This is a genomic window from Serratia sp. GW822-FHT06D09 (genome assembly GCF_058799515.1).
Genome location: NZ_JBXALO010000015.1, coordinates 1 through 56,880, shown reverse-complemented (window position 1 = coordinate 56,880; position 56,880 = coordinate 1). Strand labels below are relative to the sequence as shown.

Here is a 56,880-nt window from a genome sequence, read left to right as displayed (position 1 = left end):
CACAACCTCCACTCAGGGGAGTGTTTATCATGCCGGAATTCTGTTTCTGAATGGAGCAGGATTTTGGGGTAGGGTCACATCACGGTCATTAACTTTATAGAGTTTCTCCTTCGGCTTAAGGTGACGCAGCCTGGTGTCAGTCAACATGGTTTATTGTTTTCCTTTATCAAAAAATACCATGTTGTAAAAAATCCAGAAAAGTCATTTAACTCTCTGTTTTTAATTGAGTTATAAAAAACAAATACCATAACTCAACCGAAATTTATCACATGGTACTTTTTCAAACCTGAATTCGAAACCAGAGAGTACCATCAAAAATTCCATTGAAAAAACCGTGCTTCCCGTTGCTAAAAGCTGCCAGAAAGTGCCAGACACAAAAACAAAAAAGCCCGCAATTACGCGGGCTTAGAGGTACTTTACTGCTTTTACGTGCAGGCTGTTGCCAGACGTTAAATCATTCCCACTCAATGGTAGCCGGTGGCTTACCGCTGATGTCATAAACCACACGGGAAATGCCGTTGACTTCGTTGATGATGCGGTTGGAGACGCGGCCGAGGAAATCGTACGGCAGGTGCGCCCAATGTGCGGTCATAAAGTCGATGGTTTCCACTGCGCGCAGTGAAACAACCCAGTCGTATTTACGGCCATCGCCCATCACGCCAACCGAACGCACCGGCAGGAACACGGTGAATGCCTGGCTGACTTTGTTGTAGAGATCGGCTTTGTGCAGCTCTTCGATGAAGATCGCATCGGCACGGCGCAGCAGATCGCAGTACTCTTTCTTCACTTCACCCAGTACGCGTACGCCCAAACCTGGGCCCGGGAACGGGTGACGGTAAAGCATGTCGTACGGCAGGCCCAGTTCCAGACCGATTTTGCGCACTTCGTCTTTGAACAGCTCTTTCAGCGGCTCGACCAGGCCAAGCTTCATCTCTTTCGGCAGGCCACCCACGTTGTGGTGCGATTTGATCACGTGCGCTTTGCCGGTGGCGGAAGCGGCGGATTCGATCACGTCCGGGTAGATGGTGCCCTGCGCCAGCCATTTCACTTCAGTCTGCTTGCAGGCTTCTTCGTCGAACAGTTCAACGAACACGCGGCCGATGATCTTGCGCTTGGCTTCCGGTTCGTCAACGCCGGCTAACGCGCTCAGGAAGCGATCTTCCGCCGCCACGTGAACGATGTTCAGGCCGAAGTGGTCGCCAAACATTTCCAGCACCTGGTCTGCTTCATTCAGACGCAGCAGGCCGTTATCGACGAACACGCAGGTCAGGCGTTTACCGATGGCGCGATGCAGCAGCATTGCGGTCACGGAAGAATCGACGCCGCCGGACAGGCCGAGGATCACGTGATCTTCGCCCACCTGCTCACGAATGCGCTCTACCGCATCTTCGATGATGGTCGCCGGGGTCCACAGGGCTTCACACTGGCAGATATCCAGCACGAAACGCTCCAGCATGCGCTGGCCCTGTCGGGTGTGGGTCACTTCCGGGTGGAACTGCACGCCGTAGAAGCGTTTTTCTTCGTTGGCCATAATGGCAAACGGGCAGGTATCGGTGCTGGCAACGGTCACGAAGTCGGACGGGATAGCGGTCACTTTGTCGCCGTGGCTCATCCACACGTCGAGCAGCGGTTTACCGGTTGGGCTCAGCGCGTCTTCGATGCCGCGAACCAGTGCGCTGTCGGTGGTAATTTCCACCTGCGCGTAACCGAATTCACGCTCGTTGGAACCTTGCACATTGCCGCCCAGCTGCATTGCCATGGTCTGCATGCCGTAGCATACGCCCAGCACAGGTACACCGGCGGTGAACACGTATTCTGGCGCACGCGGGCTGTTGGTTTCGGTGGTGCTTTCCGGGCCGCCGGACAGGATGATGCCGCTCGGATTGAATTCGCGGATTTGCTCTTCGCTAACGTCCCAGGCCCACAGCTCGCAGTAAACGCCGATTTCGCGCACGCGGCGGGCGACCAGTTGGGTGTATTGCGAACCAAAGTCCAGAATCAGAATGCGATGCTTATGGATATTTTTTGTCATGTGAGGCGAATTCCAGCAACAGAGAAAAAGGAAAATCTAAAACGTTAGGACAGTTTCAGTCGGCGAGGCCAAACAGTTGGTGGTCGCCCGCAGCACAGCATGCGCAGTTGACATAAAGTCAATGAGCAATGCGAGCAGCGGACGGCGAACAAATGCGCCGGCCGCAGCCCCTGAAATTAACCCATGCGGTAGTTCGGTGACTCTTTGGTGATGGTCACGTCATGCACGTGGCTTTCCTGAATACCGGCGCCGCTGATGCGAACAAATTCAGCCTTGGTACGCAGGTCGTCGATGGTGGCGCAGCCGGTCAGGCCCATGCAAGAACGCAGGCCGCCCATTTGCTGGTGTACGATCGCTTTCAGCATGCCTTTGTAAGCCACGCGGCCTTCGATACCTTCCGGCACCAGTTTGTCGGCGGCGTTATCGGTCTGGAAGTAACGGTCGGAAGAGCCTTTGGACATCGCGCCCAGTGAACCCATACCACGGTAGGATTTGAACGAACGGCCCTGATACAGCTCGATTTCGCCCGGTGATTCTTCGGTACCCGCCAGCATGGAGCCGACCATTACGCAGGATGCGCCGGCCGCGATAGCTTTGGCGATGTCACCGGAGAAGCGAATGCCGCCGTCGGCGATGACCGGGATACCTGTCCCTTCCAGCGCTTCAACCGCATCGGCGATGGCGGTGATCTGCGGTACACCTACGCCGGTTACGATACGAGTAGTACAGATGGAGCCAGGGCCGATACCTACTTTGACCGCGCTGACGCCGGCGTCAGCCAGCGCTTTGGCACCGGCTGCGGTAGCCACGTTGCCGCCCACGATCTGCAGATCCGGGTATTTGGCGCGCGTTTCGCGAATACGCTGCAATACGCCTTCGGAATGGCCATGCGAAGAGTCGATCAGCAGCACGTCAACGCCGGCGGCGACCAGCGCATCAACGCGCTCTTCGTTACCTGCACCTGCACCCACCGCTGCGCCAACGCGCAGACGGCCATGCTCGTCTTTACAGGCGTTTGGCTTGCGTTCCGCTTTCTGGAAGTCTTTTACGGTGATCATGCCCAGCAGGTGGAAGCTGTCGTCCACTACCAGCGCTTTCTCAACGCGTTTTTCGTGCATTTTCTGCAGCACGACTTCACGCGCTTCGCCTTCTTTCACCGTAACCAGACGCTCTTTCGGCGTCATCACGGCGGTAACAGGCTGGTTCAGATCGGTGACGAAGCGGACGTCGCGGCCGGTAATGATACCGACCAGTTCGTTCTCTTCGGTGACGACAGGGTAACCGGCGAAACCGTTACGTGCGGTCAGCTCTTTCACTTCTTTCAGGGTTGTGGCAGGGGTTACGGCTTGTGGATCGGTTACCACGCCGCTTTCATGTTTTTTCACGCGGCGGACTTCTTCTGCCTGACGCTCGATAGACATGTTTTTGTGAATGAAGCCCAGACCGCCTTCCTGCGCCAGCGCGATGGCCAGGCCGGATTCGGTAACGGTATCCATGGCTGCGGACAGCATAGGGATATTCAGGCGGATATTTTTGGTCAGTTGGGTGCCGAGCTCAGCGGTATTAGGCAGAACCGTAGAGTGAGCTGGAACCAGGAGAACGTCGTCAAACGTTAGTGCTTCTTTCGCGATACGTAGCATGGGCAATATCTCACCAGAGTGGGCTGTGAAAAAGATAAAATATTGCCGCGGCATTATACAGAGCGTAATCGGTTGCCTCCAGCACTTTCTCACAAAAACTCTTGATTACCTTTTTCAGCCATGTAGTATCGACCAATTAAGTGCTTGTTTTGAAATTTGATCTGGGTCACATGTCGATACCTGTTTCGCCTTCCATTTTTACCGTAAGCCGCCTGAATCAGACGGTTCGACAGCTGCTGGAAATGGAAATGGGCCAGATTTGGCTCTCCGCCGAGATCTCCAACTTCTCCCAGCCGTCTTCAGGTCATTGGTATTTCACGCTGAAAGACGACCGCGCGCAGGTGCGTTGCGCGATGTTCCGCAACACTAACCGTCGTACTACCTTCCGCCCGCAAAATGGCCAACAGGTGCTGGTGCGTGCCAGCATCACGCTGTATGAGCCGCGCGGCGACTATCAGCTGATCGCCGAAAGCATGCAGCCCGCCGGCGACGGCCTGTTGCAACAGCAGTTCGATCAGTTAAAACAGCGACTGAGCGCCGAAGGCCTTTTCGACCAACAGTTCAAACAGCCGCTGCCCAGCCCGGCCAAACGCGTCGGGGTGATTACCTCCGCCAGCGGCGCGGCGCTGCACGATGTGCTGCAGGTGCTGCAACGGCGCGATCCTTCATTGCCCATAGTTATCTACCCTACTTCGGTGCAGGGCGCGGAAGCCCCCCTGCAGATTGTACGTGCCATCGAAACGGCCAACCGCCGTGACGAGTGCGACGTGCTGATCGTCGGCCGTGGCGGGGGTTCGCTGGAAGACCTGTGGAGCTTTAACGACGAACGCGTTGCGCGGGCGATTTTCGCCAGCCGCATTCCGATTGTCAGCGCCGTCGGCCACGAAACCGACGTCACCATTGCCGACTTTGTCGCCGATCTGCGTGCGCCAACCCCTTCTGCCGCTGCCGAACTGGTCAGTCGCAATCAGTTGGAACTGCTGCGTCAGTTGCAATCACAGCAACAGCGGATGGAAATGGCGATGGACTACTACCTGGCGCAGCGCCAGCAGCAGTTCACCCGCATCAACCACCGTTTGCAGCAGCAGCACCCGCACCTGCGTCTGGCGCGCCAACAAACGCTGTTGTTCAAACTGCAACGTCGGTTGGAAGACGGCATGCAAAACCAACTGCGTCTGTCTTCGCGTCGCAGCGAGCGGGCTCAGCAACGGCTGGCGCAGATGCAACCGCAGGCGCGTATTCACCGCTACCAACAACGCGTGCAGCAACAGGAATACCGTTTGCAGCAGGCATGGGATCGCCAGCTTAACGGCCTGCGCCAGCGCTTCGGCGTCGCCTGCAGCCAACTCGAGGCCGTCAGCCCGCTGGCGACGCTGGCCCGCGGCTACAGCGTGACGCAAACCCCGCGCGGCGAACTGCTGAAAACCACTAAGCAGGCTCAGGTTGGCGAACTGCTGAAAACCCGCCTGCAGGATGGCTGGGTGGAAAGCGAGGTGAAAACCATCACCGTGGCCAAGAAGCCGCGCAAAAAACGCGCGGCCGAATAATCCCGTCATACTTGAAGCCGCATCTGTGTTGGCTTCACCCGCTCACCCGAATCACTTACCTGAGTAAGCTCGTCGGGATGAGCGTTCTTGCCGCCTTGATGCCACTCCAATTATTTAGGGTATAACTTTTACTACTCCAGCGTAAAACGGCTGCGCGGCACGCCGTTAATCCACAGTTCTCGCGTCTCTCCAGTTGGCAAACTGCAGGCCAACGTCTGCCACGCCGGTTTGAACCGGCCTTCGGCAGTGATGTTCAGCATGATGCGTTGAGTGTCGCTGAGCATCTCCCAGCGCAGCCACAGCGCATCGCCCTGCTGCCAGCCATAACTTTCCCCGTCATCTTCGAATAACAGCCCTGAAGCGCTGCCACAGCCTTTGAGCGGATACAGCTTCAGCTCGCGCCGATCGTCCGCCGTCACGTCAACATGCGCCAATCGCGACGACAAAGGTATCGCGGCACCGGCACGTACCAGCAGCGGCAAGCGCTCCAGCGGTGCTTCCAGCAGTACCTCCTGGCCGCCGCTGAACCATTGGCCGCTGTAGAAGCAGTACCAACCGTCGCCGTTATCCGGCAGATACACCGGCCGCTGACGCTGCCCCTGCTCCACCACGCTGGCTACCAGCAGGTCGCGACCCATCATAAAATCATCGGTTTCGTTCAGCGTGCGCTCATCATGCTCGTGGTCGAGGAAGGTCGGGCGCAGCATCGGTTCGTCGTCGACGCAGGCCTGCCACAGCAAGGTGTAGAAATACGGCATCAGCCGATAACGCAAAGCAATCGCCTCGCGCACTGCCGGCGTCACCGCAGGGTACATCCAGGGTTCGTTAACCGTGGCGTCGTCGTTCCAGGAGTGGATGGTGAAACGCGGATGCATCACGCCATTTTGCACCCAGCGCACCAGCAGTTCGGCGTCCGGCCTGTCGCCGGAGAAACCGCCCACGTCATGCCCGAGGTTGTACAAACCGGACAGGCTCATACCCAGCCCCATGCGAATGTTGTAACGCAGGGTTTGCCAACTGGTACGGTTATCGCCGCTCCAGGTCTGCACATAACGTTGCATACCGGCACAGCCGGAGCGTGAAATCAGGTACGGCCGCAGCTCAGGGGCAAAGCGCTGCTGCGCCTCCATCGAGGCGCGCATCATCAGCAACGGCATCACCGGACGAATATGTTTGATGGCGATCGGCCGGCCAAAACCGTGGCAACGCGCCTCGCCGTCCCACACTTCATATTCGTTATTGTCATTCCAGGTGGAATCGATGCCCATCTCCAGCAGTTGCTGAGTCACGCCCTGCTGCCACCAGTGCACTGCCGCCGGGTTGGTGAAGTCCAGATGTGAGCCTTCGTCGTCCCAAAAGCTGGAGCGCTCCGGCCTATCGCTTTCTGAATCGCGGATAAACAGCCCTAACTGCGCCGCCTGTTGATACTGCGGATGATCCTGCAACAGGCACGGCTTGATGTTGGCCGCCAATTTCAATCCGGCATCGTGGAAAGCCTGACTCAGCTGCTTGGGTTGCGGCACCTTGTCGTAGTTCCAGTTGAACACGTAACGCTTGTTGCCGATCGAGGTATAACCCGAGGACAGCTGGAAGGAGTCACAGGGAATGTCATGTTGGTGACAAAGCTCAATAAACTGCTGTAGCTGCTGTTGAGCATCCGGCGCGTCGGTGTAATGCATGGTGGATCCGCTGTAGCCCAGGCTCCATTTTGGCCCGAAGTGTGTCTTGCCGGTCAGACGCACAAACGCCTTGGTGACATCCAGCACCTTTGGCCCGAGGAACAGATAATAATCCAAATCCCCCGCCTCGGCCTGATAGCGGCGATAGGCCAGGTGGTAATTGTCGATCTCGTTACCCAAATCCAGCCAGCAACTGCTCAGGTTGTCGTAAAACAGCCCAAAGCTGGCCTCTTCTCCACGGGTGATGGTGAAAGGAATGTGCTTGTACAGCGGGTCAGTGCTGGCGGCGTTGTAACCCATTGCATCCAGATTGCGCATTTCAAAACGGCGGCCGCTGCGCTCCAAATCACCGGCCTTCTCGCCCAGGCCATAATAGCGCTCGGCGGCATGGCGACGTTGATAATGGGCCACGCCGTCACCGTGCGGGTTAAGCAAATAGGCGCTGGTGGGCCGATCGGCTGCCAGCGGACGCCATTCACCGGCGGCGTTACAGTGTTCCCATTCCAGCCACAGCGGCTGATGCACGGTTACGCGCAGCGCAGAGGTGGTCAGCACCAACCGATCCTCATGCTGCTGCAAGTGGTAACCCGGCAGGCTGAAACCGGCGACGCTCAGCCGGTCGCGCCCTTCCCAGGGCACGTCGGTCTGTGGCGCAATGCTCCAGGTGCGATCCAGCGCCAGCTCTCCGCTGCGCTTGATCAACACGCGACACAGGTGGTTTTCCAACACGTACAGGCAAAACAGATGGCGTTCATCGACCAGCAGTTCAATACGATCGGCATACTGTCCTGCCAGCGTCCAGTTTTTTAAGGTTTTCATAGGCATCCAACTTAACTATTGAGTGTTTTTTTACCGCCGCGTTCGGCGATCAAAGCGATCAGGAACAGGGCGCCGATCAGGTCGAAGAAGCCCATGGCGATGAATAAGGGGTTAAAACCGACGGTGTCGGAGACCGCACCGATCAGCAACGTAAACAGGAAGCTGGCGATCCAGGCGCTGGAGCCGCGCATGCCGTTGACGGTCGCCATTTGGTTTTTATCGAACGACTCCACCACCAGCGCGCTGAGCATGCAGGAGATCACCTGGTGCCCGAAGCCACCGATCGAGATCAGGGCGATCGCCACGTAGGGATCTTTGGTGATCGCCACAAACGCCAGCGAAACCATCATAAAGGCGCCCGTCACCGAGCTGGCGACCACCGAGTTGACGCGGCTGCAGCCGAACCATTTTCGGTACAGGGTGGTGAGATAGCCGCTGGCGACGCTGCCGATGTCCGCCGCCAAAAACGGCAGCCAGGCAAACATGGCGATGTGCTTTAAGTCCATGCCGCGCTCGGTGGCCAGGTACAGCGGCACCCAGAAACTGAACACTGCCCAGGCCGGTTCGGCGAGAAAGGCCGGAATGGCGATGCCATAGAACTTTTTGTTGCGGCACAAAATCGCCAGCGACTTGAGAAACGGCAATCTGGGCAGTTCCGGCTCATTGTCTTCGCGGATCAGATCCAGTTCCTGCTGGCTCAGATTGGGGTGCTGCTGCGGCGAGTGATAGAACAACCACCACAATACTACCCAGATCAACGCCAGCGCGCCGGAGAACAAAAAAGCGCCCTGCCAGCCAAAGGAAACGTGGGCAATCACGATAATTGGCGGAGCCAGCATGGCGCCAATAGAGAAACCGACGCCCGCCCAACCGGCGGCGATCGGCCGCTCCTTTTTAGGGAACCAGTCGGAAATCGCCTTGGCGTTGGCCGGCGTGGCCGCCGCTTCCGCCCCGCCCATAAAGAACCGCAGGATAGCCAGTTGAAGCCAACTGCCCGCGCCGGCATGCAGCATGCAAACAACCGCCCAGATACTGGCGCAGATCAGAAAACCCATCTTCAGGCCAATCACGTCGATCAGCCAGCCGCAGATCGGCTGAAATACCGTATAGGCCAGTTGGAACGACGCCACCACCCAGGAGTACTGCTCGGTGGTCATGTTGAGGCTGGTTTTCAGTTCAGGTGCCAGAATGCCCAACGAATTACGGGTGATGTAGTTGACCGTTACGCCCAGTAAAAACAGCGCCAACATCCACCAGCGCAGTGATTTGAACTTGCGCCGGCCGGTATCGGCGACCCTTTGATTAATTTCAACACTCATCTGTCTTCTCTCCACGACGGCTGCCCGGTGCAACAGCGCGCCTTTTGGTAGGGTACGTTTTGGTATCGAAGGTATGGGCCGTGGAAAACTGCGGTATGTCTGACAAAGACCAACGCATCACGATCACAACCACATGATTTATTTTCGTTTTATTTATAATTCAGTCCATTAATTGGACTGATAAATCTATAAAGTTGGTATACCAATTCAGACTAACCAGCCGGAAGCGTGAGCGAAACGAGGTTTTTTGCAAAAATTCTCATGCATAGAATAAAAGCTCGCCATAATGGCGACAGAAGCCTGACAGTACGCTGAAAAAACACCGTGAAAATATTTTCATTACCGAATTTGAAGGAGATCACAGAATGAACGGAAAGCTGAAAATACAGGAAATTGCCCGGCAAACCGGGCTGTCGATCAGCACCGTTTCACGTGTATTAGCCGGTAAGTCCAATACCAGCGTCGAAGCTCGACAAAAGGTGTTGGCCTGCGCTCAACAGAACGGCATTCTGCAGGGCATTTCCAGCGGCAGGCTGATGCTCAATAACGTGATGGTCTTCGCCCCCCAGCGCGCTTTTGATGTGCGCACCGATATCTTCTACTACAAGGTGATCCAGGGGATCTCCGCCGCATTAGCTGAGCATGAAGTGCGGATCCGCTATTGTGGGCTGGAAGAACTGCACAGCGACGGCGCGTTGTTTCTGGAAAAAATGAGCGATCCGCAAACTCAGGCGGCGCTGATTATCGGCATCGACGACGAACACATTCACCAGTTGGCCGCCGACCTGAATAAACCCTGCGTACTGATTAACTGCACCGACCGCCAGATGCGGCTCGACAGCGTGTCACCCGATCACCAACTGATTGGCGAGTTCTCCGCCAACTATCTGATGCAACAAGGGCATAGCCATATTTTGAATCTGCAATGCCTGCGCCGCCACACCATGGAACTGCGGCTGGCGGGTATTAAACAAGCCTATGCGCGGCACAATATCGCCTTTGACGACGGCCGCCATCTGGTGACTACTTCCGGCTTCGGCAGCGAAGAAGCCGAACAGGCGCTTACCACCTTTATCAACCGGGTGAGCCACCGCTCGCAGCTACCAACGGCCATTCTTGCCGGTGGCGACTACATGGCGGTCGGCGCGGTCAAAGCACTGAACAAGCTGCAGCTGAGCGTGCCGGGCGATATCTCGGTGATGAGCACCGACGGCTTCAATCTGGCGGAAATTCACGACGTGCCGCTCACCTCGGTGCAGGTACCGCGCGACGAGCTGGGTTATGAGGCGATCCAACTGCTGCAACGCCGCATGCTGCGCGCCGATGCACCGCCTTGTAACCTGCTGCTGCACGGCAAACTGGCGGTACGCGCCTCGGTCAAACGCATCAGTCCCCATAAAACCAGCCCGGCGGTCAGCACCCATGACCACCGCCTTTACGATGTCTGAACTACACTTAGTGGCAGAATATTTATAAATACCCGATAGCTTGAAAGATGAGGGCTAAATTTTTTTGCCTAAGGAGAGCCACTATGCCGACCCTGACAGCACGTTCAGTCATTCCCCCTTATATGCTGCGCCGAATCATTGAACACGGCAGCCTACCGCAGCGCGACTGCGCATTGCACACCCTGAACCACGTCCAGAGCCTGCTCGGTAACAAGCCGTTGCGTGCGCCCGGCGCGAAAACCGCCAGTGCCGGCCAGGTTATTCGCGATATTTACGACGCCGAAAACGGTACCCAACTGCCCGGAAAACAGGTGCGTAATGAGGGCCAACCCAGTAACCACGACGTCGCAGTAGATGAAGCTTACGACTACCTCGGCGTGACCTACGATTTCTTCTGGCAGGCATTCAAACGTAATTCTCTGGACAATCGCGGTCTGCCGCTGACCGGCAGCGTACATTACGGCAAGGAATACCAAAACGCCTTTTGGAACGGCCAGCAGATGGTCTTTGGCGACGGTGACGGCGAAATATTTAACCGTTTTACCATCGCCATCGACGTGGTTGGCCATGAACTGGCGCATGGCGTTACCGAAAGCGAAGCAGGGTTAATTTACTTCCAGCAGGCTGGTGCGCTGAATGAGTCGCTGTCCGACGTGTTTGGTTCTCTGGTAAAACAATTCCACCTCAAACAGACCGCGGATAAAGCCGACTGGCTGATTGGCGAGGGACTGCTGGCGAAAGGCATCAACGGCAAGGGCCTGCGTTCCATGTCGGCCCCCGGTACGGCTTACGACGATCCGCTGCTGGGGAAAGACCCACAACCGGCCAGCATGAAGGATTATATTCAGACCAAAGAGGATAACGGCGGCGTACACCTTAACTCCGGCATTCCCAACCGCGCTTTCTATCTGGCAGCTAAAGCATTGGGGGGGTTTGCCTGGGAAAAAGCGGGCTATATTTGGTACGACACGCTTTGCGACAAGACGCTGCCGCAGGACGCCGACTTCGCTACCTTTGCCCGCACTACGGTAAAACATGCGCAACAACGTTTCGACGGTGACGTGGCGGATAAGGTGCAGCAGGCCTGGCATCAGGTGGGGGTGGAATAATGAAACCCTTGCCGACGCTCAATCAGGACACGGTCATTGAGCTGGCACGTGAAGGCGGCTTCGCCTTTATTCCCAAACTGGCTGGCCAGCGGCGCATTGCGCTGGCCGATATTACGCCGGAACAGCGGCAACGTCTGAATCAACTGTTGAACCAGACGCTGCCCTACGCGCAAGAGGAGGGGCAGCCAGGTTCTCCCGGCTGCGGCGACCAGCGCTACTTCCGCGTGCAAATCAGCTATTACAGCCAAACATTGAGTAGTGAAATCGTGCTGCTGATACCGGAAACCAGCGCCCCGCAGGCATTGATCGACCTTTGGAAAACCGGTCAGGTCGATGAGTGAACGGTTCTAAAGTTAGGGACGCAACGGCGAGTTAATCGGGGCGAATTTATTCGCCCTCTACCCAAGGTGTATAGCTGAACAACACGCGCTTTTTCGATATCAGCCCATGGCCATTTTGGCACAGATAATCTACCGCGCCGCAGGCCTTCAATTCTTGCAGCGGCTGCCGGCATTCCGGACACTCGGCCAACTGGCGATAATCGCTGTGACAGGCTTCGCAATGATAGTGACCCTTCACCCACTGCATTGCCTGGTGACATTGCGGACATAGCGCTTCCATAGACTCTCCCGAGTTAAATTACGCCCCATGAGCGTAAGAAATAGATCCCCAGCGCGGTGGTGAAAAACGACCCGACGGTGGTGATGGCGATAATGTTCGCCGCCAGCGTGGCATTGCCGCCCATGGCGCGCGTCATGACATAACTGCCGGAGGCGGTTGGCGTGGCCGAGAACAGGAAGATAATCCCCAATGCCGCGCCCTGGAAACCGCATAGCCAGCCACCCAACGTCATCAATATCGGCACCAGAAACAGTTTGGCACTGGAGGACAGCGCCGCCACATTGGACGAGCGGAACATGGCGCGCAAATCCAGGCTGGCACCGGTGCACAGCAGCGCCAGTGGCAACGACAACCCTGAGATATAGCTGCCGGTTTGCCGGATAACCTGTGGGATTTCCAGCCCGGTCTGGGCGAACAGCAACCCACACACCAGGCCGATAATCAGCGGGTTAGTGACAATACTGCGCAACAGCGACAGCCGGCTGATCTTCTTACCCTCTCCGCCCTGCAGGCTGCGGGTCAGGGTCACCACCGACAGTACGTTAAACAGGATCACCGTGACCGTCAGGTATAACGACCCCAGCGCAACCCCTTCGCTGCCATAAGCGGTCATGGCATAAGCCAGGCCGACGATGGCGGTATTGGCACGGAAACCACCCTGAACAAAGACGCCGCGCTCACGCGGTTCTTTCACCAGCCAGACGGCGGCTATCTCCAGCAACAGGAAAGTGGCGACGGTGCCGACCGCACCGTAGATCACCAGCGACAGGTTACCCAGCAGCTGCGGATGATTGGTGGCAATGCTGAAGAACAGCAAGCAAGGCAGCGCCAGATTGAACACCAACCGCGTGGCGCCATCAATAAAGCGGTCGTCCATCATCCGCCAGTGGCGTAGCAGCACGCCCAGCAACATCATTAACAGATTGGGTACGGTGACGCTGAACGCAAAACTCCAGGTTTCCCAGGACATGGTGTTCCTTCAGGCTGACGGCGGTAATCTTCAGATAATAAAACGATTTCGGCGCAATAAAAAAGGGGCGCGGTATGGTTACCGCGCCCCTCGTACTGATTATTTGCTTTTCTTCAGGTGGCTCATCAGGCGTTTACGTTTACGCATCTGGTTCGGCGTAAGCAGGTTGCGCTTGCCGGCGAACGGGTTTTCACCCTCTTTGAACTGGATGCGAATTGGCGTACCCATCACCTTCAGAGAACGACGGAAGTAGTTCATCAGATAGCGTTTGTACGAGTCGGCCAGATCGGTTACCTGGTTGCCGTGGATCACCACAATCGGCGGGTTGTACCCACCGGCGTGCGCGTATTTCAGCTTCACGCGGCGGCCACGCACCAACGGTGGCTGGTGGTCATCGGCAGCCATCTGCATGATTTTGGTCAGCATCGAGGTGTTCACGCGACGCGTCGCGCACTCGTAAGCTTCCTGTACCGATTCGAACAGGTTACCCACGCCGCTGCCGTGCAAAGCGGAAATGAAGTGCACACGGGCGAAGTCGACAAAGCCCAGGCGCAGATCGAGCATCTCTTTGACGTGCTCGCGATCTTCTTCGCTCATGCCATCCCACTTGTTGACCGCAATCACCAGTGAGCGCCCACTATTGAGGATAAAGCCGAGCAGCGAGAGATCCTGATCGGAAATGCCTTCGCGCGCATCGACGACCAGCAGCACGACGTTTGCGTCTTCGATCGCCTGCAGGGTTTTGATTACCGAGAATTTCTCTACGGTTTCCGTTACCTTGCCGCGTTTACGCACCCCGGCGGTGTCGATCAGCACGTATTCGCGCTCGTCGCGGACCATCGGGATATAAATGCTGTCACGGGTGGTGCCCGGCATGTCGTACACCACCACACGCTCCTCGCCGAGGATACGGTTAGTCAGTGTGGACTTACCAACGTTAGGACGGCCAACGATTGCCAGCTTGATCGGTAAATCTTGCGGGTTGAAGTCGTCTTCCGGCTCTTCTTCCTCGTCTTCAGGCAGTTCACCTTCTTGCTCGGCCCAATAAGCAGCGTTAGCCTCTTCTTCGGTCAGCTCGACTTCTTCCGGTTTTTCACCGACAAACGGCACCAGCACGTGTTCGATCAGCTGCGCCACGCCACGACCGTGGGAAGCGGCAATCGCATGCACGTCACCCAGCCCCAGCGAGTAGAAATCGGCGGTGGCCATGTCTGGATCCATGCCGTCGGTTTTGTTGGCGACCAGGAAGGTGGCTTTCTGGCGGTTGCGCAGATGCTGGGCGATGCCCTGATCGGCAGGCATCAGACCGGCGCGGGCATCGACCATAAACAGCACGATGTCTGCTTCTTCGATCGCCAATAGCGACTGGCCAGCCATGCGGGTTTCAACGCCGTCTTCGGTACCGTCAATACCCCCGGTATCGACGATGATGAATTCATTGCCCTCAACTTCTGCACGACCATACTTGCGGTCTCGCGTTAGCCCGGGGAAATCCGCCACCAGCGCATCGCGCGTATGTGTTAAACGGTTAAACAAGGTGGATTTACCCACATTCGGGCGCCCAACTAGCGCGACGACAGGTATCATTGTGAAGCCTCATTACTTAATAATCAATGCGTTACTGCACTATGGATAGACACCAGAAGTGCAGCTTATAAAATACGAAACGGCCCCTGAACACTCAGGAGCCGTTTTCCCCTTCATCTTTCGCGCCACAGCGGCGTTGTCTGCGCACCTTCGCCCCGGTCACTTAGTTCACTAAGCTCCCGAGGACTCATGCGCTTGCCGCCTGGCTGCAACCCGAAAGCTTTCGGGTGCAAGAAGGGTCACGACGAGCGGCGTTAGCGGGTGAAAGCGTAAACTTTTCCGCCCTTCGCCTGGATGACCAGCTTATCGCCGGCTACCATCGGCGCAGACAGGAAGCCGGAGCTATCCACTTCCTGCTGGGCAACAAAACGGCCGTCCGTGGTGTTAATCCAGTGCAGGTAACCTTCGGAGTCACCGGTCACCAGGTAACCATTATACATCACTGGCGGGGTCAGGTTGCGGTGCAACAGCTCGCTCTGCGTCCATACGGTGACGCCACCTTCGGTGCTCAGCGCGACCACGCGATCGTTCTGATCGACCAGGTAAATGCGGCCTGCATCAACGATAAAGTCGTTTACCGAGCCCAGTTCACGTTTCCACAAGATCTGGCCGGAACGCAGATCCAGCGCCGTCAGGTTGCCATTGTAACCTAATGCGTAGACAACGCCTTCAACAATCACCGGCGTAGTGTCGACATCGTTCAGACGATCAATTTCGGTCGCGCCGCTCGGCTGGGAAATACGCTGCTGCCAGATCAGTTGACCTTGCTGCATCAGTACGGCACTGACGCGGCCGTTATCACCGCCGACAATGGCTGCGCCAAAGGCAACGGCCGGAGCAGACTCGCCGCGCAACGACAGCGAAGGCATATCCAGGTTAACCGTCCACTTCACTGCGCCATCAGATTCATTCAGCGCCTGCAATTGACCGTTGGAGGTATGGATCAGTACCATGCCGTCGCTGATCACCGGACGCGAAATCGCTTCACCGGCCACCTTGGTCTGCCAGGCGACCTTACCGTCAGCGGTGTTCAGAGCGTAAACAACGGCTTTCTCGCTGCCGACATAAACTTTGTCGCCCGCAACAGCCATACCGCCCGACAGCAGCGCCGGCAGGTTGCTGGAGAAGAAGCCGGTCTTCTCGGAGAGATCAACCTTCCACTTTTCGTTACCGCTGTCGGCATCCATCGCTTTCACGAGACCGTGGCGATCGGCAGCATAAATGGTGTTGTCCTGGAAAGCAGGACGCAGGTGAGAATAGAACTCACCGACGCCGTCGCCGACCGAGGTACTCCACGCCTTGCTTGGCGTGAACTGATTTTCAACTTTCGGCAGCGGCGACATGGTAACCACGTCTTCTTCACTGTTGAACAGTGAGCAACCACTCAACAAGGCAACGGAAACCAGTCCGACCAAGAGTGTTTTACGCAATTGCATGGGAATTCCCCTTAGCTGGACAAGTTATTCAATTTCATGCGCAGCAGAACCTGCAGCGCCTGAGAAGCGTTAGACTCAATGCCTTTGCTGTACGCCTCGCGCGCACCTTTGGTGTCGCCTTTGGCCAACAGCACGTCGCCGCGCGTATCCTGCGCCATCGCCGCCCAGCCTTCGCCTTTCACGCCATCCAGCGTTTTCAGCGCTTCATCCAGCTTTTTCTCCTGCAACTGCACACGGGCCAGACGCAGGTTAATAATCGAAAGCAGGTTTTCATCTTTGGTCTGGCCCTGAGCCAGCACCAGCTGTTGGTCCGCTTTGGCAAAGTCGTTCTGCTCAACAAAATGCTTCGCCAGTTCCAGCGAGGCCAGCACGCCGTAGCTGTTGCTGTTGGCCTGGGCGAACTTCTCCGCAGCGGCCACATCGTCCGGTTTACCGACCGCCAGACGATCGCTGGCTTCCTGATAAGATTGGGACGCAATCATCATGTTGGAGTTCTCGTGGCTCTGCCAGTAACGCCAGCCGACCAGGGCACCAATTCCGAGCACCACGCCCACTGCCAGCGCTTTGCCGTTTTCGGCAAAGAACCGACGCACGGCGTCGACTTGTTCGTTTTCAGTGGTATAGACTTCCACGGTGTCCTTCTCCTTAACCTAACATCAAAGCCAGACGCACAGCGACTTCGCTCTGCGCCAGCGTTTCTTGTTCACCACTGCGCAGGTCCTTGACGACCACCTGCTCGGCTGCGACTTCGTTCTCGCCCAGGATCAAGGCAACGCGCGCACCCCATTTATCCGCACGGGTGATCTGCTTCTTAAAGTTACCGCCGCCGTAGTTGGTCATCAGTTTCAACTGCGGCGCGGCATCGCGAACACGCTCAGCCAACTGCATCGCCGCGCTCTGCGTACCGGCACCGGAAGAGATCACGTACACGTCAATAGTCGCCGGAGCTTTAAACTCTGGGTTAACCGCCTGAACCAGCAGCACCAAACGCTCCAGGCCCATCGCGAAACCGACTGCCGGCGTTGCACGCCCGCCCAGTTGCTCGACCAGGCCGTCATAACGGCCACCGGCGCACACCGTCCCCTGAGCGCCCAGACTGGTGGTCACCCATTCGAATACCGTACGGTTGTAATAGTCCAGACCGCGCACCAGGCGTTCATTGATGGTATATGGGATACCTGCCTGGGCCAAAAGTTCACACAGACCTTCGAAGTGGGCTTTGGATTCTTCATCCAGATACTCGGACAGGCGCGGCGCATCGTTCAACAACGCTTGCACTTCCGGGTTTTTGGAGTCCAGCACGCGCAGCGGGTTGCTGTACATGCGGCGTTTGCAATCTTCGTCCAGCTTGTCTTGATGCTGTTCCAGGAACGCCACCAAAGCATCACGGTAATTGGCGCGAGCTTCCAGTGAGCCGATGGAATTCAGCTCCAGCTTAACGTGATCAGCGATGCCCAGCGCTTTCCACCAGCGGGCGCTCAGCAGGATCAGCTCGGCGTCGATATCCGGGCCCTGCAGGCCAAACACTTCGGCACCCAGTTGGTGGAATTGGCGGTAGCGGCCTTTTTGCGGACGCTCGTAGCGGAACATCGGACCGACGTACCAAAGACGCTGCTCCTGATTGTACAGCAGACCATGTTCGATGCCGGCGCGAACGCAACCAGCGGTCCCTTCCGGACGCAGCGTCAGGCTTTCGCCATTGCGATCGTCGAAGGTATACATCTCTTTTTCTACGACGTCGGTCACTTCGCCGATCGCGCGTTTGAATAACGGGGTCTGCTCTACAATCGGCAAGCGGATTTCGCTGTAACCGTAGCCGCTCAGCACCTGCTTGAGGATGCCTTCAATACGCTGCCATAATGCCGTTTCTTCCGGCAGGTAGTCGTTCATGCCGCGAATGGCTTGAATGTTCTTTGCCACGTGAGTTCTCTGTCCGTTGTCTATAAAAATGAACCCGATTATAGGGACTTTGCCGTCCCGTATTCAACGCGAATGCAGAGTTCTGCTCCCGGGTTCATAAACAAGCGGGCTAAAAAGCCCGCCGTATCGGTATAATGCTTATTTTTCCAGCAGGTTGACCGTGATGCGATTGCTCTCATCCATCATCGACGCCTTGGCGCGAATTTTGGCTTCCAACTGGTCAATCATCTGCTCGTTGTCGAAACGATCTTTCTGGCGCACGCCGTCTTCGTAGAAGCCGCTCTTTTTATGGCCGCCGGTAACGCCCAGCGTGGACACCAGCGCTTCGCCCGGCCCATTGACCACGCAGCCGATAATCGAAATGTCCATCGGCGTGATGATATCTTCCAGGCGCTGTTCCAGCGCGTTCACCGTACCGATAACGTCAAACTCCTGACGTGAACAGGTCGGGCACGCGATGAAGTTAATGCCGCGAGCGCGGATACGCAGCGACTTCAGAATGTCGAAACCGACCTTGACCTCTTCCACCGGATCGGCCGCCAGCGAGATACGCAGGGTATCGCCAATGCCTTCTGACAGCAGCAGACCCAGGCCAATCGCCGACTTCACCGAACCACTGCGTGCGCCACCGGCTTCGGTAATGCCGAGATGTAGCGGCTGATCGATACGCGCCGCCAGCAGCCGGTAGGATTGCACCGCCAGGAACACATCGGAAGCCTTGACGCTGACCTTGAACTGGTCGAAGTTGAGGCGATCGAGGATATCAACGTGGCGCATGGCGGATTCAAGCAGGGCTTCCGGCGTAGGTTCACCGTACTTTTCCTGGATGTCTTTCTCCAGCGAGCCGCCGTTTACCCCGATACGGATTGGGATGTTTTTATCGCGTGCGCAGTCCACAACTGAACGGATACGCGACTCGTTACCGATATTGCCCGGGTTGATACGCAGGCAGTCTACGCCGTATTCAGCCACCTGCAGCGCAATGCGGTAATCGAAGTGGATATCGGCGACCAGCGGCACGTTGACCTGTTGCTTGATCAGCTTGAATGCCTCGGCGGCATCCATGGTGGGGACTGAAACGCGGACGATATCGACGCCCACGCGCTCCAGCGCTTTAATCTGATTGACCGTGGCTTCGACATCGGTAGTACGGGTGTTAGTCATCGACTGCACAGCAATCGGCGCACCATCACCAATAGGCACATTGCCGACGTAAATTCGCGTTGATTTTCGACGGATGATGGGCGATTGGTTATGCATTACTTACTCTCCATTGTTGCTCTGACTTAACGACAATGGCCGCGCAATTACTGCGCGGCAACGGTCAGACGAGCAACACGGTTTGACTTAACAAACCGGCTTAAATCAACCGGCTTACCTTGATATTGAATCTGTACTGCGGCCGGTGCGCCAATGGTCAGTTTATAAGGCGCGGTGCCCGCCAGGCTCAGCTTACCGCCGTTCTTCTGGCTACCGCTGTACAGCGTTTTGCCGCTGGCGTCAGTCACCTGCAACCAGCAGTCGGCGGTGAAGTTCATCACCAGCGCGTTAGGATCAACCGCCGGTGCAGCTACGCCCGCATCTGCCGTCGGCAACGGTGCGGTTGGCGCCGCAGGCGTTGTCTCAGGCAACGTGGTTTGGCTTGGTGAAACCACCGCAGGCTGCTGCGCGGTTGCACTGCCGGTCACGGCCGGAGTCTGTGATTGCTGTGCTGCTGCGCCCGCACCGGTGTCAACCGGTGTGGAGCCATTGTCAGCCAAAGGTGCGCTGTTGTCGGCATTGCTGTCGGTCAACGGTACAGATTGGCCTTCATTGTTTTGTGAAAGCTGGGCAGAAGATTGATCGGCCATGGTGGCGATCTCTTCCTGCTGGGCCTTGTGATTTTGCCACCACCAGGCACCGGTCAAGCCGACCACCACGAAAACGATCAACCAGGTGAAGCTCATCAGCCAGCCGTCGCGTTTTTTACGGCGCTTGCCCAGAGAGAAGCTTTGCATCGGAGCCACTTTCGCGACCTTCAACGGTGCCTGCTTGGCCAGCATCGGCAGCAGTTCATCCTCTGGCAAACGCACCAGCTTGGCATAAGAGCGGATATAACCACGCACGAAGGTTGAAGCCAGGTCTGCGGACAGATTGTCTTCTTCAATATCGCGCACGGTAGACATTTTGAGGCACAGGCGTTCTGCAACGGCCTGTTGACTCAACCCGAGTTGTTCACGGGCCTGACGCAGACGTTCGCCTGTCGTCATTGATACGGTTTTATCTTGGGAGGCTTCAGTATTCATTAGCTAAGAACTGCTGGTACTGTTTGGATTGTGGAAAACTTCGCGATAACTGCTTGCCATAACGTTGCACGCTATCTTGGCGCCCGGCTAACGCGGCGAAACGAATCTGTAACCATAAGCTGTCGGCGCTGGCCGGCAGAACATGTTGATAACTATCCAATAAAAGTTGCGACTGGGCGCGCTTCCCTTCTCCAAATTGCTTTTCTGCCTCCACCAACAGTGGAGTGCCCTTGTCCGGATCGATCTTCAAAGCACGTGTTAACAAAATACGTGCCTCGTCGTTTTGTCCGGCTTTGAGAAAACAGTAACCTGCGTTTTCCAGGCTGTCGGCAACCTGACCGTAATCCGGTGCCACGGCTGCTGCGCTAAACTGCTGTTGTGCCGGTACATACTGCCCTAAACTGCAAAGAAACGCACCGTAATTATTCAGCACTGTGCCATTGTTCGGCGCAAGTTTGAGCGCCTGCTGATAACGCTGTTCAGCCGCGCTGTTCTCGCCAATCCGCTGCTCGTAGAGCGCCATACCCAATTGGGTACGGTAATCCTGTGGGGCGGCGTCTGCCGCTTTCTCCAGATTCTGGCGCGCGGCGTTTAAATCGCCCTGCTTCAGATATTCCAGACCCAGTTGCAATCGCGTCTGACTGGCTTCAGGCAGCGCGTCTTTTTCTTCCGGCGCTGAACCGGAACAACCGGCCAGTAACCCGGCCGCCAGCAACGTACCCCACAGAATCAGCTTCATGCCTGCATTCATTTCCTTGTCTGATGTTACCTTGACGTCTTTTCACATAACAGACTGTAAGATAACAAAAATCATGCTATAGGATTCAGACCGCACGCACGGTGATAGGTTCCCCGGCCATTTTCTTTTTCAGGGTACGCTTGGTGCGGTCGATCACTTCACCCGCCAGTTGCCCGCAGGCGGCATCGATATCGTCACCACGGGTTTTACGAACAATAGTCGTAAAGCCGTATTCCATCAACACTTTGGAAAAACGATCCACGCGGCTGTTGGAGCTGCGGCCGTAAGGTGCACCCGGGAACGGGTTCCATGGGATCAGGTTGATCTTGCATGGCGTGTCCTTGAGGACTTCCGCCAGCTGGTGTGCGTCGTCGGTGCTGTCGTTGATATGATCCAGCATCACGTACTCGACCGTCACCCTGCCCTGATTGGCGTTGGATTTTTCCAGATAGCGGCGTACCGCAGCCAGGAAGGTCTCAATGTTGTATTTGCGGTTGATCGGCACGATGTCATCGCGGATCTTGTCGTTCGGCGCATGCAGCGAGATCGCCAGCGCGACGTCGATCATATCACCCAGCTTGTCCAGCGCAGGCACTACGCCCGAGGTCGACAGGGTCACGCGGCGTTTTGACAAGCCAAAACCGAAATCATCCAGCATGATTTCCATCGCCGGCACCACGTTGGTCAGGTTGAGCAAGGGCTCACCCATGCCCATCATCACCACGTTGGTGATCGGGCGCTCGCCGGTGACTTTCAGTGCACCGATGATTTTCGCCGCACGCCACACCTGGCCGATGATTTCCGACACGCGCAGGTTGCGGTTAAAGCCCTGCTGAGCGGTCGAACAGAATTTGCATTCCAGCGCGCAACCCACCTGGGAAGAAACACACAGGGTCGCACGGTCGCCGTCCGGGATATACACGGTTTCGACCTGCTGATCGCCCACCTTGATAGCCCATTTAATGGTGCCGTCGGCTGAGCGTTGTTCTTCCGCCACTTCTGGCGCACGGATTTCGGCGACGCTTTGCAATTTATTGCGCAGGACCTTGTTGATATCGGTCATCTGCTCAAAATCATCGCAGCAATAGTGGTACATCCACTTCATCACCTGATCGGCACGGAAGGGTTTCTCGCCCATTTTGGCGAAAAACTCACGCATTTGCTGACGGTTCAGATCCAGCAGATTAATTTTGGCCACAGCCGGTTTTTCCGCGTTAACGGATTGAGTAGTCAGCGAATTATTTTCAGACACGATGTGCTCGGACGTGATGGGTTCTAACATAATTGATCTCTGGCCTCGTTGTTACACTTTATGGCGCGAAAGAGTGGAAAGTAAGTGCGTCGCTCAGCCCATATAAATCGGGCGACGGCGCTAAAAGCGCGCCCCTGACAAGATGACTCATCAGGGGCGCGGCATTGTACAAATTTTAGTAGTAGCTTTCCACGTCTGAAAGGCATTCAGGGCATTTTTATTGTTTCAGCCAGTGAATGCCATACTTCAGCGTCGAAATGACAGCAATTAACGCGGGCAGATTTCGCTTTCGTTGAAGAAGTAAGCGATTTCGCGCTGAGCAGATTCTACTGCGTCAGAACCGTGTACGGCGTTGGCAGTGAAGCTGTCCGCGTAGTCAGCACGCAGGGTGCCGGCCAGAGCGTTGTCTGGGTTGGTTGCGCCCATGATGTCACGGTTGCGCTGTACTGCATTTTCCGCTTCCAGAACCTGAACCACGATCGGGCCAGAGGTCATGAATTCAACCAGACCATCGAAGAATGGGCGGCCTTTGTGCTCAGCGTAGAAGCCTTCGGCTTGTTCGCGAGTCAGACGCAGCATTTTGGATGCGATGATTTTGAAACCGGCACGCTCAAAGCGAGCATAGATTGCGCCGATGTCGTTGTTAGCTACAGCGTTTGGTTTAATGATGGAAAAGGTACGTTCTACGGTCATGATGGCCTCTGTATAACTTCCAAAACAGGCCGGTCTGAAAACAGGTGCCGGCCTTCTCAAGTGGCGCAGATTATATGTGTGCCGTTAACGCTTGCCTACGGGAAAATCAACATTTCATTAAAAAATTATTATCCTGATTCTTCACTTTGCGGCCCAGAGCACAGGTTGTACGAACTCATACGGACCGAGTCTCAAAACGCGCTGCCGTTACCGACCCTTCCCTGCTTCACAACGAACTGCCATGCCGATCACAGTGCGTGGCACTCTGGGTTGAGTTTATGACTATATTCTTTTAAAACAAAAAGATAATAAAAATCATCCAGACTTGGCCCCGCCCACTTCGGCAGCCGCGAAACCAGCAGGAAATGATATGGCCACCATGAAAGACGTTGCCCGACGCGCTGGCGTTTCCACCGCCACCGTCAGCAGAGTGATCAACAGCACCGCTTATGTTGAACCCGTCACCCGTGAACGCGTTGAAAAAGCCATGCGTGAGTTTAACTATCATCGAAATGCCGCCGCGCTGGCGCTGGCGAAACGCAGCGGCAATATGCTGGGGTTGCTGACCGGTAACCTCGACGATCCGTTTTTCTCGCGACTGGCTCGAGGCGTGGAAGATATCACGCGCAAAGACGGTGTAAAATTGATGGTCTGCAGCGGTGGCCATCAGGCCGAACTGGAGAAAAACGGCCTGGATTTCCTGATCAATCAAGGCTGCGAATCGATTGTTGCCCACGTCACCCGCATGAGCGATGCCGATATTCTGCGCTATGCCGCCCACACTCCGGCGATGGTGGTGATCAACCGTTATTTGCCCGCCATCGCCAATCGCTGCATCTGGCTGGACAACGTAAGCGCTTCTCAGGCTGCCACCCGAATGCTCATCGAGCGCGGACACCGCAACATTGCCTGCATCACCACAGATCTGCCGATCGATGACCGCAGGCAGCGTCTCGAGGATATCGAACCGCGATGGCCGAAGCCGGGATTGCGGTGCCGGGTGACTGGATCATCAGCGTCCCCTTCAATGAGCAAGGGGGCGAAGCAGCGGCAGAGAAAATCCTCGCCAGTAAGCAGGCTTTTACCGCCGCGCTGACATTCAACGACGTAATGGCCGCCGGCATGATGCGCACCTTTCGCCAGCGGCGGATGAACCTGCCCGAAGATATCTCGATTGTCGGCTTCGATGACGTAGCCCTGGCAAAATACCTCCACCCGCCGTTGACTACCGTGCATTATCCGATTGAGAAAATGGCCCGACGCGCGGCCAATTTGGCGCTGCAACTCAATTCAGGCACCACCGTTACGCCGCAGAACAATCGGTTTTCCGCTGAGCTGATCCTGCGGGACTCGGTGGCCTTTATGGAAAAAAATCCCCCATTTGAAGAAAACAAGGCCGCCAAGTGAGAGATCACTCACATAACGCGCCTTCATGTAATCGATTACATCGCCAATGGCCCGCGCTCACACCTCATTCACTGCAAATTCATTAGGCTTGCGTCACTTCCCCATCCTTAACCGGAGTTGTAAATGAATGACAAAAAGAAGCTCAACCTGGGGTTAGCGATGCTCCCCATTGTAGCCATGCTGTTGCTGCTTATCATAGGCTACGGCCAGTTGGGACTGCGGATCGAACCGCTGCTGCTGGCTTCCGCCGGCATTGCCGCTGCGCTGGCCTACTGGCAGGGCTACCGCTGGGACGACATCATTGATTCCATCGTCGCCAAACTGGCCAAAGCCATGCCGGTGATTATGATATTGATTTGTGTGGGCGGGCTGATCGGCACCTGGATGTTCAGCGGTACCATTCCTTATATGGTTTATTGGGGGCTCAAACTGATCAGCCCTCAATATATCCTGATCGCCGCGTTCTTCATTACCAGCGTGATTTCCGTGTGTACCGGTACATCCTGGGGGGCAGCAGGCACCGTCGGGGTCGCGCTGATGGGCGTAGCCGCCGGGCTGGATGTGCCATTGGCCGCCGCCGCGGGCGCCGTCGTTTCCGGGGCCTATTTTGGCGACAAAATCTCCCCATTGTCTGACTCAACCAATTTCGCGGCCATCGTTGCGGACACCGACCTTTACAGCCATATCCAGCACCTGATGTATACGACGCTTCCGAGCTTCATTTTAGCGGCGGTGGTGTATCTGATTGCCGGACACACCAGCGCCGTCGGCAGCGTGGCTACACCGGAAAAAGTCACCGAGATCGTGACGGCGCTAGAGAGCCTTTATCACTTCAACCTGTTGCTAATCCTGCCCCCGGTTTTGGTGCTGTGGGGCGCGGTGACCAAACGTCCGGTGATCCCGGTCATGCTGGCAGCCTGTGCGCTGGCTATCGCCATCGGCGTACTTCTGCAGGGGTTCAGTCTGCAACAAGGCTTAAATGCGCTGATGGATGGTTTTAACCTTTCAATGTTTGCCACTCAAGGGCACGGCATCAACGGTATCGTCGAAGATGTACCTCGCCTGCTCAACCGGGGCGGTATGTTTTCGATGATGAGCACCATCCTGCTGGTCTTCTGCGCCTTTTCCTTTGCGGGCGCATTAACCCTGACCGGGGCATTGACCGTCATCATCAATCGGCTGCTGAAAGTGGTTCACACTACCGGCCAACTGATCGCCGCAACGGTTGCAACCACCATTCTGGTCACCGGCGCCACCAGCGACGGCAAATTGGCGCTGCTGATCCCCGCTGAACTCTTCAAAGGCGCCTATCGCCGCATGGGCCTGGACAATAAAAACCTGTCGCGGACCGTAGAAGATGCAGGCACCGTCATCGAACCGTTAATTCCGTGGACCGCCGCAGGCATTTATATGGCGACCACCCTGGGGGTCAGCACGCTGGATTTGCTGCCCTGGGCCATCCAATGCTACGCCGCCGTAGTATTCGCCCTGATTTACGGATTTACCGGTTTCGGCATTGCCAAGATACAGCCACAGCAAGATTTACAGCGTAAGGAAGCCTGACGTGAAACAAACCGATTTTAACCAGATCATCAACCGCCACCACACCGGCTCGGTGAAATGGGACTTTATCGACCGCTATCTGCAGCTCGATGAAACCGATCTTTTGCCGATGTGGGTGTCCGATTTTGACTTTCAGTGTCCGCTGGAAGTCCGACAGGCGCTGCATCACCGCTTTGAACACGGCATATTCGGTTACAGCGAACGCGATGACCAGTATTACCAGGCGGTGATGGATTGGTTCTCGAAACGGCACCAGTTGCCTTTGCAGCGGGAGTGGTTCACCTCCATCGAAGGCGTGGTTCCCGGTCTGGCGATCCTGATCCAACTGCTAAGCCAGCCCGGAGATCCGATCGTGATCCAGGGGCCGTACTACGGATCTTTTGCCAAGATCGTTACCCTGAACGGCAGAGAGGTGCTTGAAAATCCTTTAGCCCTCGGCCCGCAAGGCTATCAATTCGACTTCGATCATCTGGAGGCGTGTTTTGAACAGCGCAAGCCCCCGTTGCTGCTGCTGTGCAATCCGCATAACCCAACGGGCCGGTGCTGGACCCGCGACGAACTGACGCAGTTGATGACGCTGTGCAGCCGCTATGGCGTAACGGTTATCTCCGATGAAATCTGGGCCGATCTGCTGCTGCCCGGCGAGACCTTCACCTCCGTGCTGCATCTGGACGAGAGCTGGCAAGACCATGTGATTTCTGCGACGTCCGCCAGCAAGAGCTTTGGCCTGTCGTCACTGCGCATCTCAAACTTCCTCATCCCCAACGATCAAACCCGAAATGCGTTTGTCGAACGCCTCAATGCCCATGGGTTGGATGTCTTCAATGCGCTGTCGATGACCGCCGCCACGGCCGCCTATCAGCAAGGGGAAACCTGGCTTGATGCTCTGCAGCAATATCTGGCAGACAACCGGCGCTGGTTTGAACAGGCCTTAGCCTATGCCGCCCCCTGGTGCAAAATGACCCGGGCCGAAGGCACCTATCTTGCCTGGCTGGATTGTCGCGCTTTGGGCCTGGATGACAATGCGCTTCAACAGGCGCTGATCCACCAGTCAAAAATTGCTGCCTCCATGGGCGTCAGTTTTGGCGAACAGGGAAAAGGATTTATCCGCCTCAATCTCGGCTGCCCGCGTCAATATCTTGAAAGCGCCATTGCAGGGCTTGCGCGATTAAAACCGTCGCTTTGATCAGCAGGAAAAAGCAAGCGCTACCGGCAGAATGCGCGCCGGTAGCGAAAAGCAGGATTATTGGGTTTTGTCGGTCGAAGGAATGATATTACGCAGCCAACTGCCCCAGCGGCGCTGGTAGAAGGGTTGGGTATGGGTGATCAGGTAATGGCTGACCCCACGCTCCTTTTCAGAGACCAGACAAAAATCTACCGGCTCGTCGTTGGGCGCAGTTTCGCTGGCAACGCTTCCTGCTTCGTTGATCAGCGCTTCAATTTCCGCCGGCTCACCGTCCACTTCCAGTCCGACCAACAGATTTGGTTTTTCGTCGACCGCCTGATCGTGCATCAGCGCCAAAAACGCACGGCGTACCGGCTTGCGTTGACTGAAAAGCGTGGTCAAGGCATCGACCATCGCCGATGGGTACTCCTCCGGCTGACCCAACAGGATCTGGGTATCCTTGTCGATATAACGTTCCGCCGGTTTGGCTACGCCACCGGTGGCCAGCAGCATTGCCACTTCTTCAGGATAAAACTCTTTGCCGTACTCGGCTTTAGGGTTGAGGAACAGATCCGCGCCCTGAGTGATTTCGAACAATACCCGCGCCGGCATGGCGATAAACGGCTGTTCGTCTTCAACGGCCTTTTGCAGCGCTTCTACCGAGCTAAAAAACGGAATGATGCTGCCGCCGTCCTGTTTTTCCCAGTGCTGAATATTCACCGGCGTATCGGCGTTCAGCGTGATGTCACCGCCATGCTGTACCTGTTCGCTGTCACCGAGGATCAACACCGTCGCGTCGAGCAACTCACGGAAAAACGCCGGGCGATGGGCCGGCTCGGTCACCGCCAGCTTCAGCAGGCGTTCAAGTTCGTTTTCGCCTGTGGCGGTATCGTGATGGTGAGAACTCATGACAAACTCCAGCAATCAAATAACGGGGCCCAGCATGCTGGGCCCCGACAATAAAACGACGTTCAAGCCGCCCGCCAAGGCGGGCATGCCATTATTTGGCTTTGCTCAGCAACAGGTTGGCCAGGGCACGCACACCCAGACCGGTCGCACCGGCAGACCATTGATCCACCGCGCCCTTACGGTAAGTGGCGGAGCAGTCAATGTGCAACCAGCCTTTCTGATAATTCTGCACAAAATGCGACAGGAATGCAGCCGCGGTGCTGGCACCGGCAGTGTAGGCCGGACCGGCAATATTGTTCAGTTCAGCAAAGTTGGACGGCAGTTGACTGCGGTGGAACTCAGCCAACGGCAGGCGCCAGAAAGGCTCTTGCTCGGCAGCCGCGCTGGTCAGCAGTTCCTGTGCCAAAGCATCATCGAAGCTGAACAACGCATGGTAATCGTTACCCACCGCCGTTTTCGCCGCACCGGTCAGGGTGGCGCAGTCGATGATCAACTCAGGGTTTTGTGCGGAAGCATCGATCAGTCCGTCAGCCAGTACCAGGCGCCCTTCCGCATCGGTGTTCATAACCTCAACGGTTTTGCCGTTACGATAACGGATGATGTCACCCAGTTTGAAGGCGTTGCCGCTAACCATGTTATCGGCGCAGCACAGATAGAGTTTCACGCGCTGTTTCAGACCACGGGCCGCCGCCAGCGCCAGTGCGCCGGTAATGGTGGCCGCACCGCCCATATCCGCTTTCATGGAATCCATAAAGGCACTTTGCTTCAGGCTGTAGCCACCGGTGTCAAAGGTGATGCCTTTGCCCACCAGGCAAGCAAATACCGGCGCTTCCGGGTTGCCGGTCGGGTTGAAGTCCAGTGCCAACAGCACCGGTGAACGATCGGAGCCCCGGCCCACGGTGTGAATACCGGCGTAGTTTTGCTCGCGCAGATCTTCACCCTTGGTAATACGATAGCTGACGGCATCGCAGCCAACGTCACACATCAGATCAACCGCACGCGTAGCCAGTTGTTCCGGCCCCAGCTCTTCCGCCGGCATATTGATGGTGTCGCGTACCCAATCGACGATCTTCAGACGCTGTTCCAGCTCTTTGCGTTCCGCTTCCGGCAGCTCTGCCCATTCGACGCTGCGCTTGCCTTTTGGCCCGCGGAAACCTTGCCAGAACGCCCAGCTGTTCTCCAGATCCCAGCCATCGCCGGCCAGTTTGACGTTCTTGACACCTTGGCCGTCAATCTTGCGGGCAGCACGCTGGATGCCCCCCAGCTTGTCGTTGCCGATCAGGTGAATGGTCATTCCTCGATCATCAGTGCTCAGCAGCGCTTTTTCGCCCCAGCGAGCGTCGGCAGGTTGGTTCGACAGCGTTACCTGCATGAATTCAGTTGTCATAGCCTTCTTACTCCGGATTATTCTTTTATTAATCGTGTCGGATACAAAATAAACGGGCCGCCTATGGCAGCCCGTTACGCTATTTACTCCGCTTCATCTAACCAGACCAGCAGGATCGCTTCCAGTATTTTCTCATTGGAAGCCTGTGGATCGTCGTCAAAATCTTCCAGATCGCAAATCCACTGATGCATGTCGGTAAAACGTACGGTTTTCGGATCGGTATCCGGGTATTGGTCGTACAGGGCTTCGCCGATTTCACGGCTATCGGTCCACTTCAGTCCCATTATTATCTCCAGCTCTGCGCCGCGGCTAGCAATTAATGCTCACGCGCATGGTTAACGGTATAACGCGGCATTTCGACCACCAAATCTTCGTCGGCCACCAGCGCCTGGCAGCTCAGGCGGCTTTCCGGCTCCAGACCCCAGGCCTTGTCCAGCATGTCGTCTTCCAGCTCGCTGCTCTCTTCAAGAGAGTCAAAGCCTTCGCGTACGATGCAGTGACAGGTGGTGCAGGCGCAGGATTTCTCGCAGGCGTGCTCAATTTCGATACCGTTGCGCAGTGCAACGTTGAGGATTGACTCCCCTTGCTCAGCTTCCAGTACCGCCCCCTCCGGGCATAAATCTTGATGGGGCAGGAAAACAATTTTAGGCATGATTAAACCTCATCCACAGAATGGCCAGCCAGCGCACGGCGAATGGAAGCATCCATGCGGCGCGCGGCAAAGTCTTGCGTTTGTGCATCTAATGTTTTTATTGCGGCTTCGATAGCGGCAGGATCGGTGCCCTGCGTCGCCTGTTGCAAAGCTTCCACCGCCGCGGCGATCGCCGTACTTTCGGCCTCGCTCAGTAAAGCAGCATCGCTTGCCAGTGCGCCCTGCAGGCTTTCCAGCACCCGAGACGCCTCTACCCGCTGTTCTGCCAGTTTGCGTGCGCCAACATCGCTCTGCGCATTGGCCATCGAGTCTTTGATCATACCGGCGATTTCGGCGTCAGAAAGGCCATACGAAGGTTTAACCTGAATCGAAGCCTCAACGCCGGTGGATTTCTCCATCGCGGTAACGCTCAACAGGCCGTCGGCATCCACCTGGAAGGTGACGCGAATATGCGCGCCACCGGCAGGCAGCGGCGGTAAGCCACGCAGCGAGAAACGTGCCAGCGAACGGCAATCCTGTACCAGCTCACGCTCACCCTGCAGCACGTGGATCATCATCGCGCTTTGGCCGTCTTTGAAAGTGGTGAATTCCTGGGCACGCGCCACCGGAATGGTGGTGTTGCGCGGGATCACTTTTTCGACCAGACCACCCATGGTTTCCAGACCCAGCGACAGCGGGATCACGTCCAGCAGCAGCATGTCGCTGTCGGGCTTGTTGCCCACCAGAATATCGGCCTGAATGGCGGCACCGATGGCGACCACTTTATCGGGATCAATCGAGGTCAGCGGCGTGCGGCCAAAGAACGCGCCTACCTGCTCGCGCACCAAAGGTACGCGAGTGGAACCGCCAACCATCACCACTTCCAACACGTCTTCAGCATTGACGCCGGCGTCTTTCAGCGCACGGCGGCAAGCCATCAGGGTGCGTTTAACCAGTGTGGCGATCAAAGCGTCGAACTGTGCTCGCCTCACTTCGCCCTGCCAACCGGCAACGTCCACGCTCACGCTGTCGGCATCGCTCAGAGCTATCTTGGCGGCAATGGCCGCGTCCAGCAGTTGACGCTGAACCCCGTGATCGCTACGGTCGGCCACGCCGGCCTGTTCCCGCAGCCAATCGGCCAGCAGGTGGTCAAAGTCGTCGCCGCCCAACGCGGAATCGCCGCCGGTGGCCAACACTTCGAACACGCCGCGGCTCAGCCGCAGAATGGAAATATCAAAGGTGCCGCCGCCCAAATCGTAAACCGCGATGATGCCTTCCTGCCCGGAATCCAGGCCATAGGCAATCGCTGCCGCCGTAGGTTCGTTCAGCAGGCGCAGCACGTGCAGCCCGGCCAGACGCGCAGCGTCCTTGGTGCCCTGGCGCTGTGCATCGTCAAAATATGCGGGAACGGTGATCACCACGCCGTCTAAATCCCCTTCCAGCGCGGTTTGCGCACGCGCGGCAAGCGCTTTGAGGATATCGGCGGAAACGCCTACCGGGTTAACCGGTCCGGCGGCGGTCAGGATCATCGGCAAGCCGTTTTCACTGGCCTGGAACTGGTACGGCAGGTTCGGGTAACGCTGCTGTACGTCGGCCAGAGAGCGACCCATCATGCGTTTGATTGAGCTGATGGTGTTAGCGGGATCCTGTGCGGCCTGCTGGCGCGCATCCCAACCGACACGCAAGGTATCAGCCTGATAGTGCACCACCGAGGGCAGTAAATCGCGCCCCTGAGCATCGGCCAGCGTTTCCGCCTGCCCGCTGCGCACCGTGGCGACCAGAGAGTTGGTGGTGCCTAAATCAATACCGGCAGCCAGTCGGCGCTGGTGCGGCGCGGCGCTGAGGCCGGGCTCACTAATTTGTAATAAGGCCATATTGAAGCTTCCCATATCCTTCATACTTGAAGCTGCTTGGGTGTTGGCTGCCTTCACTCACCCCAGTCTCTTACTTGAGTAAGCTCCTGGGGATTCACTCAGTTGCCGCCTACAAGCAACTCCAATTATTTTGGGTATAAATGAAAAGAATTACTCAAAACCCAGCAGTTTTTCTTCGAGTTGTTCAACCTGTTGCTGGAGTTTGTCCAAAAAGCGTAGCTTACGCACGGTATCGGCGGCCTCGGGCCACTGCTGGTTATCCAGCTGCTGCACCATCAGCGCAGTGCGCTGTTTGACCGTTTCGTTCACCCGCGCGCCAAAGTCGGCCAGCAGGCTTTCCGCCTCCGCTTTGCGCTCAATGGCGTCGAGCTCTTCACGCAATTCCAGCTGTTCCATCAGGAAAGCGGTATCCCGCAGGGTATGCTGCTCGTTGCCCAAATCAAAACCGTGCAAAGATAACATATACTCTGCGCGTTTTAATGGGTGCTTCAGCGTTTGGTAGGCTTCATTGATAGTCGCCGCCTGTTGCAACGCCATCAGGCGTTCGCGTTCCGGCTGGAGAGCATTGCGATCGGGATGGAATTGGCGTTGCAGATCCTGATAGCGAGATGCAAGCAAGCTGCCGTCCACGAGATAGCGAACTGGCACCCCGAATAAAGTAAAGTAATCCATAGCGTGCTCTGGGCTTTATCGGATGAAGTTCCCCCGCGCCGGCGGGGGAGCTTGACGGACTGTCAGACGTTGAAACTTTCGCCGCAGCCGCACTCGCTTGAGACATTGGGGTTGTTGAACTTGAAGCCTTCGTTCAGGCCTTCCTTAACGAAATCAAGCTCGGTGCCGTCAAGGTAGACCAGGCTCTTGCCGTCAATGATCACCTTAACGCCTTTGTTTTCAAAAACGATGTCGTCATCGTTCATTTCGTCAACAAATTCCAGCACGTACGCCATCCCGGAGCAGCCAGAGGTTCTCACCCCCAGACGCAGGCCAAGACCCTTGCCGCGGTTATTCATAAATGCCTGAACACGCTGCGCAGCGCTGTCGCTCATGGTAATTGACATCACAACCTCATACTCAATATTCCCAACCTGTAGCAAAACCGATGTTGGGGGGCTAACCGGTGTAGGGGGCGAATATATTCGCCCCAATCAATGCGGGCGCGGCATACAGCGCCCCTACACAAGAATTACTTGGCGTTATGTTTGCTCTTGTAGTCGGCAATCGCTGCTTTAATGGCGTCTTCCGCCAGGATAGAGCAGTGAATTTTTACCGGCGGTAATTCCAGTTCTTCGGCGATTTGGGTGTTTTTAATCGCTTCGGCCTGATCAAGAGATTTGCCTTTCATCCATTCGGTCACCAGCGAGCTGGAAGCGATGGCGGAACCGCAGCCGTACGTTTTAAAACGCGCGTCTTCAATGATGCCTTCATTGTTGACTTTGATCTGCAGCTTCATGACGTCGCCACAAGCCGGTGCGCCAACCATACCGCTACCGACGCTAGGATCTTCGTTGTCGAAAGAACCCACGTTACGCGGGTTTTCATAGTGATCGATTACTTTTTCGCTGTAAGCCATGACCTTGCTCCTGAATCCTGAGAATTAATGATGTGCCCATTCGATGCTGTTGATATCCACGCCCTGCTTGAACATATCCCACAGTGGAGACAGGTCGCGCAGACGGCCAATGGATTTACGCACCAGTTGAATGGTGTAATCGATCTCTTCTTCCGTGGTGAAACGCCCCAGGGAGAAACGGATCGAGCTATGCGCCAACTCGTCGGTCATACCCAACGCGCGCAGCACGTAAGATGGCTCAAGGCTAGCGGAGGTACAGGCGGAGCCTGAAGAGACGGCAAGGTCTTTCAGCGCCATGATCAGCGATTCACCTTCAACATAGTTGAAGCTGACATTCAGAATGTTAGGAACGCCGTGTTCCAGGTCGCCGTTCAGATACACTTCTTCCATATCTTTCACGCCGTTCCACAGGCGGTCACGCAGCGTACGCAGACGCGCCATTTCGGTCGGCATTTCTTCTTTGGCGATACGGTAGGCTTCACCCATACCGGCGATCTGATGCACTGGCAACGTACCTGAACGCATACCGCGCTCATGACCGCCACCGTGGATCTGGGCTTCGATACGGATACGCGGTTTACGACGCACGTACAGCGCACCGATACCTTTCGGGCCATAAATTTTGTGGCCGGAGAAGGACATCAGATCGACTTTCAGCTTGCTCAGGTCGATAGGCAGTTTGCCCACGCTCTGGGTCGCATCAACGTGGTAGATGATACCGCGTGCGCGGCACATTTCGCCGATCGCTTCGATATCCTGCACCACGCCGATTTCGTTGTTCACGTGCATGATCGAAACCAGAATGGTGTCGTCGCGCATCGCGGCTTCGAGGGCTTGCAGGCTGATGATACCGTTGCTTTGCGGTGCCAGGTAGGTCACTTCAAAGCCTTCACGCTCGAGCTGGCGACAGGTGTCCAGCACGGCTTTGTGTTCGGTTTTGCTGGTGATGATGTGCTTGCCTTTCTTTTGATAGAAATTGGCAGCGCCTTTAATCGCCAGGTTGTCGGATTCGGTTGCTCCGGAAGTGAACACGATTTCGCGCGGGTCAGCGCCAACCAGTTCAGCAATTTGGTTACGGGCGATATCTACCGCTTCTTCCGCCTGCCACCCGAAACGGTGGGAACGGGAAGCCGGGTTACCGAAAGTCCCGTCCAGAGTCAAAAACTGCATCATTTTCTCAGCGACGCGCGGATCAACCGGCGTCGTTGCTGAGTAATCCAGATAAATCGGTAATTTCATTGCTCTTGTGCTCCGTACATCACTTCCAAAAACTAAAAAAAGTATCGCCAGCTGCTTATGCGCGCAGATTAACGTTGATAGTTTCTTGCGGACGACCGTTGGCCGTGCGACGGGTATCGTTGTTTTGACGGTCCGCCACCACCAGCACTTCCTGGTTGTTCACCAGTTCAGCCAGCGTAATGTTGTTCAGGAACCCGCTGATGCGCTCACTCAGATCGCGCCACAGGGTATGGGTCAGGCAGCGATCGCCACCCTGACAGCCTTCTTTACCCTGGCAACGGGTTGCATCTACCGATTCATCGACGGCAGTGATAACTGCACCAACGGCAATCTCACCCGCGTCTTTGCCCAGCAGATAACCACCGCCCGGTCCGCGTACGCTGGCAACCAGGCCATTTTTACGCAGACGGGAGAATAATTGTTCCAGATAAGAGAGCGAGATACCTTGGCGCTCAGAAATATCCGCCAGAGGGACTGGCCCTTCCTGGGAGTGCAATGCCACGTCAAGCATAGCGGTTACGGCATAACGGCCTTTAGATGTCAGTCTCATAGCTAAGTGGTTACCTGTTGGTCAAACATGGCCGAAAGTCTGACATTCCCGAGTAAATCAGTCAACTATTTAACCTAGTAATTTACTCAAGTATTAGCACATTTTGTACTTAGCCATGCAAAATGCATATAAAATACATGTTATAACCCTTGGATAACTAATGCTATTACCGTTAACCGTTACGCAGCCCCAAAATCAATGACCTTGCTGTTTGTCCTGTTTCTCTATCGACGTCAGCATGCCGCGCAGAATATTCAGCTCTTGAGCTTCCGGCCGTGCGCGGGTGAATAAACGGCGTAAACGACTCATCACCTGCCCCGGATGGGACGGACGAATGAAGCCGCTATTTTGCAGCGTTTGTTCCAGATGCTGATAGAAACGTTCGAGATCATCCACCAGCGGATACGGCGTCTCTTCCAACGGCGGCACGCCCGCCTGTTGACGATCGAGGTAAGCCACGCGCACTTCATAGGCCAGGATCTGCACCGCCATCGCCAGATTCAGCGAGCTGTAATCCGGGTTGGCAGGAATGGCGACGTGATAATGACACTTTTGCAGTTCGTCATTGGTCAGGCCGACACGTTCACGGCCGAAGACCAACGCCACTGGCGCATGCTCACCTTCGTGCACCGCGCGTACGCCGCATTCACGGGGTTCCAGCATCGGCCACGGCAAAGTGCGTGAACGCGCGCTGGTACCCACCACCAGGCTACAGCCGGCAATGGCGTCGTCCAAAGTGTCAACAATAGTGGCGTTGCCGATCACGTCGCTGGCGCCAGCGGCCAGGGCGATCGCCTGAGAATCGGGTTTTATCAGCGGGTTAACCAGATAAAGGTTGGTTAGCCCCATGGTTTTCATGGCTCTGGCGGTCGAGCCCATGTTGCCGGTATGAGAGGTTTCTACCAGAACAATGCGGATGTTATGCAGCATACAAACTCTGAGCGTAGCGGAAAATCACAGCATCTTAACACAGCCGTAGGCATTTTACCGAACACCTGCTATACTTCGCGCCGTTTCCTGTTCTTTAACATCCTAGTTGGAAGATACCCATGCATCCGATGCTGACGATCGCCGTGCGCGCTGCGCGCAAGGCCGGTAACCTGATTGCCAAAAACTACGAAACCCCAGACGCTGTAGAAGCGAGTCAAAAAGGGACCAATGACTTTGTCACTAACGTCGATCGCGATGCAGAGCATCTGATCATCGAAGTCATTCGCAAGTCCTATCCGCAACATACTATTGTTACCGAAGAACGCGGCGAATTGGTCGGCGAAGATAAAGACGTACAATGGGTGATCGATCCACTGGATGGCACATCAAACTTCATCAAACGTTTCCCACACTTCTCAGTCTCTATCGCTGTACGCATTAAAGGCCGTACCGAAGTCGCTGTGGTTTACGATCCAATGCGTAACGAACTGTTCACCGCTACCCGCGGTCAGGGCGCACAGCTCAACGGTTACCGTCTGCGCGGCACCAACGCCAAAGACCTGGATGGCACCATCCTGGCAACCGGCTTCCCGTTCAAAGTTAAGCAGCACGCAACGCCATACATCAACGTGGTTGGCAAGCTGTTTACCCAATGTGCCGACTTCCGTCGTACCGGTTCTGCCGCACTGGATCTGGCCTACGTGGCTGCCGGTCGCGTGGACGGTTTCTTCGAAATTGGCCTGAAGCCATGGGATTTCGCCGCGGGTGAACTGCTGGTGCGCGAATCTGGCGGCCTGGTGACCGACTTCGTTGGCGGCCACAACCACTTCAGCTCCGGCAACGTGGTAGCCGGTAACCCACGCGTTGTGAAAGCCATGCTTTCTACCATGCGTGATGAACTGAGCGAAGCGCTGAAGCGTTAATTCAGGCTATTACGCTGGCCATTTTAGGCTTGGGCAGTGCTCGAACTCCTCACGTACTGCGTGTACGCTCCGGGTTCTCCGCGCTGGCCGTACCCAAACTGCCTGCGCTCATCACGCCTGAACCTGTTTTGAATAATGAAGCGCTGCAATCACTGCAGCGCTTTTTTTATGCCTGCTAGCGGGAGAAAGGCCGAATGCCGCCACCGAATTCCGGCTGGGCACTGGCGTATAACAACAACCCGGCAAACAGCAAAATCAAACCGCCGGCCAGCGCCAGCGAACCCCAGGCCACCGCACTCCAGGCAGCGGGAGCGCGTGAGCGGCTGAGTCGCACCGCCAGTCGGCGGCTGTAATGCACCAGCAAGGCCAACAACGAGATAGTCAGTGAAGTGCCGAGCGCCATCGCCAGTGCCGAAATAACTCCCCAGGCGAAAACGCCAATCACTTTGGAAAACAGCAATACCAGAATCGCCCCCGAGCAGGGCCGCATACCCATCGCCAGTACGATGGCAGTCTGTGTACGCCAATCGCTGCCGGCCTGCAGCTCTGTATCACTCGGCAAATGACGGTGACCACAGCCACAATGCTCGCTGTGAACGTGATCCGCCGGCAGAGGTTGCAGGCTGTTGATTCGCAACGCCGGTTGCGGACGCAGGGTTTTCACCGCGTGATACAAACGCTTCAACGCGCGCCAAGTGAGCAGCACCCCGAGCAACATCACCAGAACAAAACTGCCCTTCTCCAACCAGAAACTGCTCTGATGCAACTGCCGTGATGACAGTTGCAGCACCACCAGCATCAGCGTTACCAGGGCGATAGCCACCAGCCCCTGCACCAACGAGGCGGCAAAAGTCAGTTTCAGACTGCTTTTCAGCCGCGCCGGATGGGTAGCCAGATAGGTGGCAATCACTACCTTGCCGTGACCGGGGCCAAGCGCATGCAACACCCCATAGCTCAGGCTGAACAGCATCAAAGCCAATCCGGCTTGCTGCGGTGCCGCTTTGACCTGCTGCAACAGACCGGCCATCTGCAGATGCAAACCTTTTTGCCACACCACGCTTTGCAACAGCAACTGCGGCCAATAGTGCCACGCCAACCGGGCACCAAGTGCCAGCAGCAGCGCAAACAGCAACAGCGGCCACAGGCTGAAGACCCAGTGCCGTTTACGCGTGGCGGGCTGGCTGAGATTTACTGACATTGCAGGCTGACCTTCTGCGCAAACTGTTGCCCCAGCTCCATATCTTCACCGGGTGAATCGTTCTTATCGAGGGATAACGCATAAGCCTGCAAGGAGGAGTTCGGTTTTGGCGTCATCAGCTTGAACTTGCATTGGGCGGCCATTTCCGGCGGCAAATGCAGCGCCGTTTTATCTTTATAGGTCATATCGACAAAGTAGGTGGGATCGTAGGTGGCGATTTCAAACGGCTTGCCCGCCAGCGGTTGCGGCTCGGCCAGCGGCAACACAAACTCCAGCACCGCCTGATGCCCCTGACGCGACAGGTGATATTCAGTCGGCAGGTTCAGGTACTTCACTCGTTTGCCGTCGCGATACATGTCGGTGAAATAGTGTTGGCCAAGCACGTTGGCCATCACCTGCGCCGCCAACTTCTTCCACACTTCCGAGTCGTCTTTGGCGTTTTCCGCATCGTACAGCAGATCCGCCGAGGTAATTTCATCCATAACCCAAACCATTTTCAAGCCAACCAGCTGTTGATCCTTAGCCACGAAAGTGGTGTTCATATCAATAAAGCTGTGTGGGTGAGCGACAGCACCGGTGCTGAAAAGCGTCAAAAAACCGGCCAAAATAAATCGTAACTTCATCATCAAACGATACTCATTATTGTTATAAAGTAACATCAACCAACCTTAAACCGTCGCCATTACAGCCAATAATTGTGACGAAAGTTGTAAGCCGAAGTAAAACCGGGTGCCGTCGCCGCGCCGCGCATCGCCTTTTGCTATGCTTATTCATAATTTAATCGTTACCCGCCAGAAGGTGATATGAGCCTGGACACTTCCCCCGTGCCTGAGCTCTCCGGTCAACAGCGACGCTGCCATCTGTTATTGATGCTGTACGCGCCGGTGCCCGCAGTACAACTGGAGACTATCAGCCAAATTAATGGCGTCGCCCCCCTCATCACCCGGCAAGATATAGCCGAGGTTGCCAGTGAAATCCAGCGTTTCCATCACCTGGAAATTGACGGCAATCCCGACGAAGGCTACCGGATCAGAGGCAGCGCGCTCAACCAACGCCTCTGCCTGATCCACTGGCTGCGACGAGCCCTGCGCTGTAGCCCGGAGTTTGTCGAACGTCACTTTTCCCAGTGGTTACAGCAGGCGCTGGGACGGGGTGCAGAGCTGACGCCAGAGTTGGAGCAGTGCATCGGCGAATGCGAAGCGTTGCTCAACCGCAGTTTTGATCGACGCGATCGTCAGTTTCTGCAGCACTACCTGCGCTTTTGTGTCTGGGAAAACCAGCGCCAACGACACCCTGTTTTCACCCCTGCTCAGCACGACTGGCTGCATCAGAAACCGGAATACCAGGCGGCCGCTTTGCTGCATCATTCGTTAAATCAGCTCTTTACCCTGCCGCCCGTGGCCAACGAAAGTGACTTTTTGGTATTGACGTTCACCATGTTGAAAAACCACAGTTACCACAGCAACGACTCAGCGGAAGATCTGCGGCTGATGGCGGCGATAAAAAACATGGTCGATCGCTTCCAACAGATCTCCGGCATGACCTTCAGCAGTGAAGAGGATTTGATTAGCCAGTTATTTGCTCATCTGGCGCCGGCGGTGGAGCGCTGTCGCTTTGAGATTGGCATCGATAACCAACTGCTGGAAGAGGTCGAACGTAAGTATCCACGCCTGATGCGTACCGCTCAGGAGGCACTGGCGCCGCTGGAGCAGGAGTACGATATTCATTTTTCCAGTGAGGAGGCGGGCTTGGTCGCCATCAGTTTTGGCGCCTGGCTGATGCAGGGCAATGCGCTACAGGAAAAGCAGGTGCTGTTGCTGACGCTGGACAACCCGCAGTTGGAAGAGCAAGTGGAGTATCAAATCCGTGAATTAACGCTGCTGCCGTTGAACATCAAATATTTGCCGCTACGCGATTATCTGCGCTCTGGCGCGCCGCAGGGCATCACGCTGGTGATTACCCCTTATGCCGCAGAACACACCGAGTCGGAGCCACCGCTGATTTACACCGAATTACCGCTGGAACGCCAGCAGCGCAAAGCCATCCGTGCGCTGCTGGAAACCTCTTAACGGCTGCCGCTGACTGCCACCGCCGGCGGGCGAATAAACATCGCCGGCAGAGCCACCGCTGCCATCACCCAGAACACCCCGCCCTGCAGATGTTCGAACAGGAAACCGGCAATCACCGTCATAATCGCAATGCCGCCGCCCATCGCCAGCGCCGAGTAGACCGCCTGCAACCGGATCACTTCCGGCCCCTTGCGCGCGGCGATAAAACGCATGGCCGCCAGATGGCAAACGGTGAAAGTGCCGCAATGCAGAATTTGGATCACCAGCAACCACCCCAGTTCGGTACTGGACGCCATCAGGCCCCAGCGCAGTACGCCACAGCAGGCGGAAAGCAGCAGCAGGTTACGGGCATTCCAGCGACGGAACAGGAAATTACTGCTAGCGAAAATGATCACTTCCGCTACCACACCCAACGACCACAGGTAGCCAATGGTCGAAGCCGAATACCCCGCTTCCTGCCAATAGATCGAACCGAAGCTGTAATAGCCGGCATGTGCGCCCTGCAACAAGGTGACGCACAGCAGGAAGCGCCAGACCGGCCCCTCTTTTAACATCTCCCACAATGAACGGTCGGCTTCGCTGTGGCTGCGCGCTTCTCCCTGTGGCATCACGCTCGGTTTCAGCATCATGCCCAACAGCATCGCCAAAATACTGATGATCAGGCTGTAAAGGATCGCGTTATGCCCCCAGACGGAAACCATCTGTCCGGTCAGCGCCGAACCGATGACAAACGCCAGCGAGCCCCACAGTCTGACCCGGCCGTAATCCATGGTGATCTGTTTTTGCCAGGTCGCAGCCAGTGCGTCGGTCAGCGGCACCAGCGGCGAAAAGAACAGGTTGAAACCGGCAATCACCAGCATCAGCCAGCCCCAGCCGTTACCGAAACAGAACCCGATGGCAAAAGCCAGCGTCAGCAATGCCAGCAGCCGCAAAGCCGTCACCAAATGAGAGGGATCCTTAACCCGGGGAGCAATCAGCAAACTTCCGAGGAAACGCGCAACCAACCCGGCACCGAGCAGAATACCGATGGTTTCAGGGGGTATCCCCTCGCCTTTTAACCAAACGCCCCAAAAGGGTAAGAAAATGCCGTAAGAAAAGAAGTAGGTGAAATAACTGAGAGCGAGCCAACGCGTTGATTGCAGTACCATGATCCCTCCGGTGTGAAGGCAATACTTTGACAGAGCTCACACTGGCTAGCAATGTACATTCAGGTACGAGGCCATAGACTGCTAAGCAGTTCACAGTTTGCCTGCCACGGGCATAAAAAAACCCGCCGAAGCGGGTTTTTAAACAGAAAGCGGAATTAAGCGTAAACCGGCAGGCGGGCGCAAATATCCAACACTTTCTTCTTGGTGCGTTCGATGGTGGCCTCATCATTGATGTTGTCCAACACGTCGCAGATCCAACCGGCCAGCTCACGCACTTCCGCTTCTTTGAAGCCGCGACGCGTTACAGCCGGAGTACCGATACGCACACCTGAGGTGACGAACGGGCTCTTAGGATCGTTTGGTACGCTGTTTTTGTTCACGGTGATGTTGGCGCGGCCCAGGGCGGCGTCGGCTTCTTTACCGGTCAGGTTCTTGTCAACCAGATCCAACAGGAACAGGTGATTATGGGTGCCACCGGAAACCACTTTGTAGCCGCGCTCCAGGAACACTTCCACCATCGCTTTGGCGTTATCGGCCACTTGCTGCTGGTAGATCTTGAACTCAGGCTCCATCGCTTCTTTCAGCGCTACCGCTTTACCGGCAATCACGTGCATCAGCGGGCCGCCCTGGCCGCCCGGGAAAACGGCGGAGTTCAGCTTCTTGTACAGATCTTCATCACCGCCTTTCGCCAGGATCAGGCCGCCGCGCGGACCCGCCAGGGTTTTGTGGGTGGTGGTGGTCACGATATGAGCGTGTGGAACCGGGTTCGGATAAACGCCGGCGGCGATCAGGCCCGCAACGTGCGCCATATCAACGAACAGGTAAGCGCCGATGCTGTCGGCGATTTCACGCATTTTTGCCCAGTCAACGATACCGGAGAAGGCAGAGAAGCCGCCGATGATCATTTTTGGCTTGTGAGTTTGCGCCTGCTTGGCCAGATCTTCGTAATCGATTTGACCTTTATCGTCGATACCGTAAGGCACCACGTTATACAGTTTGCCGGACAGGTTAACCGGAGAACCGTGGGTCAGGTGGCCACCGTGCGCCAAGTTCATCCCCAAAATGGTATCGCCCGGCTGCAGCAGCGCGGTGTAAACGGCAAAGTTAGCCTGGGAGCCGGAGTGCGGCTGTACGTTGGCGTAATCGGCACCGAACAGCTCTTTGGCACGGTCGATAGCCAGTTGCTCAACGATATCCACGTATTCGCAGCCGCCGTAATAACGCTTGCCCGGATAACCTTCAGCGTATTTGTTGGTCAGCTGGGAACCCTGAGCCTGCATTACGCGCGGGCTGGTGTAGTTCTCAGACGCAATCAGCTCAATGTGCTCTTCCTGACGCACCACTTCTTGCTCCATTGCACGCCACAGTTCGGCATCGTAATCAGCAATGTTCATTTCACGCTTTAACATCCGGCTTCTCCTGACTTAAATCGGCTAACTAAAAAATCACCAAATAACTACCCGTTTGGGTTCTGGGGCACAGTGTAAACTGTTTCCCCCCACCGAGGATAGGCCTTGACAGAGGTTTTTACGCAAACGATTGGCATTAGGCGCGGCAAGGCTTTGATCCGATAAATCTCCCCATTCGGCAACGGACTTTTACTCATGCTGGGAATGCGGTTTTTTCATGTTCTGTGAGCGGGATCGCCGCTCGCCGACCCCGCAACAAAAACAGGGGTATTTACAGCCACCACAGAAACCGTTAGGATGCGCTTAAACTTAAAGATGTATTTAAAATGCATTATTACATTATTCCAATAATGATCGACCAAGGAGCGCTGCCATGCTGGATAGCCAAACCATCGCCACCGTAAAATCTACTATTCCCCTGCTGGCCGCTACCGGGCCGAAGCTGACCGCACATTTCTACGATCGTATGTTCGAGCACAATCCCGAGCTCAAAGACGTGTTCAATATGAACAATCAGCGCAATGGCGATCAGCGTCAGGCGCTGTTCGATGCGATCTGCGCCTATGCCGCGAATATCGAAAATCTGGCGGCGCTGCTGCCGGCGGTAGAACGTATTGCCCAGAAGCACACCAGCCTGAATATTCAGCCGGATCAATATCAGATTGTCGGTGGCCATTTACTGGCGACCCTGGACGAAATGTTCAGCCCGGGTCAGGAAGTGCTGGACGCCTGGGGCAAAGCCTATGGCGTACTGGCGGACGTGTTTATCCAGCGTGAAGGCCAGATTTATCAGGCCAGCGAAAGCGCCGACGGTGGCTGGCGCGATCTGCGCGCTTTCCGCATCGTCAAAAAACAGCCGCAGAGCGAGGTGATTTGCAGCTTCGTGCTGGCGCCGGTTGACGGTGGCCGGGTGATCGACTTCAAACCGGGGCAATACCTGGCGGTCTATATCAAGCACGACAGCATGGAGAATCAGGAGATTCGCCAATACTCGCTGACCACCTCACCGAACGGCGAATACTATCGCATTGCGGTGAAGCGTGAAGATCAGGGTAAGGTTTCGAATTTCCTGCATCAGCAGGCCAAAGAAGGCGACGTAATTTACCTTGCTCCGCCGCACGGGGATTTCTTCCTCGAAGCCAAACCGGATACTCCGGTGGCGTTGATCTCCGCCGGCGTTGGCCAAACGCCTATGCTCGGCATGCTCAATACCCTGCACGATAACCAGCATCAGGCGGACGTGCACTGGCTGCACGCGGCGGAAAATGGCAGCGTTCACGCCTTTGCCGATGAAGTGGCGGACATCGCCGGGCGCATGCCAAACCTGAGCCGCCACGTGTGGTACAACCAACCGAATGCTAATGATGTGGAAGGCCGAGACTACCAGAGCCGTGGCCTGATGGATCTCAGCGCCCTGCGCGAAACGCTTAGCACCCCGCAGATGCATTACTACTTCTGCGGACCGGTGCCGTTTATGCAACACGTGGGCAAACAGTTGCTGGAGATGGGCGTCAGCGCCGATCGTATCCACTACGAATGCTTCGGCCCACACAAGGTGATGTAATTGAAAAGGGCGCAGTTCATCCACAACCGCGCCCTATACGCTAAATAATTGGCGTTGCATCGCGGCGGCAACTAAGCGCATCCCCAGAAATGTACAATAAGTACGTGACTGGGGTAAGCGCAGGCAGCCAACAAAGAGGCAGCTTCAAGTATGACGGGTATGATTATTTCTCCGCCAGCTTGCGTGTCTCCTGCACCTGCTGTGCCGTCACCGGTGCAGCCTGATTCCCCCAACTGCCTCTTAGATAGCTCATCAGATCGGCTGCCTGCTGGTCGTTCAACGTCCAGGCGTAGCCCGGCATGGCGATCGCGGTGGCGTGCTGGGTGATTGGCGTGTGTGCGCCTTCCAGCACCACGCGTAGCGCAGTGATCGGATTTTCCGCCGTCACCGTCGTGTTGCCCGCCAGCGCAGGAATGGTGTTGTCGCTGCCCTCGCCCTTATTGCCATGACAGGTTGAACAGTACATCGCATAGCTGCGCTGCCCCGCCTGCTGATGGTCGGCGGCCAGCGGCGTCACTTTCTGCGCCGCGGGTTGTTCCGCCGCCAGGCTGTGCAAATAGGTGGCAATAGCGTTCAGATCGCCGTCGGTAAGATACTGCGTACTGTGGCTCACCACTTCGCTCATCGGCCCGGAAACCGCGGCATGTTGGCTGCGCCCGGTTTTCAACAGGGCAACCACTTCGTCCTGCTTCATTCCGCGTAACCCGGAAGCGTACCAACCGTCCAGCTCGGCGCCGCTCAGGAAGGCCGGCTCTTTGCTGTCCAGACCTTTTTCCTGCATCGCCCAGCCACGCGGCGTATGGCAACTGCCACAGTGCCCCGCCCCCTGAACCAAATAGGCGCCGCGATTCCACTCTGCGCTCTGGTTGTGGTCAGGCTGGTAAGGCGTATCGTCATGGAACAGCTGATTCCATACCGCCAGCGGCCAACGCATCGACAACGGCCAACTGATGTCACTGGCGCGGTTGGCGGTATTCTGCGCCGGCACTTCGTTCATCAGGTAGTCATACAGCGCGCGCATATCTTCCGCATTCATTTTGGCGTAGGAGGTATACGGCATCGCCGGATAAAGCCGGTGGCCGTCTTTAGCGATCCCCTGACGCATGGCGCGGTCAAACTCATCAAAAGAATAAGCGCCGATGCCCTGCTGTTTGTCCGGCGTGATATTGGTGGCGTAGATATTGCCCAGCGGCGTCGGGAACTTCATGCCGCCGGCAAACAATGCGCCGCCTGGCGAGGTATGGCAGGCGGTACAGTCACCGGCCTTAGCCACGTATTCCCCGGCCGACATCGCCTGGGCCGAACCGCCCGCCGCCAGTAAGGTCAGCAAATACAGTGAACGCATTCTCATGCTCCCTCCTTCGCGGCAACCTTGCCATAGGCCAGCTCATTGACCGCACGCCATGCCTGGTCGATCGCCGAGTTGGCGTACGGGCTCCAGTCTGAATCCGAGTTGGCAATCACGATTTTGCCGATCGGCTGGCGCGCCGTCTCAATGATTTTCTTCGCTTCGTCCTCGTCGTCAAACAAGCCGTTGAGGAAATAGGAGTAACCGTGCGACCAGCGGTTGACGGTAATGGCTTCAATATCACGCTGGTGATCGAACCCGGCCGACCCCAGCATGCCCTGCAATTGTTCGCGGATCATCTGCTCATGCACTTCAAATGGCGTACCCAACAGTAAGGCACGGCCTTTACGTGACTGTTCGCGCGGGCTGAGTCCGCTGCCCGCCAACGTTGGCACGTATACCATATGCAGGCCAATGGGCTGGTTGGGATCGCGCGGGTGCTGATAGCCGCCCATACTCACTGGATAATCCAGCTTCACGCGGCAATAAGGGGCGGTTGGGGAGTAAACTTCATGTACGCCCAGTTTGATAAACGGCTGCCAGTTGCGGATCACCACTTTGCTGTACACCAGCGGTGACTTCACGTTCTGCTTCAGCGCCTCTTGCTGTTCGGCCGACATTTCCGGTACCAGGTACGGGATCATCATGTTGTACCCGGCCATCACCACCTGCCCGGCGCGCACCTTGGTCATTTTTTCGCCGGTCATATAGGTCACTTCGACCTTGTCACCGACGTTAGCCGCGTGCAATCCGGTGCTGTTCAATCGCAGTTTTACCGGCGAATCGGCCCGGTCTAGCTGGCTGTAATCGAACCTGGCGAGAACGATGTCATTCATGTCTTTGCCGCCCGGTGAAACCGCCGGGATCAGATGGCGTACCATCAGACGCGTCAGGGTAGCGTTGCCGTCCGGGAAGTGGAACACGTAAGGATCGTCGAGATCCGCCTGCGACTCTTCGTCCAGCGGCGGCAGGTTCATACCGTTCAGGCCCGGCAGGTCACAAATACGGGCGTCGCTGCATGAAGTCGCGTCAATGCCCACCGCCTGGAAATCACTGGTAGTTTGCTGGAAATAGCGGATAGCCATTTCGCTCAGCCCCACCTTTTCACGCAGGAATTCGGTATAGCTGTGCTTGTCGAGCCATTCGCTTTTCTGCTCCTGGCTCATTTCCGGCAGGTAGTCCTTGTCCACCGTATGCAGTGCAATCAGCGCCTGACGGTCGCTTTCCGGCAGCGGGAAATCGCCGATAAAAGCTTCATAGGAACGGCCGTTGAGTCGGTCATGCGGAATATCGTCCGCCACCATACGCCCGGGATCGCCGCTCACCACTTTGTCGACGCCAAAGTTCTTACGGTCGAAGTAGACACCGCGGCTCAGGTTCAGATTGGGGTAAAAAGTGGTGTCGAAAGCCTTTTCCAGGTTGTCGATGCTGACACCCAGTTTTTTCAGCAGCCCCATCGCTACCGGGCTAAAGTTGGAACGCGGCGACTGCAGCGACTCGCTGCCGCCATAGCCGAGGATGGTCCCGTTCTCACTGCTGAATTCATTGCGTTTGGCATGGCCACCAAAATCATCATGGTTGTCGATCAGCAAAATACGCTGCTGCGTCCCCTTCATTTGCTGCCAGAAACAGGCCGCGGCCAGCCCGCTGATCCCGGCACCGACCACCACCAGATCAAACTCTTCCGTCGCCGGTACGGCGGCAAAATCGAAGGCTCGGCCGTCACGCCCCAATTGGTGCGCATGTTCAAAGGAACCGGGGTGGTTGCCCCGCAGTCCGGTCAGCGTCGGCGGATAGTAGAGGGTTTGATTGGCGGTTTGCGGCGATGCCCGCAGGATCTGCATCGGCGTCAGCCCGGCAGCGATGGTGATCGCCACCCCATTAAGAAAATCGCGTCTGGTGATACCCATAATTGGCTTCCTTTCAGTTTTTATTATCATCAGACCGGCGGGGCCGGTCTGAAGGCCGCGTTATTTTGCGGATAAATACTGTAAAATCAATGTTTGAACATCACATGGCGTATCGCAGTGTAGTCTTCCAGGCCATACATCGACATATCCTTGCCGTAGCCGGACAGCTTCTGGCCACCGTGCGGCATCTCGCTCACCAGCATGAAATGGGTATTCACCCAGGTGCAGCCATACTGCAGACGAGCGCTTAGACGGTGTGCCCGACCAACATCCCGGGTCCACAACGACGACGCCAGGCCATACTGTGACTCGTTGGCCCAGGCCAATACCTGCGCCTCATCTTCGAACTCCGTGACGGTTACCACCGGCCCGAACACTTCACGCTGCACAATCTCATCTTCCTGACGCGCACCGGCCAGCAGCGTTGGCTGGAAATAGTAGCCGGGGCCGTTGACTCGCGCACCGCCGGTCACCACCTGCACGTGCGGCAGCGCCTTGGCTCGCTCGACAAAACCCACCACCCGCTCCAGATGCTGAGCGGTGATCAACGGGCCCAGCTCGCTGTCTGGATCTTCCGGTGGGCCTATCTTCAGGCTGCCGATAGCCTCACCCAAGGCCTTTACCAACTGCGGGTAAATGCCTTTCTGGGCATAAATCCGGCAGGCGGCGGTGCAATCCTGGCCAGCGTTGTAGAAACCAAAGCTGCGAATGCCGTCCACCACCTGTTGCAGATCGGCGTCGTCGAACACCAGTACCGGTGCCTTGCCGCCCAGTTCCATATGGGTACGTTTAATGCCGGGCGCAGTATGGGCAATGATGTGTTCACCGGTAGCGATTGAGCCGGTCAGCGACACCATGCGCACCTTGTCATGGCCGGTCAGCCGGTCACCGACGCTGGCACCGCGGCCAAACAGCACGTTGAATACGCCCGCAGGGAACACATCGGCGGCCAGCTCCGCCAGCTTGAAGGTGGTCAGCGGGGTTTGTTCCGAAGGCTTAAGCACCACGCAGTTACCTGCCGCCAATGCTGGAGCCAGCTTCCACGCTGCCATCATCAGCGGGTAGTTCCAGGGAGCGATTGAAGCAACCACCCCCAACGCATCGCGGCGGATCATCGACGTGTGCCCGGCCAGGTATTCACCGGCCGCCAGCCCACTCAGGCAACGGCTGGCACCGGCGAAGAAGCGGAACACATCCGCCACCGCCGGCAACTCATCGTTCAATACGCAGTGGTAAGGTTTGCCGCAGTTAAGCGACTCCAGACGGGCAAAGGTTTCCGCATGGTGGTCGATCAGGTCCGCCAGCTTCAGCAGGTGCTCGGCACGCTCTTTCGGTGTGGACTGGCCCCATTCGCCAAACGCGGCGTCGGCTGCCAACACCGCCTGATCGACCTGCTCCGCACTGGCTTCAGCCACCTGCACCACCACCTCTCCGGTCGCCGGGTTATACACCGGCAACAACGCCCCCTGGCCGGCAACCAGTTGGCCGTTAATCAACAATTGGCTTTGCATATAGACGAACCCCTCAGTTATTTATTTTTAGCGACATGATCCCTTTCCCCAATGGATTTCAAGTTGCAGCTAGGCGGCAAGAGCGTAAATCCCCCGGAGCTTATACAAAATAAGTGACTGGGGTTTACGCTCGCAGCCAACAACGCTGCAGCTTGAAAGACGAAGGGGAAAGCTATTTGCCGCTGCCGGCGACGCTTTCGCCACCTTTGGTCAGGTAATAGGCCCCCAAAATCGGGATCATGGTCAGCAACATCACCGACAGCGCCACCACGTTGGTGATCGGCACGTCACGTGGGCGACCGAGCTGGTTCAGCAACCACAGCGGCAGCGTGCGCTCATGGCCGGCGGTGAAGGTGGTGACAATGATTTCATCAAACGACAACGCGAACGCCAGCATGCCCCCGGCCAGCAGCGCCGAGCCAAGGTTGGGCAATATCACGTAGCGGAAGGTTTGCCAGCCGTCGGCACCGAGATCCATAGAGGCCTCGATCAGGCTGTAGGAGGTTCGGCGGAAACGGGCAATCACGTTGTTGAACACGATCACCACGCAGAAGGTGGCATGGCCAATGACGATGGTCAGCACCCCCGGTTCGATATTCAGCGCCTTAAACGCCGCCAGCAGTGCCAGACCGGTGACAATGCCCGGCAGCGCGATCGGCAACAGCAGCAGCAACGAAATGCTGTCTTTGCCGAAGAAGTCACGCCGGTAGAGAGCCGCTGCCGCCAACGTGCCCAGCACCAGCGCCACGACGGTGGCCAGCGCGGCAATCTGCGCGGACAGCAGCATCGCATCGATAATGTCCTGGCGCCCGGCGGCAACGCTGAACCAATGCAGCGTAAACCCCTTCGGCGGGAAGCTGAAAGCCGCATCCTCGGTGTTGAAGGCGTAGATGGCGATAATCGCCAACGGGAAATGCAGGAAAATCAGTCCGCCCCAGGCGGCCAGTTTTAGCCCTAACGGCGCGCGTTCAGAGTGCATCGAAAGCCCCCAGACGTTTCACAATGGAAAGATAAATCGCGATCAGCACGATCGGCACCAGAGTAAAGGCCGCAGCCATCGGCATATTACCGATCGCCCCTTGCTGGGCGTACACCATACTGCCGATAAAGTAGCCCGGCGGCCCCACCAGTTGCGGCACGATAAAGTCCCCCAGGGTCAGCGAAAAGGTAAAGATTGACCCGGCGGCGATCCCCGGCACCGCCAACGGCAGGATCACGTAGCGAAAGGTCTGCGCCGGTCGCGCGCCCAGATCCGCCGAGGCATGCAGCAGCGAAGGGGGCAGGCGTTCCAGCGCCGCCTGGATCGGCAGGATCATGAACGGCAGCCAGATATAAACAAACACCAGAAAACGGCCTAACCCGGAGGTGGATAGCGTGTTACCGCCGACACCCGGTACGGTCAGGATCGCCGCCAGCAACGGCTCCAGCCCGAGATGCTGCAGGAACCATTGCGCTACGCCATCCTTCGCCAACAGCAGCGTCCAGGCGTAGGCCTTGACGATATAGCTGGCCCACATCGGCATCATCACCGCGATGTAGAAAAACGCCTTGGTGCGGCCGCTGGTGTAGCGTGCCATGTAATAGGCAATGGGAAACGCCAGCACCGCGCTGGCCAGGGACACCAGTATCGCCATCGTCAGCGTGCGCAGAATGATGTCGTAATTGGCCGGATTGAACAGCGCCCGCAGGTTATCGAAGGTCAGATCCGGCGTCACCGTCATGGTGAAGTCGTCGAAGGTGTAAAAACCCTGCCACAGCAGCGTCAGCAATGAGCCGAGGTAGACCGCGCCAAACCACAGCAGCGGCGGCACCAGTAACAGCAGCAGGTACAGCGTCGGCCGGCGATAGAGGTAGGTCGACAGGGTGCGCAAGGTACCGCGGCGCGGCGCGGGATAATCGATGCTCATCTCCATTTCACCTCGCCTCCAGCAATGGCACCATCGCCTCACGCGACCAGCAGGCGGTGACCGGTTGGCCGATCAGATGTGGCTGCCCGTCGGCGTGCCACTGAGGATTCGCCTGGCTGACCAGCAGTTTCTCACCGCTGTTCAACGCAATTTCGTAGCGCGTCGCCGCCCCCTGGTAATGGATCTCCTGCAGCGTACCCTGCACCTGAATTTCCCCCTGCGCTGCGCCGGCCTGATCCGCGAGCCGAATATGCTCGGGACGGATCGAGAAGGTGGCGGCCTGGCCCAACAACCGCTGCGCCAAATCGCTGCGCACCACGTTAGAGGTGCCGACAAACTCGGCGACAAACGGCGTCTTCGGTCGCATGTAGAGTTCGCGCGGCGCGTCCACCTGTTCAATACGGCCATTGTTGAACACCGCCACCCGGTCGGACATCGACAACGCTTCGCTCTGATCGTGGGTGACGAAAATAAAGGTGATGCCGAGCTGGCGCTGCAGCTTTTTCAACTCCCCCTGCATCTGCTCGCGCAGCTTGAGATCCAGCGCGCCGAGCGGTTCATCCAACAGCAGCACCCGCGGCCGATTGACCAGTGCGCGAGCCAGTGCGACACGCTGCCGCTGGCCGCCGGAAAGGTGCGCCGGTTTACGCTCGGCTACAAATCCCAACGCCACGCTGTCCAGCGCTTCCTGCGCACGGGCCAGGCGTTCACGCTTGGCGACGCCTTTAACCATCAGCCCGTAAGCGACGTTTTCCAGCACCGACATGTGTGGGAACAGCGCGTAATCCTGGAAGACGGTATTCACGTCGCGCTGATACGGCGGCAAATTGGCGGCCTCCTGCCCGTGAATACGAATCGAGCCGGCAGTAAGCTGTTCGAAGCCGGCGATCAACCGCAAGCAGGTGGTTTTTCCCGAGCCAGAAGGCCCGAGCATGGAGAAGAATTCCCCGTCTTGTATCTCGATTGAAACCCGGTCCACGGCGCGAACCTCGCCGAAGCTTCGCGAAACATCGATAAATTGCACGGCAATGGTCATGATCTGCGCTCCAAAAAATCAAATGATTTCGGCGGGTTTGGCAACACCCCGTAACCTGGCCAAACCTATCCGCAAAATAATTCGAGTTGCATCAAGGCGGCAACCAAGCGCCTCCCCGGGAGCGTACAAAGGGTACGTGACCGGGGTAAGTGCGGGCAGCCAACGAAGAGGCAGCTTGAAGTATGAAGGGGATATTACCGACCGCCCATGATGGCGATGTAATCCTGAGTCCAGCGGCTGTAGGGCACGAATTTTCCGCCCTGCGCCTGTGGCGTTTTCCAGAAGGCAATCTTGTCGAACTGGTTGAAACCGTTGGTCTCGCAACCTTTATCACCCAACAGCGTGCTGGCCTTGCAACCCGCCGGTGACGCCGGGACAGAACCGAACCAGGCGGCAACGTCGCCCTGCACTTTCGGTTCCAGCGACCAGTTCATCCACAGATAGGCGCAGTTCGGGTGTTTGGCATCGGCGTGCAGCATGGTGGTGTCGGCCCAACCGGTCACCCCCTCTTTCGGGAATACCGTACCGATCGGCTGGCCTTCCCCTTTCAGGGCATTGGCCTGATACGGCCAAGCGCTGGAGGCGACCACGCCTTCGTTTTTGAAATCGCTCATTTGTACCGAGGTGTCATGCCAGTAGCGGTGGATCAGTGCATGCTGGGTACGCAACAGCTTCAACGCCGCCTGATACTGCTCTTCGTTAAGCTGGTACGGATCGCTGATGCCAAGCTGCGGTTGCGTGGCCTTCAGGAACAACGCCGCATCGGCGATATAGATTGGCCCATCGTAGGCCTGAACCCGGCCCTGATTGGTTTTGCCATCCGGCAGGTTCTGCTGCTGGAACACTACTGCCCAGCTGTCCGGCGGTGTCGGGAAGGTTTTGGTGTTATACATCAGCAGGTTCGGGCCCCACTGATAGGGCGTGCCGTAGGTTTTGCCGTCCAGGGTGTACCAGGCACCGTTTAACAGGCGCGGGTCGATGTTTTTCCAGTTAGGGATCAACGCGGTATTGATCGGCTGCACCCGCTTGCCGAAAATCAGCCGCAGCGAAGCGTCGCCGGAAGCGGTGACCAGGTCGTAGCCTCCTTTGGCCATCAGGCTGACCATTTCGTCGGAAGTGGCGGCGGTTTTCACATTCACCGCGCAGCTGGTTTGCTTCTCAAACTGGCTGACCCAGTCGTAGTTTTTATCGGACTGACCGCGTTCGATATAGCCGGGCCAGGCAATGATATCCAGTCGCCCTTCGCCCTTGCCGAGCGCCTGCGGCAGATCGGCCGCCTGGGCCAAACCGCAAAGTACGGTGAAACAAAGTGCGGAAACTGTGGTGGTGACTGCGGTAGTTTTTCCCATCGTAATTACCCCTGTGTGGCCTATCTGTGTGCGGCAGGGAACGGCTGCCGCCCTAGTCTCATTTTATTTACCCTATGAATTTCAAGTTGGCCGCTCTAGCGCGTCCATGCGCTCGCGGCATTTGTACATCCCTGTACAGCACAGCCAGGCGACCAGCTCACTCATCCCCAGGCGCTTACTTGAGTAAGCTACTGGGATGAGTGCAGGTAACATCGCTGCAGCTTGAAAAGCGACGGGTATGCTGCCTTTAGAAGCTGGCTTTAAATTTCGCCATCACATGCCTGACAACGCTGTAGTCCTGCAGTGAATCGCTGGAAAGATCCTTGCCGTAGCCGGAGCGTTTCAGGCCCCCGTGCGGCATTTCACTCGCCAGGGTGAAATGGGTGTTGATCCAGGTACTGCCGTATTGCAGATGAGCGGCGATATGCAGCGCCCGATCGATATTCTGCGTCCAGACCGATGAGGCCAGGCCGTATTCGGAATCGTTTGCCCAGTTGACCGCCTGCTCCAGATGTTCAAAGCGGGTGATGCTCACCACCGGGCCAAACACCTCCCGCTGGACGATTTCATCGCTTTGCAGACAGCCGGCAAGCAGCGTGGGCTGGTAATAGAAACCCGGACCGGAATGCGCGGCGGCGCCGGTGATCAATTCAATGTGTGGCTGGCTGAGCGCACGTTCGACAAAGCTGGCGACGCGATCGCGCTGGCGACTGCTGATCAGCGGACCAATTTCGTTATCCTCATCGCGTTTGCGGGCAAAGCGCAGGCTGGCAACCGCCTCGCCCAACGCATCCACCAGCTTCGGATAGATCCCCGCCTGCGCGTAGATACGGCAGGCCGCGGTGCAGTCTTGCCCGGCGTTGTAGTAGCCATAGGTGCGAATGCTGTTGACCACCTCGTCTAAATCGGCGTCATCGCAGACAATCACCGGTGCCTTGCCCCCCAACTCCAGGTGCGTGCGTTTGACGCTTTTCGCCGCCGCCTGCAGAATTTTCTGCCCGGTAACGATATCGCCGGTGACCGACACCAGCCGCACCTGCGGGTGGCCGACCAAATGGCTGCCGACCCCTTCCCCGCCGCCGTAGACGATATTCAGCACCCCCGGCGGCAGGATCTCCTGTAACGCGGGCACCAGCGCCAAAATGGTCAGAGGGGTGTGTTCGGAAGGTTTGAATACCACGGTGTTGCCCGCGGCCAGCGCTGGCGCAATTTTCCACGCCGCCATCATCAACGGGTAATTCCAGGGCGCAATAGAGGCCACCACGCCGATCGGATCACGGCGGATCATTGAAGTGTGCCCTTCGATATATTCCCCGGCCAACTGCCCCTGCTGGGTGCGCACCGCGCCGGCAAAGAAGCGAAAGACGTCGATGGCCGCCGGCAGGTCGTCATTAAGCGCCTGATGCAGCGGTTTGCCGCAGTTGAGCGCCTCCAGACCGGCCAGGCGCTCGGCCTGACGCTCGATGGCATCGGCAATACGCAACAGAATAGCCGCGCGGTAGGCGGGGGTAGTCCGCGACCAGGAAGCGAACGCCTGTTGCGCCGCTTTCACTGCGTTGCCGACCTGGACAGATGAGGCTTCGGTGATCGAGACCAGCGTCTCGCCATTCGCCGGATTAACGATGCACTCTTGCTGGCCTTCGCCTTCGACCGATTGACCGTTAATAAATTGCTGACAGGATAAACCTGAAAGGAGGTGCACATCTGCCATTGCGTATCGCCTCTGAGTGACAAAAACGTTAACTAAATGTGAAATAAGTTAGTTTTAATCAGACTAAGCGAGCATCAGGCAGCCAACAAATTCTAAATACTGAACGACGCGTTCGATTAAATCGAATGCTTCAGCCCAGCCGCGTGCATATTGCCGTTTTCACGCGCAATAGTGAGAAATGGCGTAACCAGCTCCGGCCGCGCACTGCCGCGCCGCCATGCCAAACCGATATCCAACGGTTCCAGCAGATCCGCCAGCTTGCGCGCCTCAATCATATTGCCTTCCAGAGACCAGGCACGGTAGGCCATATCCGGCAAGATAGAAACGCCCATTCCCGCCGCCACCAGGCTGCGTACCGCCTCGGTTGAAGCGGTTTTCATGGCTATTTCCGGTTTTAAGCCTGCGCGCGCCCAGATACGCCGCGCATGCACGTCCATTTCGTCGGCATTAAGCTGGATCAGCGGCAGCTTCGCCACATCCGCCAGGCTGATGCTTTCATGATCCAGCAGTGGATGCAGCGGCGGTAACCACAGGCGATAAGGTGAATGCATCAGGACTTCGCTTTGCAGCGCATCGCGGTCTTCGATGTTCGACAAGATCAGCACGCCGATATCGATTTCCCCACTGACCAGCAGATGCTCAATATAGGGCCGCTCGTCTTCAATCACCTGAATGGTGACGTTGGGGTATGCCGATTTAAAGCGCTTAAGCAGCTCGACCAAAAAGTAGCCCGCTACCAGACTGGTCACACCGATGGTCAGCTTGCCGGTCAGGCTTTCGGTTCCCAGTTGCAAACTGCGCTTGGCGTTGTCCACCGTGGCAAGGATCAGATATGACTGGCGCAGAAACTGGTGACCCTGATGCGTCAGGTTCATGCCCTTGGCGTGACGCTCAAACAGACGTACGCCGATGTCGGTTTCCAACTGCTGAATAGCCAGCGTCAGCGAAGACTGGGAAACAAACACCGCCTGGGCGGCGGCAGAGATCGAGCCGGTTTCGGCCACCGCGATAAAATGGCGGATTTGGCGCAGCGTCATCATCCCCATCGCCTTTCAAGCCGCTGCGTTGTTGTCTGCGTGCGCTTACCCCAGTCACTTACTTGAGTAAGCTCCTGCGGATGTACACCCTTGCCGCCTAGCCGCAACTTGAAATTCATTGGGGATCGCCTTAATCAAAATAGTTGAGTTGAGTGTAGACGCCGCGCGTAAAGCGATCGGGAAAAGTATCAAAAACGCGATAGCCTTCGCTTTTTTAGAATGCTAATGATGAAAACAATCAGAACAGCGGAGAGGTTGAAGGAGATTTGGGGCGTAGCGAGCGCCAGCCAGATTGGGTGCGGCCTGCGCGCAGTGCCCCGGAGTGTACACGCAGTACACGAGGAGGCCGAGCACAGCCCAAACTCAAGCTGGCGGTGCTCGGTAGACGATCACAGACTCGGGAATCAAGGGCGTAGCGAGCGCCAGCCAGATTGGGTGC

48 protein-coding genes and 2 pseudogenes are annotated in these 56,880 nt (G+C 56.7%); 10 read left to right on the top strand and 40 right to left on the bottom strand.

The window, feature by feature from the left end:
- Positions 1 to 78: 78 nt before the first annotated feature.
- From AC1RKG_RS23620 to guaB, 3 genes and pseudogenes are all read right to left on the bottom strand, one after another.
- Positions 79 to 147, bottom strand: a pseudogene (locus tag AC1RKG_RS23620) (integrase); the annotation flags it as partial.
- 307 nt (positions 148 to 454) lie between these two features.
- A complete protein-coding gene (gene guaA, locus AC1RKG_RS23615) occupies positions 455 to 2,032 on the bottom strand; it encodes a glutamine-hydrolyzing GMP synthase (protein WP_493183784.1) in 1,578 nt (525 codons plus the stop codon).
- A gap of 176 nt (positions 2,033 to 2,208) precedes the next feature.
- Entirely contained in the window at positions 2,209 to 3,672 is a 1,464-nt protein-coding gene (gene guaB, locus AC1RKG_RS23610; protein ID WP_020828138.1) for an IMP dehydrogenase, read from the bottom strand.
- Positions 3,673 to 3,842: 170 nt separating this feature from the next.
- On the opposite strand from guaB, the gene xseA reads away from it, so the two are divergent.
- Positions 3,843 to 5,219 carry an exodeoxyribonuclease VII large subunit gene (xseA, locus tag AC1RKG_RS23605; protein ID WP_116689966.1) on the top strand — a complete coding sequence of 459 codons (1,377 nt, stop codon included), beginning with the start codon at positions 3,843 to 3,845 and terminating at the stop codon, positions 5,217 to 5,219.
- Positions 5,220 to 5,350: 131 nt separating this feature from the next.
- Here the strand turns inward: xseA and AC1RKG_RS23600 are convergent, their stop codons facing one another.
- The gene (locus AC1RKG_RS23600) at positions 5,351 to 7,717 is read right to left on the bottom strand and encodes a glycoside hydrolase family 31 protein (RefSeq protein ID WP_493183783.1); all 2,367 of its coding nucleotides are present in this window, start codon (positions 7,715 to 7,717) and stop codon (positions 5,351 to 5,353) included.
- Between the two features lie 11 nt (positions 7,718 to 7,728).
- Complete coding sequence (locus tag AC1RKG_RS23595) at positions 7,729 to 9,036, bottom strand: MFS transporter (protein ID WP_115058263.1); 1,308 nt, start codon at positions 9,034 to 9,036, stop codon at positions 7,729 to 7,731.
- A gap of 365 nt (positions 9,037 to 9,401) precedes the next feature.
- Between AC1RKG_RS23595 and AC1RKG_RS23590 the strand changes: the two genes are divergently transcribed.
- The 3 genes from AC1RKG_RS23590 (at position 9,402) to AC1RKG_RS23580 (ending at position 11,934) form a co-directional block, all read left to right on the top strand.
- Complete coding sequence (locus AC1RKG_RS23590; RefSeq protein ID WP_020828142.1) at positions 9,402 to 10,484, top strand: LacI family DNA-binding transcriptional regulator; 1,083 nt, start codon at positions 9,402 to 9,404, stop codon at positions 10,482 to 10,484.
- Between the two features lie 83 nt (positions 10,485 to 10,567).
- Positions 10,568 to 11,593 carry a M4 family metallopeptidase gene (locus AC1RKG_RS23585; protein ID WP_115058262.1) on the top strand — a complete coding sequence of 342 codons (1,026 nt, stop codon included), beginning with the start codon at positions 10,568 to 10,570 and terminating at the stop codon, positions 11,591 to 11,593.
- Positions 11,593 to 11,934, top strand: coding sequence for a protealysin inhibitor emfourin (locus AC1RKG_RS23580; protein ID WP_046372907.1), 342 nt, complete (start codon positions 11,593 to 11,595; stop codon positions 11,932 to 11,934). Before AC1RKG_RS23585 ends, AC1RKG_RS23580 begins: the two co-directional genes overlap by 1 nt.
- 46 nt (positions 11,935 to 11,980) lie before the next feature.
- Here the strand turns inward: AC1RKG_RS23580 and AC1RKG_RS23575 are convergent, their stop codons facing one another.
- The 11 genes from AC1RKG_RS23575 to ndk all read right to left on the bottom strand — a co-directional run bounded on the left by AC1RKG_RS23575 (position 11,981) and on the right by ndk (position 23,096).
- Positions 11,981 to 12,214, bottom strand: a complete 234-nt coding sequence (locus AC1RKG_RS23575; protein WP_046372906.1) for a zinc ribbon domain-containing protein — start codon at positions 12,212 to 12,214, stop codon at positions 11,981 to 11,983.
- 13 nt (positions 12,215 to 12,227) lie between these two features.
- On the bottom strand, positions 12,228 to 13,184 hold the full coding sequence (locus AC1RKG_RS23570) for an AEC family transporter (RefSeq protein ID WP_020828147.1): 957 nt from the start codon (positions 13,182 to 13,184) through the stop codon (positions 12,228 to 12,230).
- A gap of 99 nt (positions 13,185 to 13,283) precedes the next feature.
- Positions 13,284 to 14,771, bottom strand: coding sequence for a ribosome biogenesis GTPase Der (der, locus tag AC1RKG_RS23565; protein WP_020828148.1), 1,488 nt, complete (start codon positions 14,769 to 14,771; stop codon positions 13,284 to 13,286).
- Positions 14,772 to 15,025: 254 nt separating this feature from the next.
- Positions 15,026 to 16,207, bottom strand: coding sequence for an outer membrane protein assembly factor BamB (gene bamB / locus AC1RKG_RS23560; RefSeq protein WP_046372905.1), 1,182 nt, complete (start codon positions 16,205 to 16,207; stop codon positions 15,026 to 15,028).
- Positions 16,208 to 16,218: 11 nt separating this feature from the next.
- Positions 16,219 to 16,839: a YfgM family protein gene (locus tag AC1RKG_RS23555; RefSeq protein ID WP_493183782.1), complete on the bottom strand. Its 621-nt coding sequence runs from the start codon at positions 16,837 to 16,839 to the stop codon at positions 16,219 to 16,221.
- 13 nt (positions 16,840 to 16,852) lie between these two features.
- The gene (gene hisS / locus AC1RKG_RS23550; RefSeq protein WP_020828151.1) at positions 16,853 to 18,127 is read right to left on the bottom strand and encodes a histidine--tRNA ligase; all 1,275 of its coding nucleotides are present in this window, start codon (positions 18,125 to 18,127) and stop codon (positions 16,853 to 16,855) included.
- A gap of 138 nt (positions 18,128 to 18,265) precedes the next feature.
- On the bottom strand, positions 18,266 to 19,387 hold the full coding sequence (gene ispG, locus AC1RKG_RS23545) for a flavodoxin-dependent (E)-4-hydroxy-3-methylbut-2-enyl-diphosphate synthase (RefSeq protein ID WP_493183781.1): 1,122 nt from the start codon (positions 19,385 to 19,387) through the stop codon (positions 18,266 to 18,268).
- 47 nt (positions 19,388 to 19,434) lie between these two features.
- Entirely contained in the window at positions 19,435 to 20,412 is a 978-nt protein-coding gene (gene rodZ / locus AC1RKG_RS23540) for a cytoskeleton protein RodZ (protein ID WP_020828153.1), read from the bottom strand.
- Positions 20,402 to 21,151 carry a type IV pilus biogenesis/stability protein PilW gene (gene pilW, locus AC1RKG_RS23535; protein WP_041414833.1) on the bottom strand — a complete coding sequence of 250 codons (750 nt, stop codon included), beginning with the start codon at positions 21,149 to 21,151 and terminating at the stop codon, positions 20,402 to 20,404. Before pilW ends, rodZ begins: the two co-directional genes overlap by 11 nt.
- 85 nt (positions 21,152 to 21,236) lie before the next feature.
- The gene (gene rlmN / locus AC1RKG_RS23530) at positions 21,237 to 22,433 is read right to left on the bottom strand and encodes a dual-specificity RNA methyltransferase RlmN (RefSeq protein ID WP_020828155.1); all 1,197 of its coding nucleotides are present in this window, start codon (positions 22,431 to 22,433) and stop codon (positions 21,237 to 21,239) included.
- Positions 22,434 to 22,670: 237 nt separating this feature from the next.
- A complete protein-coding gene (ndk, locus tag AC1RKG_RS23525; protein ID WP_004952077.1) occupies positions 22,671 to 23,096 on the bottom strand; it encodes a nucleoside-diphosphate kinase in 426 nt (141 codons plus the stop codon).
- A 370-nt stretch (positions 23,097 to 23,466) separates the two neighbouring features.
- Between ndk and AC1RKG_RS23520 the strand changes: the two are divergent.
- From AC1RKG_RS23520 to AC1RKG_RS23510, 3 genes and pseudogenes are all read left to right on the top strand, one after another.
- Positions 23,467 to 24,503 (top strand): annotated as a pseudogene (locus tag AC1RKG_RS23520) (LacI family DNA-binding transcriptional regulator).
- Positions 24,504 to 24,626: 123 nt separating this feature from the next.
- Positions 24,627 to 26,066, top strand: a complete 1,440-nt coding sequence (gene nhaC, locus AC1RKG_RS23515) for a Na+/H+ antiporter NhaC (RefSeq protein ID WP_020828157.1) — start codon at positions 24,627 to 24,629, stop codon at positions 26,064 to 26,066.
- 1 nt (position 26,067) lies between these two features.
- Entirely contained in the window at positions 26,068 to 27,252 is a 1,185-nt protein-coding gene (locus tag AC1RKG_RS23510) for a MalY/PatB family protein (protein WP_493183780.1), read from the top strand.
- A gap of 57 nt (positions 27,253 to 27,309) precedes the next feature.
- Here the strand turns inward: AC1RKG_RS23510 and sseB are convergent, their stop codons facing one another.
- From sseB to trmJ, 11 genes are all read right to left on the bottom strand, one after another.
- Entirely contained in the window at positions 27,310 to 28,140 is an 831-nt protein-coding gene (gene sseB / locus AC1RKG_RS23505; RefSeq protein ID WP_020828159.1) for an enhanced serine sensitivity protein SseB, read from the bottom strand.
- 91 nt (positions 28,141 to 28,231) lie between these two features.
- Positions 28,232 to 29,527 carry an aminopeptidase PepB gene (gene pepB / locus AC1RKG_RS23500; RefSeq protein ID WP_165801822.1) on the bottom strand — a complete coding sequence of 432 codons (1,296 nt, stop codon included), beginning with the start codon at positions 29,525 to 29,527 and terminating at the stop codon, positions 28,232 to 28,234.
- 83 nt (positions 29,528 to 29,610) lie between these two features.
- A complete protein-coding gene (gene iscX / locus AC1RKG_RS23495; protein WP_020828161.1) occupies positions 29,611 to 29,811 on the bottom strand; it encodes a Fe-S cluster assembly protein IscX in 201 nt (66 codons plus the stop codon).
- 32 nt (positions 29,812 to 29,843) lie between these two features.
- Positions 29,844 to 30,179 (bottom strand): ISC system 2Fe-2S type ferredoxin, encoded by a 336-nt coding sequence (gene fdx, locus AC1RKG_RS23490; protein ID WP_004952086.1) that lies wholly within the window; start codon positions 30,177 to 30,179, stop codon positions 29,844 to 29,846.
- Positions 30,180 to 30,181: 2 nt separating this feature from the next.
- Positions 30,182 to 32,032 carry a Fe-S protein assembly chaperone HscA gene (gene hscA / locus AC1RKG_RS23485; RefSeq protein ID WP_493183779.1) on the bottom strand — a complete coding sequence of 617 codons (1,851 nt, stop codon included), beginning with the start codon at positions 32,030 to 32,032 and terminating at the stop codon, positions 30,182 to 30,184.
- A gap of 150 nt (positions 32,033 to 32,182) precedes the next feature.
- A complete protein-coding gene (gene hscB / locus AC1RKG_RS23480) occupies positions 32,183 to 32,704 on the bottom strand; it encodes a co-chaperone HscB (protein ID WP_493183778.1) in 522 nt (173 codons plus the stop codon).
- A 62-nt stretch (positions 32,705 to 32,766) separates the two neighbouring features.
- Positions 32,767 to 33,090, bottom strand: a complete 324-nt coding sequence (gene iscA, locus AC1RKG_RS23475) for an iron-sulfur cluster assembly protein IscA (protein ID WP_004952089.1) — start codon at positions 33,088 to 33,090, stop codon at positions 32,767 to 32,769.
- Between the two features lie 125 nt (positions 33,091 to 33,215).
- Positions 33,216 to 33,602: a Fe-S cluster assembly scaffold IscU gene (iscU, locus tag AC1RKG_RS23470; protein WP_020828164.1), complete on the bottom strand. Its 387-nt coding sequence runs from the start codon at positions 33,600 to 33,602 to the stop codon at positions 33,216 to 33,218.
- A gap of 24 nt (positions 33,603 to 33,626) precedes the next feature.
- Positions 33,627 to 34,841, bottom strand: a complete 1,215-nt coding sequence (locus AC1RKG_RS23465) for an IscS subfamily cysteine desulfurase (RefSeq protein ID WP_020828165.1) — start codon at positions 34,839 to 34,841, stop codon at positions 33,627 to 33,629.
- A gap of 55 nt (positions 34,842 to 34,896) precedes the next feature.
- Entirely contained in the window at positions 34,897 to 35,391 is a 495-nt protein-coding gene (gene iscR, locus AC1RKG_RS23460; protein ID WP_020828166.1) for a Fe-S cluster assembly transcriptional regulator IscR, read from the bottom strand.
- Positions 35,392 to 35,586: 195 nt separating this feature from the next.
- Positions 35,587 to 36,321 (bottom strand): tRNA (cytosine(32)/uridine(32)-2'-O)-methyltransferase TrmJ, encoded by a 735-nt coding sequence (gene trmJ, locus AC1RKG_RS23455; RefSeq protein WP_020828167.1) that lies wholly within the window; start codon positions 36,319 to 36,321, stop codon positions 35,587 to 35,589.
- Between the two features lie 119 nt (positions 36,322 to 36,440).
- Between trmJ and suhB the strand changes: the two genes are divergently transcribed.
- Entirely contained in the window at positions 36,441 to 37,244 is an 804-nt protein-coding gene (gene suhB / locus AC1RKG_RS23450; protein WP_020828168.1) for an inositol-1-monophosphatase, read from the top strand.
- Positions 37,245 to 37,419: 175 nt separating this feature from the next.
- Here the strand turns inward: suhB and AC1RKG_RS23445 are convergent, their stop codons facing one another.
- Together AC1RKG_RS23445 and AC1RKG_RS23440 are read right to left on the bottom strand one after the other, a co-directional pair.
- The gene (locus AC1RKG_RS23445; RefSeq protein WP_128865089.1) at positions 37,420 to 38,442 is read right to left on the bottom strand and encodes a nickel/cobalt transporter; all 1,023 of its coding nucleotides are present in this window, start codon (positions 38,440 to 38,442) and stop codon (positions 37,420 to 37,422) included.
- Positions 38,433 to 39,101: a DUF1007 family protein gene (locus AC1RKG_RS23440; RefSeq protein WP_115058255.1), complete on the bottom strand. Its 669-nt coding sequence runs from the start codon at positions 39,099 to 39,101 to the stop codon at positions 38,433 to 38,435. The genes AC1RKG_RS23445 and AC1RKG_RS23440 overlap by 10 nt, the downstream gene beginning before the upstream one ends.
- A gap of 144 nt (positions 39,102 to 39,245) precedes the next feature.
- On the opposite strand from AC1RKG_RS23440, the gene csiE reads away from it, so the two are divergent.
- Entirely contained in the window at positions 39,246 to 40,511 is a 1,266-nt protein-coding gene (csiE, locus tag AC1RKG_RS23435; RefSeq protein ID WP_129983507.1) for a stationary phase inducible protein CsiE, read from the top strand.
- Here csiE and AC1RKG_RS23430 read toward each other — a convergent pair.
- A complete protein-coding gene (locus tag AC1RKG_RS23430; protein ID WP_020828172.1) occupies positions 40,508 to 41,659 on the bottom strand; it encodes a 3-phenylpropionate MFS transporter in 1,152 nt (383 codons plus the stop codon). The two genes, csiE and AC1RKG_RS23430, sit on opposite strands and share 4 nt — an antisense overlap.
- Positions 41,660 to 41,814: 155 nt before the next feature.
- Positions 41,815 to 43,068, bottom strand: a complete 1,254-nt coding sequence (gene glyA, locus AC1RKG_RS23425) for a serine hydroxymethyltransferase (protein WP_020828173.1) — start codon at positions 43,066 to 43,068, stop codon at positions 41,815 to 41,817.
- A 373-nt stretch (positions 43,069 to 43,441) separates the two neighbouring features.
- Here glyA and hmpA point away from each other — a divergent pair, with 373 nt between their 5' ends.
- Positions 43,442 to 44,632 (top strand): NO-inducible flavohemoprotein, encoded by a 1,191-nt coding sequence (gene hmpA / locus AC1RKG_RS23420; RefSeq protein WP_020828174.1) that lies wholly within the window; start codon positions 43,442 to 43,444, stop codon positions 44,630 to 44,632.
- Positions 44,633 to 44,795: 163 nt separating this feature from the next.
- On the opposite strand, the gene AC1RKG_RS23415 is transcribed toward hmpA, so the two are convergent.
- From AC1RKG_RS23415 to AC1RKG_RS23375, 9 genes are all read right to left on the bottom strand, one after another.
- Positions 44,796 to 45,983 (bottom strand): cytochrome c, encoded by a 1,188-nt coding sequence (locus tag AC1RKG_RS23415; RefSeq protein ID WP_128865092.1) that lies wholly within the window; start codon positions 45,981 to 45,983, stop codon positions 44,796 to 44,798.
- A complete protein-coding gene (locus AC1RKG_RS23410; protein ID WP_046372897.1) occupies positions 45,980 to 47,890 on the bottom strand; it encodes an NAD(P)-binding protein in 1,911 nt (636 codons plus the stop codon). Before AC1RKG_RS23410 ends, AC1RKG_RS23415 begins: the two co-directional genes overlap by 4 nt.
- Positions 47,891 to 47,976: 86 nt before the next feature.
- Entirely contained in the window at positions 47,977 to 49,401 is a 1,425-nt protein-coding gene (gene patD / locus AC1RKG_RS23405; RefSeq protein ID WP_493183777.1) for an aminobutyraldehyde dehydrogenase, read from the bottom strand.
- A 172-nt stretch (positions 49,402 to 49,573) separates the two neighbouring features.
- The gene (locus AC1RKG_RS23400; protein ID WP_020828178.1) at positions 49,574 to 50,380 is read right to left on the bottom strand and encodes an ABC transporter permease; all 807 of its coding nucleotides are present in this window, start codon (positions 50,378 to 50,380) and stop codon (positions 49,574 to 49,576) included.
- Entirely contained in the window at positions 50,370 to 51,314 is a 945-nt protein-coding gene (locus AC1RKG_RS23395; RefSeq protein ID WP_046372894.1) for an ABC transporter permease, read from the bottom strand. Before AC1RKG_RS23395 ends, AC1RKG_RS23400 begins: the two co-directional genes overlap by 11 nt.
- A gap of 1 nt (position 51,315) precedes the next feature.
- Entirely contained in the window at positions 51,316 to 52,344 is a 1,029-nt protein-coding gene (locus AC1RKG_RS23390) for an ABC transporter ATP-binding protein (RefSeq protein ID WP_044554556.1), read from the bottom strand.
- A 194-nt stretch (positions 52,345 to 52,538) separates the two neighbouring features.
- A complete protein-coding gene (gene ydcS, locus AC1RKG_RS23385) occupies positions 52,539 to 53,693 on the bottom strand; it encodes a putative ABC transporter substrate-binding protein YdcS (protein ID WP_020828181.1) in 1,155 nt (384 codons plus the stop codon).
- Between the two features lie 247 nt (positions 53,694 to 53,940).
- Positions 53,941 to 55,404, bottom strand: coding sequence for a gamma-aminobutyraldehyde dehydrogenase (locus AC1RKG_RS23380; protein WP_020828182.1), 1,464 nt, complete (start codon positions 55,402 to 55,404; stop codon positions 53,941 to 53,943).
- A gap of 116 nt (positions 55,405 to 55,520) precedes the next feature.
- On the bottom strand, positions 55,521 to 56,444 hold the full coding sequence (locus AC1RKG_RS23375) for a LysR substrate-binding domain-containing protein (RefSeq protein WP_020828183.1): 924 nt from the start codon (positions 56,442 to 56,444) through the stop codon (positions 55,521 to 55,523).
- Positions 56,445 to 56,880: the final 436 nt, after the last annotated feature.

Bases quoted from the DNA above. Each gene is read 5' to 3' on its own strand.
- hscA (WP_493183779.1), bottom strand. From the start codon at position 32,032: ATGGCCTTATTACAAATTAGTGAGCCCGGCCTCAGCGCCGCGCCGCAC.
- AC1RKG_RS23400 (WP_020828178.1), bottom strand. From the start codon at position 50,380: ATGCACTCTGAACGCGCGCCGTTAGGGCTAAAACTGGCCGCCTGGGGC.
- suhB (WP_020828168.1), top strand. From the start codon at position 36,441: ATGCATCCGATGCTGACGATCGCCGTGCGCGCTGCGCGCAAGGCCGGT.
- nhaC (WP_020828157.1), top strand. From the start codon at position 24,627: ATGAATGACAAAAAGAAGCTCAACCTGGGGTTAGCGATGCTCCCCATT.
- pilW (WP_041414833.1), bottom strand. From the start codon at position 21,151: ATGAAGCTGATTCTGTGGGGTACGTTGCTGGCGGCCGGGTTACTGGCC.
- iscU (WP_020828164.1), bottom strand. From the start codon at position 33,602: ATGGCTTACAGCGAAAAAGTAATCGATCACTATGAAAACCCGCGTAAC.
- rodZ (WP_020828153.1), bottom strand. From the start codon at position 20,412: ATGAATACTGAAGCCTCCCAAGATAAAACCGTATCAATGACGACAGGC.
- der (WP_020828148.1), bottom strand. From the start codon at position 14,771: ATGATACCTGTCGTCGCGCTAGTTGGGCGCCCGAATGTGGGTAAATCC.
- AC1RKG_RS23580 (WP_046372907.1), top strand. From the start codon at position 11,593: ATGAAACCCTTGCCGACGCTCAATCAGGACACGGTCATTGAGCTGGCA.
- patD (WP_493183777.1), bottom strand. From the start codon at position 49,401: ATGCAAAGCCAATTGTTGATTAACGGCCAACTGGTTGCCGGCCAGGGG.
- AC1RKG_RS23380 (WP_020828182.1), bottom strand. From the start codon at position 55,404: ATGGCAGATGTGCACCTCCTTTCAGGTTTATCCTGTCAGCAATTTATT.
- csiE (WP_129983507.1), top strand. From the start codon at position 39,246: ATGAGCCTGGACACTTCCCCCGTGCCTGAGCTCTCCGGTCAACAGCGA.
- sseB (WP_020828159.1), bottom strand. From the start codon at position 28,140: ATGAGTTCTCACCATCACGATACCGCCACAGGCGAAAACGAACTTGAA.
- hscB (WP_493183778.1), bottom strand. From the start codon at position 32,704: ATGGATTACTTTACTTTATTCGGGGTGCCAGTTCGCTATCTCGTGGAC.
- guaB (WP_020828138.1), bottom strand. From the start codon at position 3,672: ATGCTACGTATCGCGAAAGAAGCACTAACGTTTGACGACGTTCTCCTG.
- ydcS (WP_020828181.1), bottom strand. From the start codon at position 53,693: ATGGGAAAAACTACCGCAGTCACCACCACAGTTTCCGCACTTTGTTTC.
- AC1RKG_RS23465 (WP_020828165.1), bottom strand. From the start codon at position 34,841: ATGAAATTACCGATTTATCTGGATTACTCAGCAACGACGCCGGTTGAT.
- iscR (WP_020828166.1), bottom strand. From the start codon at position 35,391: ATGAGACTGACATCTAAAGGCCGTTATGCCGTAACCGCTATGCTTGAC.
- AC1RKG_RS23415 (WP_128865092.1), bottom strand. From the start codon at position 45,983: ATGAGAATGCGTTCACTGTATTTGCTGACCTTACTGGCGGCGGGCGGT.
- xseA (WP_116689966.1), top strand. From the start codon at position 3,843: ATGTCGATACCTGTTTCGCCTTCCATTTTTACCGTAAGCCGCCTGAAT.
- AC1RKG_RS23375 (WP_020828183.1), bottom strand. From the start codon at position 56,444: ATGATGACGCTGCGCCAAATCCGCCATTTTATCGCGGTGGCCGAAACC.
- AC1RKG_RS23595 (WP_115058263.1), bottom strand. From the start codon at position 9,036: ATGAGTGTTGAAATTAATCAAAGGGTCGCCGATACCGGCCGGCGCAAG.
- hmpA (WP_020828174.1), top strand. From the start codon at position 43,442: ATGCTGGATAGCCAAACCATCGCCACCGTAAAATCTACTATTCCCCTG.
- bamB (WP_046372905.1), bottom strand. From the start codon at position 16,207: ATGCAATTGCGTAAAACACTCTTGGTCGGACTGGTTTCCGTTGCCTTG.
- fdx (WP_004952086.1), bottom strand. From the start codon at position 30,179: ATGCCTAAAATTGTTTTCCTGCCCCATCAAGATTTATGCCCGGAGGGG.
- rlmN (WP_020828155.1), bottom strand. From the start codon at position 22,433: ATGTTAGAACCCATCACGTCCGAGCACATCGTGTCTGAAAATAATTCG.
- AC1RKG_RS23585 (WP_115058262.1), top strand. From the start codon at position 10,568: ATGCCGACCCTGACAGCACGTTCAGTCATTCCCCCTTATATGCTGCGC.
- AC1RKG_RS23430 (WP_020828172.1), bottom strand. From the start codon at position 41,659: ATGGTACTGCAATCAACGCGTTGGCTCGCTCTCAGTTATTTCACCTAC.
- AC1RKG_RS23390 (WP_044554556.1), bottom strand. From the start codon at position 52,344: ATGACCATTGCCGTGCAATTTATCGATGTTTCGCGAAGCTTCGGCGAG.
- iscX (WP_020828161.1), bottom strand. From the start codon at position 29,811: ATGGGACTGAAGTGGACCGATAGCCGTGAAATCGGCGAAGCCCTGTAC.
- AC1RKG_RS23570 (WP_020828147.1), bottom strand. From the start codon at position 13,184: ATGTCCTGGGAAACCTGGAGTTTTGCGTTCAGCGTCACCGTACCCAAT.
- ndk (WP_004952077.1), bottom strand. From the start codon at position 23,096: ATGACCGTAGAACGTACCTTTTCCATCATTAAACCAAACGCTGTAGCT.
- ispG (WP_493183781.1), bottom strand. From the start codon at position 19,387: ATGCATAACCAATCGCCCATCATCCGTCGAAAATCAACGCGAATTTAC.
- AC1RKG_RS23575 (WP_046372906.1), bottom strand. From the start codon at position 12,214: ATGGAAGCGCTATGTCCGCAATGTCACCAGGCAATGCAGTGGGTGAAG.
- AC1RKG_RS23440 (WP_115058255.1), bottom strand. From the start codon at position 39,101: ATGTTACTTTATAACAATAATGAGTATCGTTTGATGATGAAGTTACGA.
- AC1RKG_RS23395 (WP_046372894.1), bottom strand. From the start codon at position 51,314: ATGGAGATGAGCATCGATTATCCCGCGCCGCGCCGCGGTACCTTGCGC.
- AC1RKG_RS23445 (WP_128865089.1), bottom strand. From the start codon at position 38,442: ATGTCAGTAAATCTCAGCCAGCCCGCCACGCGTAAACGGCACTGGGTC.
- AC1RKG_RS23410 (WP_046372897.1), bottom strand. From the start codon at position 47,890: ATGGGTATCACCAGACGCGATTTTCTTAATGGGGTGGCGATCACCATC.
- trmJ (WP_020828167.1), bottom strand. From the start codon at position 36,321: ATGCTGCATAACATCCGCATTGTTCTGGTAGAAACCTCTCATACCGGC.
- pepB (WP_165801822.1), bottom strand. From the start codon at position 29,527: ATGACAACTGAATTCATGCAGGTAACGCTGTCGAACCAACCTGCCGAC.
- guaA (WP_493183784.1), bottom strand. From the start codon at position 2,032: ATGACAAAAAATATCCATAAGCATCGCATTCTGATTCTGGACTTTGGT.
- AC1RKG_RS23600 (WP_493183783.1), bottom strand. From the start codon at position 7,717: ATGAAAACCTTAAAAAACTGGACGCTGGCAGGACAGTATGCCGATCGT.
- AC1RKG_RS23590 (WP_020828142.1), top strand. From the start codon at position 9,402: ATGAACGGAAAGCTGAAAATACAGGAAATTGCCCGGCAAACCGGGCTG.
- glyA (WP_020828173.1), bottom strand. From the start codon at position 43,068: ATGTTAAAGCGTGAAATGAACATTGCTGATTACGATGCCGAACTGTGG.
- iscA (WP_004952089.1), bottom strand. From the start codon at position 33,090: ATGTCAATTACCATGAGCGACAGCGCTGCGCAGCGTGTTCAGGCATTT.